This is a genomic window from Bradyrhizobium sp. KZN70725, assembly GCF_055264925.1.
Genome location: NZ_JBUYWT010000059.1, coordinates 1 through 46,022 on the forward strand (window position 1 = coordinate 1; position 46,022 = coordinate 46,022).

General features: G+C 63.8%; 48 protein-coding genes and 2 tRNA genes. 33 read left to right on the forward strand and 17 right to left on the reverse strand.

Annotated elements, in window-relative coordinates; all coding sequences use genetic code 11:
• Nucleotides 1-106: 106 nt before the first annotated feature.
• A complete protein-coding gene (locus tag ACZBJS_RS34930) occupies nucleotides 107-427 on the reverse strand; it encodes a hypothetical protein (RefSeq protein WP_076830928.1) in 321 nt (106 codons plus the stop codon).
• Between the two features lie 99 nt (nucleotides 428-526).
• Between ACZBJS_RS34930 and ACZBJS_RS34935 the strand changes: the two genes are divergently transcribed.
• Nucleotides 527-652: a hypothetical protein gene (locus tag ACZBJS_RS34935; RefSeq protein WP_256527829.1), complete on the forward strand. Its 126-nt coding sequence runs from the start codon at nucleotides 527-529 to the stop codon at nucleotides 650-652.
• Between the two features lie 56 nt (nucleotides 653-708).
• Here ACZBJS_RS34935 and ACZBJS_RS34940 read toward each other — a convergent pair.
• Nucleotides 709-783: transfer RNA gene (locus ACZBJS_RS34940), tRNA-Thr, on the reverse strand.
• A gap of 325 nt (nucleotides 784-1,108) precedes the next feature.
• On the opposite strand from ACZBJS_RS34940, the gene ACZBJS_RS34945 reads away from it, so the two are divergent.
• The 5 genes from ACZBJS_RS34945 to ACZBJS_RS34965 all read left to right on the forward strand — a co-directional run bounded on the left by ACZBJS_RS34945 (nucleotide 1,109) and on the right by ACZBJS_RS34965 (nucleotide 5,169).
• Nucleotides 1,109-1,321 carry a hypothetical protein gene (locus ACZBJS_RS34945; protein ID WP_194295391.1) on the forward strand — a complete coding sequence of 71 codons (213 nt, stop codon included), beginning with the start codon at nucleotides 1,109-1,111 and terminating at the stop codon, nucleotides 1,319-1,321.
• 41 nt (nucleotides 1,322-1,362) lie between these two features.
• The gene (locus ACZBJS_RS34950) at nucleotides 1,363-3,060 is read left to right on the forward strand and encodes an FAD-dependent oxidoreductase (protein ID WP_316398573.1); all 1,698 of its coding nucleotides are present in this window, start codon (nucleotides 1,363-1,365) and stop codon (nucleotides 3,058-3,060) included.
• A gap of 168 nt (nucleotides 3,061-3,228) precedes the next feature.
• Nucleotides 3,229-3,537 (forward strand): UBP-type zinc finger domain-containing protein, encoded by a 309-nt coding sequence (locus ACZBJS_RS34955; protein ID WP_057018148.1) that lies wholly within the window; start codon nucleotides 3,229-3,231, stop codon nucleotides 3,535-3,537.
• 177 nt (nucleotides 3,538-3,714) lie between these two features.
• The gene (locus tag ACZBJS_RS34960; protein ID WP_057018160.1) at nucleotides 3,715-4,215 is read left to right on the forward strand and encodes a hypothetical protein; all 501 of its coding nucleotides are present in this window, start codon (nucleotides 3,715-3,717) and stop codon (nucleotides 4,213-4,215) included.
• Nucleotides 4,216-4,344: 129 nt separating this feature from the next.
• Nucleotides 4,345-5,169, forward strand: coding sequence for an alpha/beta fold hydrolase (locus ACZBJS_RS34965; RefSeq protein WP_050382324.1), 825 nt, complete (start codon nucleotides 4,345-4,347; stop codon nucleotides 5,167-5,169).
• A 352-nt stretch (nucleotides 5,170-5,521) separates the two neighbouring features.
• On the opposite strand, the gene ACZBJS_RS34970 is transcribed toward ACZBJS_RS34965, so the two are convergent.
• Nucleotides 5,522-6,190 carry a TetR/AcrR family transcriptional regulator gene (locus tag ACZBJS_RS34970; RefSeq protein ID WP_410469810.1) on the reverse strand — a complete coding sequence of 223 codons (669 nt, stop codon included), beginning with the start codon at nucleotides 6,188-6,190 and terminating at the stop codon, nucleotides 5,522-5,524.
• 106 nt (nucleotides 6,191-6,296) lie between these two features.
• Here ACZBJS_RS34970 and ACZBJS_RS34975 point away from each other — a divergent pair, with 106 nt between their 5' ends.
• From ACZBJS_RS34975 to ACZBJS_RS35015, 9 genes are all read left to right on the forward strand, one after another.
• Nucleotides 6,297-7,235: an SDR family oxidoreductase gene (locus tag ACZBJS_RS34975; protein WP_316398576.1), complete on the forward strand. Its 939-nt coding sequence runs from the start codon at nucleotides 6,297-6,299 to the stop codon at nucleotides 7,233-7,235.
• 29 nt (nucleotides 7,236-7,264) lie between these two features.
• Nucleotides 7,265-7,924 (forward strand): Rossmann-fold NAD(P)-binding domain-containing protein, encoded by a 660-nt coding sequence (locus ACZBJS_RS34980; RefSeq protein WP_253638532.1) that lies wholly within the window; start codon nucleotides 7,265-7,267, stop codon nucleotides 7,922-7,924.
• An 84-nt stretch (nucleotides 7,925-8,008) separates the two neighbouring features.
• The gene (locus ACZBJS_RS34985) at nucleotides 8,009-8,437 is read left to right on the forward strand and encodes a DUF2948 family protein (RefSeq protein ID WP_057018152.1); all 429 of its coding nucleotides are present in this window, start codon (nucleotides 8,009-8,011) and stop codon (nucleotides 8,435-8,437) included.
• A gap of 198 nt (nucleotides 8,438-8,635) precedes the next feature.
• Nucleotides 8,636-9,931 (forward strand): histidinol dehydrogenase, encoded by a 1,296-nt coding sequence (gene hisD / locus ACZBJS_RS34990; protein WP_316398578.1) that lies wholly within the window; start codon nucleotides 8,636-8,638, stop codon nucleotides 9,929-9,931.
• A complete protein-coding gene (locus tag ACZBJS_RS34995) occupies nucleotides 9,928-10,434 on the forward strand; it encodes a UPF0262 family protein (RefSeq protein ID WP_316398580.1) in 507 nt (168 codons plus the stop codon). The genes hisD and ACZBJS_RS34995 overlap by 4 nt, the downstream gene beginning before the upstream one ends.
• Before the next feature lie 114 nt (nucleotides 10,435-10,548).
• Nucleotides 10,549-11,013, forward strand: coding sequence for an arsenate-mycothiol transferase ArsC (locus ACZBJS_RS35000; RefSeq protein WP_076828053.1), 465 nt, complete (start codon nucleotides 10,549-10,551; stop codon nucleotides 11,011-11,013).
• A 197-nt stretch (nucleotides 11,014-11,210) separates the two neighbouring features.
• Nucleotides 11,211-11,840, forward strand: coding sequence for a Maf-like protein (locus ACZBJS_RS35005; protein ID WP_018269043.1), 630 nt, complete (start codon nucleotides 11,211-11,213; stop codon nucleotides 11,838-11,840).
• A gap of 453 nt (nucleotides 11,841-12,293) precedes the next feature.
• On the forward strand, nucleotides 12,294-12,488 hold the full coding sequence (gene yacG, locus ACZBJS_RS35010) for a DNA gyrase inhibitor YacG (RefSeq protein ID WP_057018155.1): 195 nt from the start codon (nucleotides 12,294-12,296) through the stop codon (nucleotides 12,486-12,488).
• Nucleotides 12,489-12,628: 140 nt separating this feature from the next.
• Nucleotides 12,629-12,704 (forward strand) — tRNA-Phe (locus tag ACZBJS_RS35015).
• Nucleotides 12,705-13,105: 401 nt separating this feature from the next.
• Here ACZBJS_RS35015 and ACZBJS_RS35020 read toward each other — a convergent pair.
• The 7 genes from ACZBJS_RS35020 to ectA form a co-directional block, all read right to left on the reverse strand.
• Complete coding sequence (locus tag ACZBJS_RS35020; RefSeq protein ID WP_316398582.1) at nucleotides 13,106-14,422, reverse strand: MFS transporter; 1,317 nt, start codon at nucleotides 14,420-14,422, stop codon at nucleotides 13,106-13,108.
• On the reverse strand, nucleotides 14,419-15,669 hold the full coding sequence (locus ACZBJS_RS35025) for an MFS transporter (protein ID WP_456855151.1): 1,251 nt from the start codon (nucleotides 15,667-15,669) through the stop codon (nucleotides 14,419-14,421). Before ACZBJS_RS35025 ends, ACZBJS_RS35020 begins: the two co-directional genes overlap by 4 nt.
• A 20-nt stretch (nucleotides 15,670-15,689) precedes the next feature.
• The gene (locus ACZBJS_RS35030; RefSeq protein WP_316398584.1) at nucleotides 15,690-16,142 is read right to left on the reverse strand and encodes a hypothetical protein; all 453 of its coding nucleotides are present in this window, start codon (nucleotides 16,140-16,142) and stop codon (nucleotides 15,690-15,692) included.
• On the reverse strand, nucleotides 16,139-17,017 hold the full coding sequence (gene thpD / locus ACZBJS_RS35035) for an ectoine hydroxylase (protein WP_283812345.1): 879 nt from the start codon (nucleotides 17,015-17,017) through the stop codon (nucleotides 16,139-16,141). Before thpD ends, ACZBJS_RS35030 begins: the two co-directional genes overlap by 4 nt.
• A 65-nt stretch (nucleotides 17,018-17,082) precedes the next feature.
• Nucleotides 17,083-17,496, reverse strand: a complete 414-nt coding sequence (locus ACZBJS_RS35040; protein WP_076827282.1) for an ectoine synthase — start codon at nucleotides 17,494-17,496, stop codon at nucleotides 17,083-17,085.
• Nucleotides 17,497-17,511: 15 nt separating this feature from the next.
• Complete coding sequence (gene ectB / locus ACZBJS_RS35045; protein ID WP_253638567.1) at nucleotides 17,512-18,840, reverse strand: diaminobutyrate--2-oxoglutarate transaminase; 1,329 nt, start codon at nucleotides 18,838-18,840, stop codon at nucleotides 17,512-17,514.
• 4 nt (nucleotides 18,841-18,844) lie between these two features.
• Nucleotides 18,845-19,390, reverse strand: a complete 546-nt coding sequence (gene ectA / locus ACZBJS_RS35050; RefSeq protein WP_225160841.1) for a diaminobutyrate acetyltransferase — start codon at nucleotides 19,388-19,390, stop codon at nucleotides 18,845-18,847.
• A gap of 250 nt (nucleotides 19,391-19,640) precedes the next feature.
• Between ectA and ACZBJS_RS35055 the strand changes: the two genes are divergently transcribed.
• Entirely contained in the window at nucleotides 19,641-20,129 is a 489-nt protein-coding gene (locus ACZBJS_RS35055) for a MarR family winged helix-turn-helix transcriptional regulator (protein WP_057017678.1), read from the forward strand.
• 406 nt (nucleotides 20,130-20,535) lie between these two features.
• Here ACZBJS_RS35055 and ACZBJS_RS35060 read toward each other — a convergent pair whose 3' ends face one another.
• Nucleotides 20,536-21,339 carry a hypothetical protein gene (locus ACZBJS_RS35060; RefSeq protein ID WP_463439814.1) on the reverse strand — a complete coding sequence of 268 codons (804 nt, stop codon included), beginning with the start codon at nucleotides 21,337-21,339 and terminating at the stop codon, nucleotides 20,536-20,538.
• A 368-nt stretch (nucleotides 21,340-21,707) separates the two neighbouring features.
• Between ACZBJS_RS35060 and ACZBJS_RS35065 the strand changes: the two genes are divergently transcribed.
• Nucleotides 21,708-24,551, forward strand: a complete 2,844-nt coding sequence (locus ACZBJS_RS35065) for an autotransporter family protein (RefSeq protein WP_316398586.1) — start codon at nucleotides 21,708-21,710, stop codon at nucleotides 24,549-24,551.
• Between the two features lie 1,137 nt (nucleotides 24,552-25,688).
• Here ACZBJS_RS35065 and ACZBJS_RS35070 read toward each other — a convergent pair.
• On the reverse strand, nucleotides 25,689-27,476 hold the full coding sequence (locus ACZBJS_RS35070) for a tetratricopeptide repeat protein (protein WP_246786640.1): 1,788 nt from the start codon (nucleotides 27,474-27,476) through the stop codon (nucleotides 25,689-25,691).
• A 272-nt stretch (nucleotides 27,477-27,748) separates the two neighbouring features.
• On the opposite strand from ACZBJS_RS35070, the gene ACZBJS_RS35075 reads away from it, so the two are divergent.
• From ACZBJS_RS35075 to ACZBJS_RS35125, 11 genes are all read left to right on the forward strand, one after another.
• The gene (locus ACZBJS_RS35075; RefSeq protein WP_229192917.1) at nucleotides 27,749-27,994 is read left to right on the forward strand and encodes a hypothetical protein; all 246 of its coding nucleotides are present in this window, start codon (nucleotides 27,749-27,751) and stop codon (nucleotides 27,992-27,994) included.
• A 32-nt stretch (nucleotides 27,995-28,026) separates the two neighbouring features.
• Complete coding sequence (locus ACZBJS_RS35080; protein WP_316398587.1) at nucleotides 28,027-28,167, forward strand: hypothetical protein; 141 nt, start codon at nucleotides 28,027-28,029, stop codon at nucleotides 28,165-28,167.
• Between the two features lie 15 nt (nucleotides 28,168-28,182).
• Nucleotides 28,183-29,157: a formylglycine-generating enzyme family protein gene (locus tag ACZBJS_RS35085; RefSeq protein ID WP_316398588.1), complete on the forward strand. Its 975-nt coding sequence runs from the start codon at nucleotides 28,183-28,185 to the stop codon at nucleotides 29,155-29,157.
• Entirely contained in the window at nucleotides 29,157-30,863 is a 1,707-nt protein-coding gene (locus ACZBJS_RS35090) for an arylsulfatase (RefSeq protein ID WP_316398590.1), read from the forward strand. Before ACZBJS_RS35085 ends, ACZBJS_RS35090 begins: the two co-directional genes overlap by 1 nt.
• A 74-nt stretch (nucleotides 30,864-30,937) precedes the next feature.
• On the forward strand, nucleotides 30,938-31,951 hold the full coding sequence (locus tag ACZBJS_RS35095) for an HAD family hydrolase (protein ID WP_316398591.1): 1,014 nt from the start codon (nucleotides 30,938-30,940) through the stop codon (nucleotides 31,949-31,951).
• Nucleotides 31,952-32,047: 96 nt separating this feature from the next.
• Nucleotides 32,048-33,352, forward strand: a complete 1,305-nt coding sequence (locus tag ACZBJS_RS35100) for a DUF3300 domain-containing protein (protein WP_316398592.1) — start codon at nucleotides 32,048-32,050, stop codon at nucleotides 33,350-33,352.
• 173 nt (nucleotides 33,353-33,525) lie between these two features.
• A complete protein-coding gene (locus ACZBJS_RS35105) occupies nucleotides 33,526-34,950 on the forward strand; it encodes an MltF family protein (protein WP_316398593.1) in 1,425 nt (474 codons plus the stop codon).
• Nucleotides 34,951-35,010: 60 nt separating this feature from the next.
• On the forward strand, nucleotides 35,011-35,355 hold the full coding sequence (locus ACZBJS_RS35110; protein WP_233475664.1) for an HdeA/HdeB family chaperone: 345 nt from the start codon (nucleotides 35,011-35,013) through the stop codon (nucleotides 35,353-35,355).
• 232 nt (nucleotides 35,356-35,587) lie between these two features.
• On the forward strand, nucleotides 35,588-36,199 hold the full coding sequence (locus tag ACZBJS_RS35115) for a DUF502 domain-containing protein (RefSeq protein ID WP_253606523.1): 612 nt from the start codon (nucleotides 35,588-35,590) through the stop codon (nucleotides 36,197-36,199).
• Nucleotides 36,200-36,517: 318 nt separating this feature from the next.
• The gene (locus ACZBJS_RS35120) at nucleotides 36,518-36,727 is read left to right on the forward strand and encodes a hypervirulence associated TUDOR domain-containing protein (RefSeq protein ID WP_028338922.1); all 210 of its coding nucleotides are present in this window, start codon (nucleotides 36,518-36,520) and stop codon (nucleotides 36,725-36,727) included.
• Nucleotides 36,720-37,283, forward strand: a complete 564-nt coding sequence (locus ACZBJS_RS35125) for a DUF488 domain-containing protein (RefSeq protein WP_168857746.1) — start codon at nucleotides 36,720-36,722, stop codon at nucleotides 37,281-37,283. Before ACZBJS_RS35120 ends, ACZBJS_RS35125 begins: the two co-directional genes overlap by 8 nt.
• Nucleotides 37,284-37,324: 41 nt before the next feature.
• On the opposite strand, the gene ACZBJS_RS35130 is transcribed toward ACZBJS_RS35125, so the two are convergent.
• Nucleotides 37,325-38,479 carry a caspase family protein gene (locus ACZBJS_RS35130; protein WP_316398594.1) on the reverse strand — a complete coding sequence of 385 codons (1,155 nt, stop codon included), beginning with the start codon at nucleotides 38,477-38,479 and terminating at the stop codon, nucleotides 37,325-37,327.
• A 67-nt stretch (nucleotides 38,480-38,546) separates the two neighbouring features.
• Nucleotides 38,547-39,779 carry a hypothetical protein gene (locus ACZBJS_RS35135; RefSeq protein WP_316398595.1) on the reverse strand — a complete coding sequence of 411 codons (1,233 nt, stop codon included), beginning with the start codon at nucleotides 39,777-39,779 and terminating at the stop codon, nucleotides 38,547-38,549.
• Between the two features lie 197 nt (nucleotides 39,780-39,976).
• Here ACZBJS_RS35135 and glf point away from each other — a divergent pair, with 197 nt between their 5' ends.
• Both glf and ACZBJS_RS35145 read left to right on the forward strand, forming a co-directional pair.
• Nucleotides 39,977-41,185: a UDP-galactopyranose mutase gene (gene glf / locus ACZBJS_RS35140; protein ID WP_463439815.1), complete on the forward strand. Its 1,209-nt coding sequence runs from the start codon at nucleotides 39,977-39,979 to the stop codon at nucleotides 41,183-41,185.
• A gap of 67 nt (nucleotides 41,186-41,252) precedes the next feature.
• Nucleotides 41,253-42,521, forward strand: coding sequence for a serine hydrolase domain-containing protein (locus ACZBJS_RS35145; RefSeq protein WP_316398597.1), 1,269 nt, complete (start codon nucleotides 41,253-41,255; stop codon nucleotides 42,519-42,521).
• 111 nt (nucleotides 42,522-42,632) lie between these two features.
• Here ACZBJS_RS35145 and ACZBJS_RS35150 read toward each other — a convergent pair whose 3' ends face one another.
• Nucleotides 42,633-42,920, reverse strand: coding sequence for a hypothetical protein (locus ACZBJS_RS35150; RefSeq protein WP_075969423.1), 288 nt, complete (start codon nucleotides 42,918-42,920; stop codon nucleotides 42,633-42,635).
• A 458-nt stretch (nucleotides 42,921-43,378) separates the two neighbouring features.
• Here ACZBJS_RS35150 and ACZBJS_RS35155 point away from each other — a divergent pair, with 458 nt between their 5' ends.
• The 3 genes from ACZBJS_RS35155 to ACZBJS_RS35165 all read left to right on the forward strand — a co-directional run bounded on the left by ACZBJS_RS35155 (nucleotide 43,379) and on the right by ACZBJS_RS35165 (nucleotide 45,644).
• A complete protein-coding gene (locus ACZBJS_RS35155; protein WP_316398598.1) occupies nucleotides 43,379-44,680 on the forward strand; it encodes a PQQ-dependent sugar dehydrogenase in 1,302 nt (433 codons plus the stop codon).
• Nucleotides 44,681-44,817: 137 nt separating this feature from the next.
• Nucleotides 44,818-45,144, forward strand: coding sequence for an ArsR/SmtB family transcription factor (locus ACZBJS_RS35160; RefSeq protein ID WP_141340053.1), 327 nt, complete (start codon nucleotides 44,818-44,820; stop codon nucleotides 45,142-45,144).
• On the forward strand, nucleotides 45,141-45,644 hold the full coding sequence (locus ACZBJS_RS35165) for an SRPBCC family protein (protein WP_225646597.1): 504 nt from the start codon (nucleotides 45,141-45,143) through the stop codon (nucleotides 45,642-45,644). Before ACZBJS_RS35160 ends, ACZBJS_RS35165 begins: the two co-directional genes overlap by 4 nt.
• 31 nt (nucleotides 45,645-45,675) lie before the next feature.
• On the opposite strand, the gene ACZBJS_RS35170 is transcribed toward ACZBJS_RS35165, so the two are convergent.
• Nucleotides 45,676-45,825 carry an SDR family oxidoreductase gene (locus tag ACZBJS_RS35170; RefSeq protein WP_316398600.1) on the reverse strand — a complete coding sequence of 50 codons (150 nt, stop codon included), beginning with the start codon at nucleotides 45,823-45,825 and terminating at the stop codon, nucleotides 45,676-45,678.
• A gap of 3 nt (nucleotides 45,826-45,828) precedes the next feature.
• Nucleotides 45,829-46,022, reverse strand: a 194-nt coding sequence (locus ACZBJS_RS35175) for a transposase (RefSeq protein WP_463439816.1), incomplete at its 5' end; no start/stop codon positions are given.

Below are 46,022 nucleotides of genomic sequence, written 5' to 3' on the forward strand. Positions count from 1 at the left end.
CGACGCCGCTTGAGCGTCGCGCTCCTCGGCCGCATGCAAAGGTGTCCTTGCTGCATCCGGCTCATCAAAGGGCGCGACCCGCCGATCCACTTATGACACAGTAAGATTAGGCCAGGCGCTTGCGCACATCGTCGCGCATCTGCTCGCGGAACGCCTGGCGGCGGGCGGCGCGATCCTTGACCGGGACGTCGTGGCGATCGAACACGTCGAACTTCTCCAGGATCGGATAGTGCTCGCTCGCCATCGCTAGCACGCGCAGCAGGGCGGCGACCTTCGGGGTCGGGCCGGTGACTTCCCACCTGCGCAGTTTTTCGGCGCCGCCGGCGGCCGATAGCCCGCACAGCTTTGCCATGTCAGCCGCCGTCAGCTCGCGGCCCAGCGCCTCGCCGAGATGTTCGCGCAGTTTCTTCAGTTCTGGGCCGGTCACGCTTGGTCCGCTCCGCGATGGCAAAATGTGAAGTGAGTCACATGATGTGCTCGAGGCGCGGGTTATACGCCACGCAGGCGAGTTCTAAAGGAAACCATCATGCACGGCATCATCGAAAGCCTCAGCCCCGAACACGATCAGATCGATTGGAAATGGGTCGGCAGTGTGTTCGCCTTCTACGTCGTGCTGACGATCGGCGGGATGGGTGTGCTGCTGGCGCGTTGATTCCAGCGCACGCGGGCGCACCGCGTGCCTGCGACTGCCATCGTTTGCGAAGATCCTGGTGCTGCCAGACAGGATTGAACTGTCGACCTCTCCATTACCAATGGAGTGCTCTACCACTGAGCTACGGCAGCATGCCCGGGAAAAATTGAATCGGCCCCAAGGGCCCGTCCAAGCGGGCGGTTCTTGCCACAGGCCTCCCTTTGGCGCAAGCGAAACAGCGCCCCTGCCGCCCTTGAAATCGGCAGAAATCGACCGCCTCGCCGATGATTCCGGCCAATCTGGCCGATTTCGGCCGGATTGGGTTCCCGATTGCGCCGAAACTATCCCGATCCGCGCTTGCCGCCGAATCATATCGCCGCAACTGGCCGACCGGGCAGGGTGCGCGGGCATCCGCCATTGGCTATGCTCGGCCTATCCTCCCCTTGCGCAGGGCGGCGGCGGTTCGAGAGTTATGCAATGACAGGCGACCAGGACAGAGGCGGCGGGCAGGCCGGAGCCCGCGTGAAGGATTCACGACAGGATCGTCTCAAGCTGGCGCTGCGCGAAAACCTGAAGCGGCGGAAATCGCAGGCGCGCGGTCGTGACGATGCGGCCTCTTCCGAAGCCGCCCATGGTTCGCTAGATGGCGGCTCACCAGATGACGCCGGCGGAAACGAGCCGCGCCGTTAACCCGGTTCGTGCGCATTGTTATAAGGAAGCGGGTTGCCGAGATGGCTGTAGATGAGACGACGATCGATCGGCTGAGCGCAACCGCCTACGCCTTCCCGCGCCATGAGCAGACCTTTCCGACCCTGACCGCGCACGAGATCGAGCGGATGCGCCGCTTCGGCGAGCCGCGCTCATACCAGGACGGCGAGGCGCTGTTCGAGACCGGCAAGCCCGGGCCCGGCATGTTCGTGGTGCTGTCGGGCAATGTCTCGATCACCCAGCGCGACGGCCTCGGCCATGTCGCGCCGATCATCGACCAGGGACCGGGCCAGTTCCTCGCCGAGATCGGCCAGCTCTCCGGCCGCCCGGCGCTGGTCGACGGCCATGCCGATGGGGTGGTCGAGACGCTGCTGCTGCCGCCCGACCGGCTGCGCGCGCTCTTGGTTGCGGAGGCCGATCTCGGCGAACGCATCATGCGCGCGCTGATCCTGCGCCGCGTCAGCCTGATCCAGGGCGGCGCCGGCGGGCCGGTGCTGATCGGCCCCGCCTCGGTCGGCAACATGGCGTCGCTGCAGAATTTTTTGGCGCGCAACGGCCAGCCGCACCACCTCCTCGATCCCGAGACCGACAAGGATGCCGCCGACATCGTCGCGCGCTATTCGCCGACGCGCGCCGAGCTGCCGCTGGTGGTCTGTCCCAACGGCACGGTGCTGCGCAATCCGTCCGAGACCGCGCTTGCGATGGCGCTCGGCATGATCGGCAACAGCGCGCATGAAAAACTCTACGATGTCGCCGTGGTCGGCAGCGGCCCGGCCGGGCTTGCCACCGCGGTCTATGCGGCGTCGGAAGGCCTGTCGGTTGCGGTGTTCGATTCCCGCGCCTTCGGCGGCCAGGCCGGCGCCAGCATGCGCATCGAAAACTATCTGGGCTTTCCGACCGGCATCTCCGGCCAGGCGCTGGCCGGGCGCGCCTTCAACCAGGCCCAGAAATTCGGCGCCGAGATGCTGATCCCGGTCTCGATCAAATCGCTCGACTGCACGAAAGCGTCCGGCGCATTCGTGCTCGACACCGCCTGCGGGCATACGCTGCGCGCGAAATCCGTGGTGGTCGCCAGCGGGGCGCGCTATCGCCGGCCCGAGATCGACAATCTCGATGCGTTTGAAGGCCGCGGCGTCTGGTACTGGGCCTCGCCGATCGAGGCGCGGCTCTGCGCCAACCAGGACGTCGTGCTGGTCGGCGGCGGCAACTCCGCGGGGCAGGCGGCGGTGTTCCTGTCGGCGCATGCCCGCAAGGTCAACATGATGATCCGCGGCGGCGGGCTCGGAGCCAGCATGTCGCGCTATTTGATCGAGCGCATCGAGGCGACGCCGAATATCGAATTGATGTTCAACACCGAGGTGATCGGGCTCGACGGCGCGGAGACGCTGCAGCGGGTGCGCTGGCGCAGCCGGCTCGCGCCCGACGAGTTCACCATGGATATCCGCAATCTCTTTTTGTTTGTCGGCGCCGATCCGGCGACCGGCTGGCTCGAGGGCTGCGGGGTGCAGGTCGACCGCGGCGGCTTCGTGATGACCGGCGTGCAGACCGGCGAAGGCGCGCGCGCCGTGCCGCTGCTCGAGACCACGGTGCCCGGCGTGTTCGCGGTCGGCGACGTCCGCTCCGGATCGGTCAAGCGCGTCGGCGGCGCGATCGGCGAGGGCGCTCAGGTGGTGGCCGCGCTGCACGGCTATCTCGCTGACGCGGGTGATCACACACTGTAGCAACGTCGATGCGACGCACGCAAACGTTTTCCCGTCATCCTGAGGAGCCGCGAAGCGGCGTCTCGAAGGATGAATCGGCCACAGTGTGGCCGTGCATCCTTCGAGGCTCGCAAGAGCTCGCACCTCAGGATGACGGATCAGATAGCTGCGACAGGTAAGGGCCGAAAAATGACGAAAGGCTGCACCCATATCGCCGGCATCCAGGATGTCACGCCGAGTGCGCTTGGCTGCGAGGAATGCTTGAAGAGCGGCAGCCGCTGGCTGCATTTGCGCATCTGCCGCACTTGCGGCCATGTCGGCTGCTGCGACGACTCGCCGAACCGGCATGCGACGGCGCATTTCCACGCCACCGGCCATCCCGTGATCGAGGGCTACGATCCGCCGGAAGGCTGGGGCTGGTGCTATGTCGACGAGGTGCTGTTCGACCTGTCGAAGCGCAAGACGCCGCATAACGGACCGATCCCGCGCTATTATTGATGAGGCTTCTCGCACGGCGCACGTGCCGCATCGTGTGACATATGTGCGAAAATTTTCAGCAATCGCCCGCGCCGGCAATTTTTGATGGGATGTCGGCCGTCCTGCCATCGAAGCATGTAGCAATTTTCCGTCACGCATCGTAACCTCGCACGCGGGTCTCAACGGGGAGTGCGCCACATGACGACATTGGTGCTCGTGCACGTCATTATCAGCCTGATTGCAATCGTCGCCGGCGTGCTCGTGATGTTCGGGCTGCTCGGCTCGCGCGCGATGCCGGGGCTGACCGCGATCTTCCTCGCGCTCACGATCCTGACCAGCGCCACCGGCTTCGTGATCCCGCCTTTGGTGACCGAGAAGCTGCTGCCGTCGCACATCATCGGCGGGCTTTCGCTGGTGCTGCTCGCGATCGCCTGCATTGCGCTCTATGCGATGCAGCTCAAGGGCGCCTGGCGTCCGATCTATATCGTGACCGCGATGGTCTCGCTCTATCTCAACGTCTTCGTGCTGGTCATCCAGAGCTTCCTCAAGGTGCCGGCGTTGCAGGCGCTGGCGCCAGCCGTGCCGCCGAACCCGCCATCCGGGCCGGTCTTTGCCGTGGTGCAGGGCATCGTGCTGGTGTTCTTCGTCCTGGTGACCATCGGTGCCTGGCGCCGGTTCAGGGCGGTCACGTTCGCCTGATCTGACAACACCTCGTCATTCCGGGGCGACGCGCAGCGTCGAACCCGGAATCTCGCAATCTAATCTCTAGATTCCGGGTACGCTTCGCGTGCCCCGGAATGACGCATTGGCAACAAGAGGAGCAATCAAATGCCCACCATCACCACCAAAGACGGCGTCGAGATTTTCTACAAGGATTGGGGCTCGGGCCAGCCGATCGTGTTCAGCCATGGCTGGCCGCTGTCGTCGGACGACTGGGACGCGCAGATGCTGTTCTTCGTGGGGCACGGCTTTCGCGTCGTCGCCCATGACCGCCGCGGCCACGGCCGCTCCGCCCAGGTCGCCGACGGTCATGACATGGATCACTATGCCGACGACCTCGCTTCCGTCACCGCGCATCTCGATCTGAAGAACGCCGTCCATGTCGGCCATTCCACCGGCGGCGGCGAGGTGGTGCACTACATCGCCCGCCACGGCGAGAGCCGGGTGGCGAAGGCGGCGATCCTGAGCGCGGTGCCGCCGTTGATGGTGCAGACGGCGAATAATCCCGGCGGCTTGCCGAAGTCGGTATTCGACGGCTTGCAGGCTCAACTCGCCGCCAATCGCTCGCAATTCTACCGCGACCTGCCGGCCGGGCCGTTCTACGGCTACAACCGGCCCGGCGCAAAACCGTCGGAAGCCGTGATCCAGAACTGGTGGCGGCAGGGCATGATGGGCGGCGCCAAGGCGCATTACGACGGCATCGTCGCGTTCTCGCAGACCGACTTCACCGAGGATCTGAAGAAGATCAACGTGCCGGTGCTGGTGATGCATGGCGACGACGACCAGATCGTGCCCTACGCCGACTCCGCCCCGCTCTCGGCCAAGCTTCTGAAGAACGGCACGCTGAAGACCTATAAGGGTTTTCCGCACGGCATGCCGACGACGGAGGCCGAGACGATCAACGCCGACCTGCTGGCGTTCATCAAGGGCTGAAGGTGAGAGAGGCTGTGCTCTGCGCCGCGCGTCTCAACATTGCGCAGCCTCAATCCACCTCGCCCGGTGGCTCACTCCTCTCCCCACAAGGGGCAGGGCAATCGCATACGGAATGAACCGATTCTTCCGCGCCGTCATGGCCGGGCTAAACACTTGTCCCGGCCATCCACGTCTTCTCTTCGCGTGGAAACGAAGACGTGGATGCCCGGGACAAGCTCGGGCATGACGAGTTTGTGGGAACTCCGATCGCCTCAAACGGCCATATGCGATTGCCCTACCACAAGGGGGAGGAGTCCGAAGCATGTGCTCGCCTTACGGAGACTATGTTTCGGAAGCGCCGTGATCGGCTGGCTCACTCGAAAATCGCGCGGATCGCGGCGAACAGGCGCTTGGCGACCAGGTCCGGCTTCTCGCGGGCGCCATCGTCGGCCCAGAGCTCGCTGCCGACGCGCATCGCGCCGGTCGTGATCATCGCGACCAGCCGGGCTTTCATCCGGTCGCTCCTGTGGTTGGCGCGCTTGAGCAACGCGTTGGCGAGTTCGCGCTCAAGCCCTTCATATTTGGCCTGATCGCGCGCCTGCAGCGCTGGATTGTCGCGCTTCAGCCGCGCCAGCGCGACCGCCTCGCGCGGGTCGATCTGCTTGACCATGTCGGCGATGGCGTTCTCGGCGGCCTGCAGCATGGATTCAGTGGCCGGGCGCGCCGCAACGGCTGCGATCAGTGCCGCGGTACCGTCCTCCTGCCAGGCCAGCACCACGTCTTCCTTCGAGGCGAAATAGTGAAAGAAGGTGCGGCGCGAGACGTCGGCGGCGGCGACGATGTCGTCGAGCGTGGTCGCCTCGAAGCTGCGCTCGAGAAACAGCATCATCGCCGCCTTGGTCAGCCGTTCCCGGGTCTCCTGCCGCTTGCGTGCGCGCAGGCCCGCCGCCGGCGGCGCCGGATTCGCTTTGGATTGCGCCGACTTGACCGGTTTCTTGGCCGATTTCCTGGCCGGTTTGCGCGCGGGCGCCGGACGTTGCAATTTTTCACCCCTTGCAAAAATGCACTTAGTGCACATTTCGTCGGATGCGGCTGGACCCGCAGGAACCCGACGAGAAACCCGAATCGTGTCGCAAGGAGATATAAGCATGACCGGCTGGAGCACTGCAGACATTCCGCGGCAGGGCGGCAGGACCGCCGTGATCACGGGCGCTACCGGCGGACTCGGCTATGAGACCGCGCTGGAACTGGCGCGCGCCGGCGCCAATGTCGTGCTCACCGGCCGCAACGGCGCCAAGGGGCAGGACGCGCTGGCGCGAATCCGCGCGCAGCTTCCCGATGCCGCGGTGACCTATGAAACGCTCGACCTCGCGAACCTCGCATCGGTTGCCGATTTCGCCGGGCGCTTCGCCGCCACGCATACCACGCTCGATCTCCTGATCAACAATGCCGCGGTGATGTCGCTGCCGACGCGGCAGGTCACCGCTGACGAGTTCGAGATGCAGTTCGGCACCAACTATCTCGGCCACTATGCGTTGACCGCGCTGCTGTTGCCGCAGCTCCGCCGCGGCCACAACACCCGCGTCGTCAATCTTTCCAGCCTTGCGCATCGCTCCGGCGTCATCAATTTCGACGATCTGCAGGCCCGCCGTTCCTACGCGCCGTGGCGCGCCTACTGCCAGTCGAAGCTTGCGATGCTGATGTTCGCGCTCGAACTGCAGCGTCGCAGTGCGATCAACGGCTGGGGACTGATGAGCAATGCCGCGCATCCCGGCTACGCGCGCACCGAGCTGATCCCGAACGGTCCCGGCACCGACAGCCTGTCGTGGCGGTTCGGTCGATATTTGCAGCCGATCATGAGCCACTCCGCGGCGGCGGGCGCATTGCCGACGCTGTTCGCGGCGACCTCAGCCGCGGCCCAGCCGGGCGGCTATTACGGGCCCAACGGGTTCTACGAGTTGAAGGGCCCACCTGCGCCGGCGCGCATCATGCCGCACGCCAGGGACATCGCGGTAGCGCAGCGGCTATGGGATATCTCGGCGGCGCTGACCGGTGTATCGTTTGATCAGGTCGCAACCGCCGCCTGAACGGATCGGGCGGCAGCAGGGCAATCGAGATGAAGGTCATCCTGTTCGGCGCGACCGGCATGGTCGGGCAGGGCGTGCTGCGCGAATGCCTGCTCGATCCCGGCGTCGAGCGCGTGCTCGCGGTTGGGCGCAGCCCGACCGGGCAGCGCGATGCCAAGCTTGTCGAGTTGATCCACGACAATTTCGTCGATTACAGCGCGATCGAGCCTCAGCTTGCCGGCTACGACGCCTGCTTCTTCTGCCTCGGCGTCTCCTCGATCGGCATGGACGAGGCACGCTACCGCCATCTCACCTACGACATCACGCTGGCCGCGGCGACGGTGCTGGCGCGGCTCAATCCCGGCATGGTGTTCACCTATGTCACGGGGCGTAGCACCGATTCCACCGAGCGCGGCCCATTGATGTGGGCGCGGGTGAAGGGCAAGACCGAGAACGATTTGCTCAAGCTGCCGTTCAAGGCCGCCTACATGTTCCGGCCTGCCGGGATCCAGCCGCTGCATGGCGTCCGCTCCAAGACCGGCTGGGTGCAGGCGATCTATCTCGCGACCTCGCCGCTGCTTTCCTTTCTGGTGCGGGTCGCCCCGAGCTACATGACGACATCGGAACAGCTCGGCCGCGCCATGCTGAAGGTCGCCCGCGACGGCTACCCCAGGCCGGTGCTGGAGAGCGAGGACATCAATCGCCTCTGAAGCGTGGTGGGCCGGTTCCCTCGCGCGGCGATTTCGCCAGGTCTCTTGGTACCTCCCGGGCCGCGAGGCGTTATAACCACCGTCATGTCCCCACCCGCGCCGCTGAAACTGATTGCTCTCGATGCCGATGACCTCGCGGTCATCTCGGCTCATGTGCAGGACGCCCACGTCCAGCCCTCCGACATCGTCTGGCGCCAGGACGAGAAGCGGCTCGTGGTCGGCCTGAACCGGCTGGACTGGGAGCAGACCCTGTCGGGCGGCGCCTGCTCGCGGCGGCTGATCGCCGCGCTCAGGTTCGACCGGGTGCTGGCATGCAAGTCGCGCAATATCGACCTGGAAGTCCCGGAAGCCACCCTGGAACTGCTCGGGATCGAGTTCTATGCCTCCGACCCGCCGGGCGGCAGCGCGCTCCTGATGTTCGGCCATGGTGGGGCGCTGCGGCTGGATGTCGAGTGCCTGGAGTGCGAATTGACCGATCTGGGCATCGACGATCTCGGCGTGGCGCCGGGGTGATTGGGCACGTCATTCCGGGGCGGTCCCAACGGGTCCGCGCAAGGCGCGGCCCGATGACAGGCTCCGGACCAGACCCGGAATCTCGAGATTCCGGGTCTGGTCCTTCGGACCATCCCGGAATGACATCCCCCAAGGGTTGACGGCCATTATCCGTCGCGCCATTGAGCAGGGACCCGAATTCCTCCTAAGAAAGCCGTCATGCCCGTTCGCCTGGACCGACAGAGCGCCGATTTCGAGCAGCGATTCCGCGATTTCCTGGCGGCCAAGCGCGAGGTGTCGGCCGACGTCGAGCGCGCCACCCGCACGATCGTCGACGACGTGGCGGCCCGCGGCGACGCGGCGCTGCTCGAGGCGACCAAAAAGTTCGACCGGCTCGATATCGACGCGGCCGGCCTGCGCATTACCGCAGCCGAGATCGACGCCGCGGTGGCGGCCTGCGACCCCAAGACCGTCGAGGCCCTGAGGTTCGCGCGCGACCGGATCGAGACCTTCCACCGCCGCCAGTTGCCGAAGGACGAGCGCTTCACCGATGCCGCCGGCGTCGAGCTCGGCTGGCGCTGGAGCGCGGTCGATGCGGTCGGCCTCTACGTGCCCGGCGGCACCGCGGCCTATCCGTCCTCGGTGCTGATGAACGCGGTGCCGGCCAAGGTCGCCGGCGTGCCGCGGGTGGTGATGGTGGTTCCGGCGCCGGACGGCAAGCTCAACCCGCTGGTGCTCGCCGCCGCCCATCTCGGCGGCGTCTCGGAAATCTACCGCGTCGGCGGCGCCCAGGCGGTGGCGGCACTGGCCTACGGCACCGCGACAATCGCGCCGGTCGCCAAGATCGTCGGCCCCGGCAACGCCTATGTCGCCGCGGCAAAACGGCTGGTGTTCGGCAAGGTCGGCATCGACATGATCGCCGGCCCCTCCGAGGTGCTGGTCATCGCCGACGACACCGGTAATGCCGACTGGATCGCGGCCGACCTCTTGGCCCAGGCCGAGCATGACGTCAGCGCGCAGTCGATCCTGATCACCGACAGTGCACGGCTCGCCGCCGACGTCGAGCGCGCGGTCGAGACGCAGCTAGCGACCTTGCCGCGCGGCGAGATCGCCCGCACCTCGTGGAACGACTTCGGTGCCGTGATCAAGGTGGCAAAACTCGACGACGCGGTCGAGCTCGCCAATGCGATCGCGGCCGAGCATCTCGAGATCATGACCGCGGATGCCGAGGGCCTGTCGGACAAGGTCCGCAACGCCGGGGCGATCTTCCTCGGGGCCCATACCCCGGAGGCGATCGGCGACTATGTCGGCGGCTCCAACCATGTGCTGCCGACCGCGCGCTCGGCGCGGTTCTCCTCGGGCCTCGGGGTGCTTGACTTCATGAAGCGAACCTCGATCCTGCGGTGCGGGCCGGATCAACTCCGTGCGCTCGGGCCCGCCGCGATGACGCTCGGCCAGGCCGAGGGTCTCGATGCCCATTCACGTTCCGTCGGATTGCGCCTCAACCTCTCATGAACAAGCCACCAGACGACGAGGATTCCAACAATCGCATCGTCGCGGTGACGCTCGACGAGGAATCGATCGGCCGTTCCGGGCCCGATATCGAGCATGAACGGGCGATCGCGATCTACGATTTGATCGAGCAGAACCTGTTCGCGCCCGAGGACGCCGCCGGGCCGGGGCCTTACACCCTGCATATCGCGATCACCGGCAACCGGCTGATGTTCGATATCCGCAAGGAGGACGGCGCGCCGGTGGTCGCGCATCTGTTGTCGCTGACTCCGTTCCGCCGTGTCGTGAAGGACTACTTCATGATCTGCGACAGCTACTATCAGGCGATCCGGACCGCGACGCCGGACAAGATCGAGGCGATCGACATGGGCCGCCGCGGCATCCATGACGAGGGCTCGCGCACGCTGCAGGAGCGGCTCAAGGGCAAGGTGCGCGTCGATTTCGAGACCGCGCGGCGGCTGTTCACGCTGATCACTGTGCTGCACTGGAAGGGTGAAGGCGCATGATCCCGAGAAGTGGATACCGGTTTTCGGATCAGATTATGCGCCAATCGAAGTGGCGCATGATCGGTGAAGCGGTGATTGACGGGGGCGTACCCCGATCGAAAAAAGCCTGATCGCATGGAAGCGCCGCGCGCGCGCAACCCCCAGGCCGTGCTGTTCGCATGCGGCCTGAACAGCGTGCGGTCGCCGATGGCCGAAAGCCTGCTGCAGCAGATGTTTCCGCAAGGCCTCTATGTCCGCTCGGCCGGCGTCAAGAAGGGTGAGCTCGACCCGTTCGCCGTCTCGGTCATGGCCGAACTCGGCCAGGACATTTCCAGCCACAAGCCGCAAACCTTCGAGGAGCTCGAGGACTGGGAGGGGCTGAACTTCGATCTCATCATCACGCTGTCGCCGGAGGCGCACCACAGGGCGCTGGATCTCACCCGCACGCTCGCCGCCGATGTCGAATACTGGCCGACGCAGGATCCGACCGGCACCAGCGGCAACCGCGAGCAGAAGCTCGCCGCCTACCGCGAGGTCTGCGACGGCCTGTTGCTGCGCATCCGCCGCCGCTTTGCCAGGGCCGGCGCGGCAAACCTGTGAGGCTCGGCGAGGCGAGGGGACCAGCTTGTTCCGATTCGCAGAACCGCCGCTTGTCGCCAGACTGACAAACAGCTGTGCTTATGGGGCCTGGTCTCAGGCGGGGGCGCGATTCGCGGCCGGTTCCAAGGTTGTGCATCCATGCCCCATCCGATAGGTTCCGCCCGCGTCTGTCCCCCCGATTCAGCCCAAAAGCCCGCATGCTAGGCCGTCCCAAATTCGTTCTTGCTTCCGGTTCGCCGCGGCGGCTGGCCCTGCTCAACCAGGCCGGCATCGAGCCCGATGCGCTGCGCCCGGCCGATGTCGACGAGACTCCGCGGCGGGGCGAGTTGCCGCGCGCCTGCGCCAACCGCCTGGCGCGCGCCAAGGCCGACGCGGCGCTGAAATCGGTGCATCTTGACGACGACCTGCGCGGCTCCTTCATCATTGCCGCCGACACCGTGGTCGCGGTCGGCCGCCGCATCCTGCCCAAGGCCAATCTGGTCGACGAGGCCGCGCAGTGCCTGCGGCTGCTGTCGGGCCGCAATCACCGCGTCTACACCGCGATCTGTGTGGTGACGCCGCGCGAGGCATTCCGTCAGCGCCTGGTCGAAACGCGCGTGCGCTTCAAGCGGCTCAGCGAGGACGACATCCAGGCCTATATCGGCTCCGGCGAATGGCGCGGCAAAGCCGGCGGCTACGCGGTGCAGGGCATTGCCGGGTCGTTCGTGGTCAAGATGGTCGGCTCCTACACCAATGTGGTCGGCCTGCCGCTCTACGAGACCGTGACCTTGCTCGGCGGCGAGGGCTTTCCGATCCGCCACGGCTGGCTCAACTCCGTCGCGGTGTGAGGTATCCACTGAGGTCGTATCGCATCGCAGATGCGATACGGATGGGGCTCTTTCCTCGTGAACGACTCGCGATGAGACCCCACCCCAACTGCTCCACATCGTCATGGCCGGGCTATGCAACGAGGCCGATAGCCGGACGCGATAGCCTGCCGCAGGGGCGCGCTGCCAAAATATCGAAAACAACCCCATGCAAAGTAGCCGGCGGCTGCGGGCGTTCGACACGACAACTTGACTCGTCGGGCAAATCAGCGGCATTCTTCCATTATCCAGAAATCGCGGAGACGCCCTTCGCTCCGAGGCTATCGCCCTGCGCTTGCGGGCGAGGCCGCCGTCTCGAGCCACGAGGCCAAGCACCTGCGCGGCCGGCGAAGACGCATATGCGATTGCCCTACCCGTAAGCAGGGAGGGAACGCAGCGGAACATGCGGCAGATGATGTAAACTCCGGCTCAGCCATGACCGACCAAGCCCGAACGCCCAAGGCCATACCCTCTGCCACCCCGCGCGCCTGCCCGATCTGCGGCAAGCCCGTCGAGCAGGCCTTCCGCCCGTTCTGCTCGGCGCGCTGCCGCGACGTCGATCTCAACCGCTGGCTGACCGGCCGCTATGTCGTGCCCGGCCGCGAGGACGACGCGGAGGACCCGGAATAGCCAAGATTTCCCAACAAGTTGGGGAAAGAGTGCCGGGCGGGCCGCGGCCGGCGAAGCCTTTGGCGAAGGCGGGTGGACACGACGCTCCGACCTCTCTATAAACCGCCCGCTCGCTCCGGCCTTTTCGGCCCCGCGGGTATGCCCAGGTAGCTCAGTTGGTAGAGCATGCGACTGAAAATCGCAGTGTCGGTGGTTCGATCCCGCCCCTGGGCACCACTCCTGAACAGATTTATGAAACCAAGGTTTGGGTTGACCCTTTCGGCCGAAAACGGACCGGATGCTGTCATTTGAGCCGACGGTCCTCCGACGCGATGATCGCGTCGACCACGCTTGCGAGATAGGCCTTCCGAGCAGCGACGTCGCCCGACACGAGTTGCTGACGCATCAGGCGGGTGAACCGATCGATAGCGATCGGGTCAATCCGGATGGGGGGGGCACTCGACTTCTTCGCATAATGGAGAGCCACAACGGCCCTACCCCGGCTTGCCATCAACGCGGCGATCCGGTTCTTGAGGGATCCGGATCCATCGGTACCGTCGATAGCGCCGGTCTCAATGGCCGCATAAAGGCGCTCCAGCCGTTCCTCGGTCTCGGAAGTTTGGCGTGCTAGCTAGAGCCTATCGCGCGAAAGGATCTTCATAAAGAGTCCGTCCAGCTGTCTCCGGCATGAAGCGCAGCGCGATCAGCCCAACAACGCATGTAGCCATCATGTAATAGGCCGGCATCAGCTCGTTCCCGGTAACAGAGATAAGGCCGCTGTTGATTGCCGGCGCCGTGCCGCCAAAAATGGATGTCGAAATGTTGTAAGCGCCGGCGAAGCCGGCGAAACGCACGTGGGTGGGAAACATGGCCGGGAAAGTCGCCGAAATGGTCGCGAGTTGCGGTACGTAGAGCAGCCCGAGCAGAATGAAGCCGACACAGGCGCCGACGAGGCCCGTGCCCATGAGCATGTAGAGAGGGGCCACCAGCAGAAACAACCCGATCAGGGAGAAGCTCCACATCGGACGGCGCCCGATTCGGTCCGAGAGCCGGCCAGCAAATGGCAGGAACAGCATCATGAACAGCATGCCGAGGAGCGGCACCGCAAGCGCCTCATCCGGCGACAGGCCGATGCGGCTCTGAAGATAGGTTGGCATGTAGCTGAGCAGCGTATAATTGACGACATTGAGCGCAACCACCAGGCCGCCGACGACGAGCATAGGACGCCGGTGACGTGCCAGAAGGGCGATCAGGCCTGGTGAGGATCGTGCCTGGCTTGCGGTTTCGTGGGCACGGAAGACCGGCGTATCTTCCATTCTCGCGCGCAGATACGCGCCGACGAGGCCCATTGGCGCGGCGACCAGAAACGGAACGCGCCATCCCCAGTCGTGCATCGCCTGATCACCCAGAAAGAGCGAGAAGGATAACATCAGGAATGCGCCCAGCGAGAAGCCGGCCAGCGTTCCGAACTCCAGGAAACTCCCATAAAAGCCGCGTCGGTCATCGGGAGCGTACTCGGCCATGAACGTCGCGGCGCCGCCGTATTCGCCACCGGTCGAAAAGCCCTGTACGATGCGGAGAAGAACGAGCGACAGTGGCGCCCAGAAGCCGACGCTGTTGTAGGAGGGAATAAGCCCGACGCACAGCGTCGCGCCCGACATCAGCAGTATCGTTAGCGCCAACACGGATTTTCGGCCCACCCGGTCTCCCAGCGATCCCCAGAATATCCCGCCTAGCGGCCGTATGAGGAAGGAGATCGCGAACGTAGCCAACGCAAAAAGCACCGCTTCCCCGACGTCTCCGGGAAACAGTGCCGCGGAAATGTACGTCACGCCATACGCATAAATGCCGTAGTCGAACCATTCCGTCGCATTGCCGACGGCAGAGGCGGCAATCGCACGGCGCAACGTGGCGCGATCAGCAGTTGGATCAGGTGCGGAAACAGAGGCATTCACGATTGCTGTTCTCCGATCACCGCTGCGTCGGGCGTATTGGGGTCAAGCAGCGATGCAATCGGCGTCGTGCGTGGAAGAATCTGAAAGTCCTGCTGCTCGGGTGCAGGAACAGGTGGGGTTGCCGTCTGCCGCCACATGCCGAACGCGGCCGCGCCGCCGGCGCAAAGGGCGATGAAAAGGAAAAGCCCGCCTCTGCTCCAGCCTGTCATGAATATCGCTCCACCGATCGGCCCGAGCGCGGCGCCGACGGAATACAACAGCACCAGCCGTCCGCTTGCGGCGATACGTTGTGCGGCGTGCAGACGGTCGTTGCAATGGGCCACGCAGAGTGGATAGAGCGCAAAGCTGAGACCACCAAACATTGTTCCGAGAATCAGCAGCCACGGGCCGACCGACGAGAGAAAGGAGATGACCAAGCTGATACACAGGGTTGCCGCGAAACTGAGCACGATGACCTGGCGACGATCATAGCGGTCGGAAATGCGTCCGAGCGGCCATTGCAGGATCACGCCGCCAAGAATCACGATCATCATGAAGTGGGCTGTCTGCGATAAATCGAACCCTAGGCGTCGAACCTGCACTGCGGCCAATCCGTAAAATGCCCCTAACATCAAGCCGGTCGTCATTACTCCGACAGCACCGAGGGGTGATGCGGCAAAGAGTGTTCGGGTTCCGAACGCCGCGGCTTCGGCAGGCGGCGGCGCCGAGTTGCGTGTGAGACAAAGTGGAATGATCGCGAGCGAGATTAGCATTGACGCTAGTTGAAACGGAACAGCAGGCAAATCACCGCTGGCTCCAAGCAGCAACTGTCCCACCGCCTGTCCGCAATATAGTGCAACCATGTAGGCCGCTAGAATGCTGCCGCGCGAGGCCGCGTCAGCGCGTTCGTTTAGCCAGCTCTCGAGACAGACGAAGACGCCGGCGACGCAGAAGCCGTCGATCAGCCGCAGTCCCGACCAGAGCAGGGGATGGATGATTTGCGCGTAGCCGAGCGTGCTCGCGGAGAGAAGCGCAACGAACGCCGCAAAGGCGCGGATATGTCCCACGCGCCGGACGATACGCCCCGAGCGCAGGGCTCCGACGACCAGCCCGGCAAAATAGGCGGTCGCCACCGCGCCGATCACGATCGTGCCCTGTCCCGCCCGCTCGAGCCGCAAACTCAGTAGCGTCGCCATAAACCCGCTTCCCGCCATGAGCATAAAGATGGCGAGCAGCAGGCTACGAACCGGGGAGATTGCCGCAAGCATGACGATTGCGACGCGCGCCGTCAGGCCGCGCGCCGGCCTTCCGCTTCCCCGTCGGCCTCCACCGGGACACGATGCAGAACCCTAGCGCTAGCATCGAAGTGGCAAACGGTCACGACGAACTGAACGTCAGCATTGCGAATCTGATGCCGCGTCGCAATCACGTCGATTCGTACGTTATCGAGGGCTCGGAGCGCATCGAACACCAAGCCTGGCCAAGCGATGTCGCTGTCGGCCATCGCTTGACGCCATCCGTCCGCGCCGTCATCGGCAACAAGGCGTGCATAGATACCAGGCTCGTAGGTCTTCTTGTGCTCCAGCAGCAGGTCAGTCATCCCGGCATAGGCGGAGACGACAAAGGCGCGATTGTAAAGGTCCTCGCCCTTGCGCTCCGCGATCGGAACGTCGTCGAATAGCGTGCCAGTCGCGGCCATCGATGTGCCGCCGATCTTCTCGACACTATGAAAACCGCTCATGCGAGAGCATCCTCCATCAACGGGCCGTGCTGAGGCACGAGAGCTTTCGGGTCGCTGCGCGCGGCAACGAAGCTCGGCCGCGGTTTTTTGACGCCGAATGGCGCCTGCAGCCGGTTGCTCACGGCGTTATAGACGAAGAACGCGTTAGCGCGTGGAAATGGCGTGATGTTGCCGTTCGATCCGTGCATCGTGTTGCAATCGAAGATCACCACCGTGCCCGCCTTACCGGTCGGCGCCACGATGCCGTGGCGGTGCGCCAACTCGGTCAGACTTTGCCGGTCGGGCACGCCATACTCCTGCTTCTTCAGTGACGTGCGATAGTGGTCTTCCGGCGTCGCCCCAATACAGGTCAGGAAGACGCGGTGCGATCCGGGCATCAGCATCAGGGGGCCATTGTCCGGCGTATTTTCCGCCAGCAGGACTGACATGGAGAGTGCTCGCATGCGCGGCATGCCGTCTTCCACGTGCCAAGTCTCGAAGTCGGAGTGCCAGTAGAACTCCTTGCCTTCGAAGCCGGGCTTGTAGTTCAGGCGTGACTGATGGATGTAGACCTTGTCGTTCAGCAGGAACTGAGCGATGCCTGACAAGCGTGCGTCGGCGGCGAGGCGCCCGATCACTCTACTCTGAGAGTGGATCTCGAAGACCGAACGGATTTCTTGGCTGTCCGGCTCGGCGATGATCGTTTCCGGATTGAGGCCGTTAGGGCTCGATAGCAGTTTCTTTGCCTGCGTCTGCAGGTGGTCGACTTCCTCGGGAGAGAGGACATCCTTGAGCACGAGGAAGCCATCGCGATCGAACTGCTCGGCCTGCTGCCGCGTTAGCGGTGCGCTCTCGCTCCAGTCGCTATGAATAACGGGATCGAGACGCGGAAGCATCTGGGCCTCCGAGGTGAGACGGGATGGGTAAATGTCTGTCAATGCCTTTCCCTCTTTCAGTTGTTTCAGGAGTTAACGGCCGCCTCGCGCGGCGCTTCGACATCAGTCGGATAGGCACCAGTCTCATCGTGCACTTCCTGGCCGGTGACCGGCGGGTTGAACACGCAGGCCGTCAGGAGGTCAGTGTCCGGGCGAACGATATGCTGGTCGTTCTTGTTGAGGGCGTACATGATGCCCGGTGCGAGCTTGTGCGTTTCGCCGGTCCCGAGGTCTTCGATGGTCCCGGTTCCCTTCAGTATGAAAACCGCCTCGAGATGGTTCTGGTAGTGCATCTTGAGTTCTTCGCCCGCGTACATCGTCGTAATGTGGAAAGAGAAGCCCATGCCGTCGCTCTTGAGCAGAAGGCGGGCACTGTCCCAGCCCTTCGATTTGACGAGACGATCGGTCTTTTGAATGTCGCGGAGTTGACGAACGATCATTGTTCTTTCCTTTCGTTATTCGGCTGCAATGCCGTAGCTGCCGGTCCGCACCGCGCGGACCGACTCCTCGATGATGTCGAGGCCGGCCGAGAGAGCGGCGTCGTCGATAATGAGAGGTGCAAGCACCTTGACGATTTCGTCGTGTGCGCCGCTCGTTTCGATGATGAGTCCGGCGGCAAAACAGGCGCTGGTGATGGCATCGGCAGTTTCACCGGACCCGACGTCGATGCCGCGCATCATGCCGCGGCCGCGTGTCGAAAGGCCGAATCCAGAAGCGATGGCATCCAGGCGTCGTGCGAGCAATCGTCCCTTGCGCTGGACGTCCTGCTCGAACTCGTCATCCTTCCAGAAGTTCCGCAGAGACGCGGTGGCCGTGATGAAGGCGTGATTGTTGCCCCGGAACGTGCCGTTGTGTTCGCCGGGCAACCATTGATCCAACTCGGGTCGGAACAGTGTCAGCGCGAAGGGAAGCCCCATGCCGGACAGCGATTTTGCCATGGTGACGATGTCGGGCGTAAAACCCATGCCTTCAAAGCTGAAAAACGGACCGGTGCGTCCGCATCCGGCTTGAATATCGTCGACGATAAGGAGTGCGCCGTGGCGTTTTGCGATATCGGCGATTGCACGCAGCCAATCCGGCGATGCGGTGTTGAGACCGCCTTCGCCCTGAACCGTCTCGACTAGAATCGCGGCCGGCGCATCGAGCCCGCTGGAAGGGTCGGACAGCCGCCGTTCCAGCAGCGCGGCGGTGTCGAGATCCGGGCCGTGATAGCCATCGTAAGGCTCGTGGCTGACATGGCTGAGTGGTACGCCCGCGCCGGTGCGCTTGGCGGCATTGCCGGTGCAGGCCAGCGCACCGAGGGTCATGCCGTGGAAACCGTTCGTGAAAGCGATCACCAGTCCACGGCCGGTCACCTTGCGGGCCAGTTTGATGGCGGCCTCGACCGCGTTAGTGCCGGTCGGTCCGGTGAACATCACGCGGTAGTCCAGCCCGCGTGACTTCAGAATCAGCGACTCGAATGTTTCGAGGAACTCCGCCTTGGCGTCGGTATGCAGGTCAAGCCCGTGCGTGATGCCGTCAGTCGAGATGTAGTCGATCAGCGCTTGCTTCAGCGCGGGATGATTGTGTCCGTAATTAAGCGTCGAGCATCCCGACAGGAAGTCTAGATAGCGTCCGCCCTGATTATCATACATCCAGACATTGTCAGCTCGGCTGAACTGGCGCGGCATGGTGCGCGCATAGCTCCGCACGACCGACTCCCGGCGTTCGTAAATGGATCGGTTCGGGATATGGCTGGTCGGCTTGGGTCGTGTATGGCGAGCAAGTGTGGTTGTTGTGGTCATGTCGTCAGTTCTCCTGATCTCTGGCTCCGGGCTGTCGGTTTGGCAGGGGGCCAATGCGGGCCAGCCACTCTGTGGCGTGCTTACCGGCGAAATGCGCGTCGCACTCGAACATCACACTGCGGATCAGCGGAGCGCCCCACGCGCGGGCCAGTCCGTTGAACAATGCCCAGGATGGAGCGTTGTCGTCGGTCACTGTGGTGAGGAGATACTTGGCACTTTCGGCGGAAGGGCGATCCAGCAGCGCGTTGATCATGCGCTGAGCAAGGCCTTTGCCGCGCGCCGCCTTCGCGACCGCGACCTGCCAGACGAAGAAGCTGTTCGGTTCCGAAGGCGGGCGATAACCTGAAACCCATCCTAGAATTTGCGCGTGACGTTCCGCAACGAGGCAGGAGTCCGTGAAGTGCGTGCACTGGAGGAGGTTGCAATAGGCGGAATTGGAGTCCAGTGGCGCGCAGGCTGCGACCAGGCGGGTAACCGCGGGGCCGTCAGCGGGCGACGGCTTTCTCAACTGGAACGCTTCGTTGACATCCGGAGCAGCGTCGAAAGCCACTGGCGAGGATCCACCGAAAGCGTCGACCCGAGGGCCGGTTATTGCTTCAGATTTCGAATTAATCGCTTCATTCTCCGAAATATATAGCGCTTTACCTTATAGGAAAATAAGTGGCGAAATCTTGAAAATTGGCTTGAGATCTCACATCAAAAGCTTCGTAGATATTTCGTTATCCGAATAAAATTTGAAGGGCTGACTTGGAACCGGTTACGATTCGCCTCGGCGCGGCCGTAGCTATAAGAAAAGCCACATGAAATCAGAGATCGCCTCACTGACGCTGCGCGCCCTGCGAAGAGTGCTGCGGGCAACTGAGATCGGCAGTCGCCAGCTGGCCATTGCGACCGGCCTTACGACATCGCAATGGCTCGTGTTGCGAGAGATCGACGCGCGCGAGAAAACCACACCGGGTGTCATTGCGCAGGCGCTTCAGTTCGGTCAGGCAACGATCACGACGATCGTCGATCGGCTTGTGGCGCTCGATCTAGTGCAGCGCCAGCGTAACGCAAACGACAAGCGCCAGTTCCTTCTGACGGCGACGCCGGCAGGCAGGGACATCGTGGCCAACGCACCCGACTTGCTTCACCTGACGTTTACAGATCGCTTCGTCCAGTTGCCGCAATGGGAGCAGGCCATGATCCTTGCTGCAGTAGAGCGGCTGGCCATGCTGATGGACGCGCACAACATCGATGCCGCGCCATTGCTGGACAGCGGGGCCATCGATCGATCCCAACCCAGATAGGTCGATTGCCTCGACTGCGTGGACGGCTCGACAGAGCCGGATCTTCCCGCGCAGGTCACTTCCCCGGCTGAAGCAATTGCCGGGTACGGCGTTTTCCTTGGTGGCCGACATATCGTCAGAAGCCGACGTCGGATCGGATGATTGCGGAGTCGGACGAGCAACTCGGGCCGCATCGAAACCTGCACCGAATGTCGGTATCGGTGGCTGCGCATCCAGCAATCGCTCCGCGCAGGCGCTCGTTCCGGCGCAGCGTGGAGGGCGAAGCCGGATGTTGTCGTCGATCAGACTGGGCAGCTCGGGCGCACACGATCCTTCGGCCGCGCAGGCGCTGTCGACGCGACCGGCAGGACTTGGAGCAGGCGGCCCCTGCAGGCCGCCTGTAGATCAGTCTGAGAGCAGAAGAGCCCTATTGGCAGGGGTGCTGGAGTCCGTCGGATCCCTTGAAAAAGGTGCCAGGCCTGCAGACGATGCCGTTGTGCGACGCGTAACTGTTCCAGTCGCCGTTCCACGCATAGTAGTCGCCATACGCGGCGGGCCGATCGTAGGTGCCGTATGCGGCGTAGGAATTGCGCCAGCCGCCGAAGGGAGCGGTCGCGATCGCCGCGGCGGTTCCGACGGCAGCGCCGGCCACGCCGGCAGCGGCCCCCACCGGCCCCACGGGTTCGCGATAGGCGGCTCGCCGCTGATAATAGCCTCTCCTGCTGTCGTACGGGCTCCCGGCTCCTCGGTTGAGGCAGTTGGCGCTGGCGAATTGAGATGAACAGGCGGCCGGGTTGGAGAAGACCGCTTGCGCCGATGCGGGGCTCGAAACTGCCGACGCCACTATCACAGCCGCGCCAAGAACTCTTAGACTCATCATGGCTTGCTCCCTGGATTTGGTTTGCTCGCAAGTTCCCGTTTTCTCGCACCTAACCAAATGCAACCTCCGGAAGTGGTTCCTGCGCATCTCGTGCGCGGCATCAAATCGACGTGACTTGCCGATCGATCTGGAATGCGACTTCAGCAGAAGCGGCATGGATGCGGCAGGGAGTCGCGGCGTAGCAAGGATGCTGCGATCAATGCCCAAACGATGGGACGGCAATTCCATTCGTCCGACGAATCCGAACAGAGGCGAGAATGCAAATTGATGAAAGGTTGCGTCATCGCGGAACTGCCCGATGACCGCGCCAAGTCGCGTCGGACGTGCGCGAGAGAGCACGACGGTTGGCACGAACTGCTCCTGCTTTTGCACCGCGACCGAACAACCCGTTCTTTTCAATTTGACGTTGTTGAGAACGACAGGTTTGGAAGGCGGCGCAAATGAAGTGCTTTACCGGCTCGACTCTCCTTGGATCTTGCGCGCGCAATCGCATGGAACAGGCGTCGACGCGCGCTGCCCTGCAATCATTGGTCCAATTCTTCGGGAATAAGCCGGGACCATGTGTCGCGACCTGTCTGAGCCGGTTCCGGCTCGCCGCGCTTGCCTTGATGGCGTCGGCCGCTCTGGTTGATGCGGCCTCGGCTCAGTCCTGCACGGTCGCACCGGATTCGACTGTCTCAGCAACGAGTGGAAGCTGCGCGATCGACGCGAATACGACGTTGACCGGAACGCCTGCCGTTCACGCAAGTACGAGCGCTCAGATCACGACCAACAACGTCAACATCAACCCATTCAATGGCGGCAGTATCGGCGGTTTGGCGGACGCTGCAGGTACGATCATCTTCAGTTCCGGGGCGAGCATCAACGGCAACTGGAGCACTGCCGCGTCGGCACAAAGCGGCGGCCAGATCATCTTTCAGTCGGGTTCGATCATCAATCCGGCCTTCGGCGGCGGAGGAACTGCGCTGAGCGCTGATGGAACGGGCAGTCAGATCAGCGCGACAGGACTCACCATCGGTCTCAACGGCGCCGGCAACAACGTCGCTGCGAAGGCGGCCAACGCGGCGACGGTCAGTCTGCTCAACAGCTCAATCGCCTATGCGGTCGGCGGTGGCGGCAACACCGGCCTGTGGGCAACGGGCACCGGCAGCCAGATTAGCTCGACGGGTACAACCATTTCGATGCCCGGCGGCGGCGGCAACGACGTTGGCGCGCGCGCGGACTCCGGTGGGTCGGTCACGCTGACCGGCGGCACCGTCAACGTTGAGGGGAACGGCGGCGGCGAAACCGGCCTGTTGGCGCAATCGTCCGGAAGCACTGTCACGGCAAACGGCGTTGCGGTCACAGTTTCCGGCGGCGGTGGCGATGTCGGCGCCAAGGCACTCGACGGCGGCGCGATCACCTTGAGGGGAGGCAGCGTCGCCGCGACGGGCAGCGGCGGGGGCGAGATCGGCCTGCAGGCCAGCGGCACCGGCAGCACGCTCACGGCGAGCGGCGTGACGGTAACGGTTCCGAACAGCAGCGGAGGCCGCGGAGTGCAGGCCGACAATTCGGGCAGCGTCACGCTCGACGGCAGCTCGACGGTCACCACATCAGGCGCAGGCACCCATGCGGCCGGCGTGACAAGCGGCGGTACGCTGAGCATGACTGGTGGCTCACTGACGGCCAATGGAGCCGATGCCAACGCGCTCAACATAAGCGGCGGTGCTGCGACGCTCTCCGGAGTCACCATGACCAGTCCGAACGGTGCGTCGATCGCCGCCCCGGGCGGCACCAGCAGCGTGAACCTGACCGGCGTGACTGCGGTCGTGAACAACAATCAATGGCTGAACGTCAGCGGCGGCTCCACGCTCAACCTCGTCGCGGACAGTTCGACCCTGCAGGGCGTTGCGCTCACCGACTCCGGCAGCACCTCCAGCGTCGCGCTGAAAAACAATTCGCTCTGGACCATGACCGGCAACTCGAACGTCACCAATTTGATCAACGCTTCGAGCATCATCCAGTTCACGTCCCCTGTCGGCGATCCGACGCAGCTGTCGAGCTACAAGACGCTGACGGCGGTGAACTATGTCGGCCAGGGCGGTACCATCGGGCTCAATACATATCTTGGCAGGGACGGTTCGCCGTCGGACAGGCTCGTCATCAATGGCGGCACGGCAGGCGGCAACACGTTCCTGAAGATCAGCAACACCACGGGCGGCGGCGCGCTCACGACCGGCAACGGCATCCTCGTCGTCGACGCGATCAATGGTGCGACGACGACGGCTGGTGCCTTCAGCCTGTCTCACCCGGTCTTGGCCGGCCCTTACCAATATTCGCTGTTCCGTTCGAGCGTCGACTCCAGCAACCCGCAAGCCTGGTATTTGCGCGACACCCTCGACTGTGTCGCTCATCCCAATCTGCGCGCCTGCGGCGGTGGCGGTCTCATCAACTGCTCCAATCTGCCCAACGTGCCTAGGTGCGGCGGCGGAGGTGGAGGCGGCGGAGGTGGAGGCGGCGGCGGCGGAGGAGGCGGCGGTGGCGGCGGTGGCGGTGGAGGTGGAGGTGGAGGCGGAGCCGACGGTGGCGGCGGCGATATTCCCGACTACCGCGAGGAGACGTCGCTCTACGCGGCAATTCCATCGATGACGCTGTTGTACGGACGCAGCCTGCTCGACACGCTGCATGAACGCGTGGGCGAGGAGGAGGACGAACGCTTCCGCGCCAATCCCGAGAACGCCAGGGTCGGATGGGGTCGCGTGCTTGGGGTCAACGGCGTGCATCAGGGCGACAGCTTTGGCGTGTTGGGTGGCGAAGCCGGACCGCACTTCAGCTATGATTTCCTGGCGCTGCAGGCGGGCATGGATGTCTATCGACACGACGGTCCCGACGGTTCGCGCGACCAGGCGGGGGCGTATTTCGCGATCGGCGGCGCGCGCGGGCGGGTCACCCATTTCGATGGCAGCCAGGGTGACAACACCTTCTCCGCCTACACGCTCGGTGGCTACTGGACGCATTTCGGACCGACCGGCTGGTACATCGACTCGATCCTGCAAGGCACGTTCTACGACATCACGAGCAGCGCAAATCGCGGCATTCCGGCGCTCAAGACCGGTGCTCAAGGTGGGGCTGCGTCGGTGGAGGGCGGATATCCCTTCAAGTTCGCCGGCGGCTTCTTCATCGAGCCGCAGGCGCAACTGGTGTATCAGAACATCCACATCAACGACGCCAGCGACATCGCGGCGCAAATCCGCTTTGCGGACGTGGATTCGCTCGCGACCCGGATCGGTGCCCGATTTGGCCGAACATGGGCGGTCGATGACAGTCCGCGTACGCTGACGGCCTGGATCCGTCCGAGCCTGTGGAACGAATTCCTCGGCAACCCGAAAACGCTGTTCTCGTCGGACACCGGCTTCGTTCCATTCCAGGCGAGCCTCGGCGGCCTGTGGGGCGAGATCAATGCCGGCATCAGCGGACAGGTAACGTCGACCACGTCGCTTTATGCCAACGCTTCCTATCAGAGCCGGTTCGACGGTGGCGGCTTCTCCTACGGCGGGAAAGCCGGACTGCGCGTTAACTGGTAGCGCGCGAGGGCGTGACGCCGGCCCAGACAGGGTCGGCGAAACGCACTCGCGCAGGCATAGCGGACGAGGAAGTGCCTAACAGACCCTCACGCTTTGCTGAACATACGCGTAACCGTTCCACACGTTTCGCGTCTGATAGCAGGAGTTGTAGGCCGTCGCGGCTCCGATGGCTGCGCCAGTCGCCAAACCGGCTGCGGCAGCTCCGGCGCCCCAACCGCCTCGATAGTAACCGCCACCGCGGTAATAGCCGCCGCCGGCCCAACGTGCGCGGCCGCCGTGCCAACCGCCGGCATGCCATCGCGTGCCGCCGCCGTGCCAACCAGGCCGCATTCCTCCGCCGTGGAAGTGAGCCGATCGAGCGCCGGCTCCTCTGGGCCGGGCCTGGGCGTCATAAGGGAGTATCATTGCTGCAGATGCGATGAAGCTAAGAACCAGCAAAGCCTTGGTTGGTCGCATATCCGGACTCCTTGCAAGGGTGTCTCAACCAATCCCGCTGAACGTGCTTCGTTCCGTTGGTTCAACTGCGTGCCACGCTGGCACAAGATGCATGCTCAATACAGCGCGTCGTGGCTTCGGAGCGCAAGCGTAGCAAGCGGTATTGTCGAGCTCGATCCGTCGGACTTCGTCGGCGCTGGGCAGGTACGAACGTGTTCGTACCTTGAAGACCTCCCTGGGTGAAACAATGCTGACGCTTACTGCCGACGCGGCAAATTGGCGAACTGGTACGGCAGCTGGTCCACTACAGGGAACAGGGAGACGACTATGTGGAAGATATGTGTGCTTAGTACGTTGGTCTTGCTGGTTGCGGTTCCGGCAAATGCGGCTCCGAAGAATAGTGGCAAGAATGTCGATGCAATTCGTGCTGAATGCTTCAGGCAGGCGAATGAAGCCGCTGCCGCCGGCGGTGCGAACATGACAAGCGGGGCGACTGCCGCCCGAAACTCGGCGGGCTATTCCGCCTATCGGGATTGCGCGCGAAAGAACGGCATTCGCCCGTAAGCATCGCTTTGGTTTCCGCTAACCCATGGAAGGCCGCCTTCGGGCGGTCTATTCCATGCGCAGTGAAAAACGGCGACGGCGACATGGCCGTCGAAAGCCGAAGATGCCGGCTGAGCGGCGCCAAAACTGCAGGGAAGGTCAGCTTGCGACGAGAGCCTGGGCCTTGCGCAATCCGGCCACGAGTGTGTCGACAACCTGATCCGCCGCTCCGTTGCGGCGCAAGAAGCCGGCCGGATCATCGGCCAACGCTTTGTACCGCGACATTCCTTTCAAGGCCGTTTGGGTCGCATCGCGGCGCCCCAGCTCTGTATTCGCTATCGCAATCAACAGTTGGCTGAATCCGGAATCGCGCAACGATGCCGTCTCGGCCACGTCGAGCATCTGCTTGTATTCACCCTTCAAGTAAAGGTCGACCGCGATGAAATGAAGATACCAGGCTGGCGGATGCAACGTGCGCTCGATCGCGCGCTTGAGCATCGGCACGCCTTCCGAGAAGTTCCCGCGGATGGCGAGACGCCAGCCGAATTGGGCAAGAATGTCGGGATCGTTGGGGTTGAGGTCGATCGCCAGATGGCTGATGCGATCACTATCGGCGTAACGTCCCGTGAAATGGTAGGCCGCAGCCAGGGCCTTCAGCGCCAGGGGACTGTTCGGCTGCAGGGCGATGGCGCGCGACGTTGCCTCAAGGGCCTTGTCATACTCCGTTTGCGGATTGCCGTCGGCTGAATAGCCCAACCGTCCGGCGTCGAGATGCAGCCATCCAAGCATGGCCCATGAATCGCTATACTGCGGATCCCGCTGAACGGTTTGCTGAAGACACTGCATGGCCGGATCGAAGTCGACGCGCCGGAAAGTGCTGCGATAGGCCTGAGCGCGCAGGACGCAGAGATAGCTTTCCATATTCCTCGGTGGATCCGCGCGAATGTCGTTTCTAACCACGCCGTAGGATTGGCCGACGACGGTTGCGATTTCGCTCGCGAGCTCGCGCTGGACATTCATGAGCGACTGAGGATCGAACGGTCGAGCATATGTCCGCATCCATACGATCTCGTCGTTCTCGGCGTTGAAGACAGTCGTTGTGACTTGCACTTCTTCGGCGCTCGTTTGAACGCTTCCACGGACGACATAGGAAGCACCGAGAGGACGACCAGGTTGGGGCGCCTCGTCGCCTTTTGCGGAGAGGGCATTCGACGGCGACGTGTAGAGCCGGAATCCTCCGAAGCGAAACAGGTTGCTGGTCAGTTCCTGTCCCATGCCGATGGCGAAGAGCCGCGTGTTCTCCCCGGGAGTCAGTGGCGTGAATGACATCACGAGGACCGCGGGTTCGCGTGGCGTCATTGGGGACGGAGGCGGTCTTGCTGCAAGCCATATCCAAGCCACCACGCCGGCTGCCAGCGCGGCAGCGACGGGCCCATAGCGCCTGATGCCAGGCTTGGTCGTCCAATTCGCACGTGTAGCAGCAGCAGTTGTCGAATCATCGTGCAGTTCAAGAGCAGGCTCGCGAGATGGAGCGTCGGCAGTATGCATTTTGTGCCACTCAAAATGGGGCACATAGGAGCCTTTTGGAATTGTGATGCGTACCGGATCATCGCGGCCCGAATCCACGTAGTAGCTATCGAGGTCGCGGCGCAATCGTCGAGCTTCAAGACGGACGACAGGGTCAGCTTGGGGATCGAAAGAGTCGTCGCGCCGAAACACGGCCAAGGCAATTGTGTAGCCCTTCAGGCTATCAGCGCGGCCTGCAAGCGTCTCGTCGACAATGAAACGAAGGAAAGCTTGCCGCCGTTCGCTCGCCTGGAAATGCGGACTCGAGAGGATGCGGTCCAGCTCTTTCGCTACATGCGCCGGCGGCACCGCGGAATCATCACAACGCGGGATATCGGATGAGCCGCTGACGGCATCGTGAGCGAAGGGTACATCAGGCATCAACCGGCAACCCCAATCGTCGGTCGACGGTAGGCCTTCTCAGTACATGTTGCAACTCGTAAGCGAAGCAAGCAGCCGGCGCTGACGCGACAGCTTTCAATCATCGGAACAACGAGTTCCCGACTGCAGCGACAGCTGGTCGCATCGGCCTTGAAGCCGTCGCGCCTGAGACGGCGCGCTCAACGAGCGTCGCGCCGTGTACGAACATGTTCGTACCTTGAAGCCTCGATGAACCAGCAGCAAAGGTCACGTTGGCCACAAGCGAGTTCATCATGGAGGAGTTCCGCGCGATTGTGACCCGCTTTCCGCTGCGCGAACTTGACATTCGGCGCTGCTTCAATCGCGACGCGCAGTTTAGAGCGATTTGCGCAGATTATGACGAAGCTGTGAAAGCGCTTCGTCGTTGGCAACAAGCGGCAAAGCAAGGAGACCGCGAAGGAAGTCGGAAGGCCGCGGATTACGAACGGCTCGTTGCCGAACTGGAAGCCGAGGCTCTGGTTCATCTGAACCGGCCGTGATCGAGGGGGCGTTCGCATAACTGGAGCAGTGCGTGGACAACGCGATTTTCGTCAACCTTTCGATATCAGGCGTGCTTGCCGCGGGCATGCTGCGTGCTGCGATCGGTCAGACACAGAACCTGCGCAGCGAGGCCGCCGAACCGACCAAGCACGCAATCGGCCGCAACGAGTAACTGGAGGCGATCTTCTTGAATATTGCCGAGAGACCGGTCGCGAACGTGGACGAAACCGGCGCGTCAGACAGCATCTTCATTCCCGGCGGCACGTTTCGCATGGGATCGGATCGGCATTATCCGGAAGAGGCGCCGTCCCACATGGTGAGCGTCGACGGGTTCTGGATGGACCGCACGCCGGTGACGAACCGGCAATTCAAGGCGTTCGTGCGTGCCGCGGGCCACGTCACCTTCGCCGAGGTCGCGCCGGATCCCAAGGACTATCCGGATGCGCTCCCGCACATGCTCTTCACCGGATCGCTGGTCTTCACGCCTCCGGATTATCCGGTCGATCTGCGCGACTACAGCCAATGGTGGACGCTGCTCAAGGGCGCGAATTGGCGGCATCCTTACGGTCCGAAAAGCAACATCAAGTCGCTGGACGACCATCCCGTGGTGCACGTCACCCATGCTGACGCACTCGCCTATGCGCGATGGGCCGGCAAGGATCTGCCGACGGAAGCAGAGTGGGAGTTTGCTGCGCGCGGCGGCCTCGATGGCGCTGAATATGCCTGGGGCGATGAATTCGTGCCGGGCGGCGTGCATCAAGCCAATACGTGGCAAGGTCACTTTCCGTTCGAGAACCGGTGCGAGGACGGCCATGCGCGCACCTCGCCGGTGATGACCTATCCGCCGAACGGCTATGGCGTGTTCGACATGATCGGCAATGTCTGGGAGTGGACCAGCGACTGGTGGGCTCCGAAACACCGCGCCGATGCAAGGAAGGCCTGCTGCATTCCCCAGAACCCGCGGGGCGGCTGCGAGCATGACAGCCACGATCCGTCGCTGCCGCTTAGCAGGATACCGCGCAAGGTGATCAAGGGCGGCTCGCATCTCTGCGCGCCGAACTATTGCCGGCGCTATCGACCGGCGGCGCGCCATGCCGAGCCGATCGATACTTCGACCAGCCATCTCGGATTTCGCTGCATTACACGTTCAGGGAGAAAGTGATGACTGAGAAGACAACGACAGACACCTTCAGCCGCCGCAACCTGCTCGCTGCCTCTAGTTCGCTCGCCACCATCGCCGCCTTCTCGGCGATGGCGCCCATCGAGACCGTCCAGGCGCAAGGGACCACGCAACCCTCGAGCGCGGCCGGCGGCGCAAAGCCGAACATCATCCTGATCCTGTCGGATGATTTCGGTTATGGTGACTCCGGGCCCTATGGCGGCGGCGAAAATCGCGGCATGCCAACCCCGAACATCGATCGTCTCGCGAATGAAGGACTGCAATTCATGTCCTTCTATGCGCAGCCGAGTTGCACGCCTGGACGTGCCGCGGTGCAAACCGGCCGAATTCCAAATCGCAGCGGCATGACGACCGTCGCGTTCCAGGGCCAGGGCGGCGGCATGCCGGCGGCGGAATGGACGCTTGCCTCGGTTTTGAAGACCGGCGGTTACAAAACGTTCTTCACGGGCAAATGGCACCTTGGCGAGGCCGACTATGCGTTGCCGAGCGCGCAAGGCTACGACGAGATGAAGTATGCCGGCCTTTATCATCTCAATGCGTACACCTACGCCGATCCGACCTGGTTTCCCGACATGGACCCCGAATTGAGGGCGATGTTCGAGAAGGTCACCAAAGGCGCACTTTCCGGAAATGCCGGGCAGCCGGCGAAGGAAGATTTCAAGATCAACGGCCAGTACGTCAACACGCCGGACAAGGGCGTGGTCGGCATTCCCTTCTTCGACGACTACGTCGAGAAGGCCTCGCTCGAGTATCTGGACCGCAACAAGTCATCGGGCCCGTTCTTCATGAGCATCAACTTCATGAAGGTGCACCAGCCCAACATGCCGGCGCCCGAATTCCAGGGCAAGTCGATGTCCAAGAGCAAGTATGCCGACTCCGTGGTCGAGAACGACACGCGTATCGGCCGTATCATGGACAAGGTGCGGTCCCTCGGCCTCGACAAGAACACCTATGTGTTCTGGACGACGGACAACGGCGCCTGGCAGGACGTCTATCCGGACGCCGGCTACACACCGTTCCGCGGCACCAAGGGCACGGTTCGCGAGGGCGGCAACCGCGTCCCGTCCCTTGCATGGGGCCCAGGCATCAAGGCCGGCACCAAGAATTCCGACATCGTCGGCGGCCTCGATTACATGGCAACCTTCGCAAAGCTCGCGGGCGTGAAGCTGCCGGAGAACGATCGCGAGGGTAAGCCGATCATCTTCGACAGCATCGATATGTCGCCGATCCTGTTCGGAACCGGCAAGTCCGAGCGCAAGAACTGGTTCTATTTCACGGAATCCGAACTCTCGCCTGGCGCCGCCCGTGTCGGCAACTACAAAGCGGTGTTCAATCTGCGCGGCGACAATGGCGCAAAGACCGGCGGCCTGGCGGTAGACAGCAACCTCGGCTGGAAGGGGCCGGAGTCCTATGTGGCGACCGTTCCGCAGGTCTTCGATCTCTGGCAGGACCCCCAGGAGCGGTACGACATCTTCATGAACAACTACACCGAGCACACCTGGTCCTTGGTTTCGATCAATGCTGCGATCAAGGATCTGATGCAGACCTATGTGAAGTATCCGCCACGGAAGATTCAGAGCGAGACCTACGCGGGACCGATCACGATCCAACAGTATGAGCGGTTCGCGTTCTTCAGGGATCAACTCGCCAAGGACGGCTTCCAGATCGGCTTGCCTACCGGCAACTGATCGATGCAAATGGAGCGGCCCCCACTCTCGGGGGTCGTTCCTCTCTGAACGGCTGAAGTGGAGGACGGAGATTCGTGAACGGAAGCTTGGTTGACCGCCGTACGATCCTGGCCGGTCTGCTGGTGTCGGCGGCCACGCTGTCGGTCTCCGGCCGTATCGCACGCGCGCAGAGTGATCCTCTTCCTTCCTGGAATGACGGCCGGGCGAAGCAGTCGATCCTGGACTTCGTCGCCGCGGTGACCAAGGAAGGAGCGCCGGATTTCGTGCCGGCGCCGGAACGCATCGCGACATTCGACAATGACGGCACGCTGTGGTGCGAGCAGCCGATGTATGTGCAGCTTGCGTTTGCGCTCGACCGGGTGAAGTCCCTCGCCCCCAAACATCCGGAGTGGAAGCAGAAGCAGCCGTTCAGGGCGGTTCTCGACAACGACATCGCAGCGCTGGCCAAGGCCGGCGAGAAGGGCCTGGTCGAAGTGGTCATGGCGACCCATGCCGGCATGACAACGGCCGAGTTCGCGCAGATCGCCGGCGACTGGATCAAGTCGGCGCGTCACCCGAAGTTCAACCGGCCTTATACCGATCTCGTCTACCAGCCGATGCTGGAACTGCTCGCCTGTCTGCGGGCCAATGGCTTCAAGACCTTCATTGTCTCGGGCGGCGGCATCGAGTTCATGCGGCCATGGAGCGAGCGGGTCTATGGCATCCCGCCGGAGCAGGTCGTCGGATCGAGCATCAAGACGAAGTTCGAGATCGACAAGGGGAAACCGACACTGATCCGGCTGCCGGCGATCGATCTCGTCGACGACGGACCCGGCAAGCCGGTCGGCATCAACTCGCATATCGGCCGCCGGCCGATCGCGGCCTTCGGCAATTCGGACGGCGACTTCCAGATGCTGCAATGGGCGACGCAATCATCGGGGAAACGCTTCGGCCTGATCGTGCATCACACCGATGCCGAACGAGAATATGCATACGATCGGAAGTCCTCATTCGGCAAACTCGACAAGGCGCTCGACGCGGCGAACTCCAATGGCTGGATCGTTGTCAGCATGAAGGACGACTGGAAACGCATGTTCCGCTTTGAATAGAGGCCGAACGATTGCGTAGGCATCGCTGACGCCCGGCGCCGCGGAGCACGCCGGCGCCGCCGGTGATGCAAGCGAGACGAAGAACGAGGAGGCATCATGACACGACTTCTTCCAGGATCGCGCCGGCTCACCATTGCGAACGCGGCGCTGGCGGTTGGCCTGATGCTCGGAGGCTCGGCATACGCGCAGACACCCGCGGACCAGAAGCCGGCCCAGGACCAGGCTGCCGCGCCGGCGCCGGCCCCGACAGCCAGCAAGCTTCCGAACGGACAGATCGAGCAACTGGTCGCGCCGATCGCGCTCTACCCGGACGCGCTGCTGTCGCAGATCCTGATGGCATCGACCTATCCGTTGGAAGTCGTCGAGGCGGCGCGCTGGTCGCAAGACAACAAGACCGTCACCGGCAAGGCGCTCGAAGATGCCATGCAGAAGCAGTCGTGGGATCCGAGCGTCAAGGCCCTCGCGGCGGTGCCGCAGGTTCTTCAGATGATGAACGACAAGCTCGACTGGACCCAGCAGCTTGGCGATGCCTTCCTCGCGCAGGAGCAGGACGTGATGAGCGCCGTGCAGACCTTGCGCCAGCGCGCGGAGGCCGCGGGCAATCTCAAGTCGACGCCGCAGCAAAAGGTGATAAAGAGCGCGCCTCCTGCCGGTGTGACCGCGCCCTCCGGCATGCAGCAGGCGATCTCGATCGAGCCGGTCGATCCCGACCAGTATTACGTCCCGGTCTACGATCCCGGTGTCGTCTACGGGGCCTGGGATTATCCCGACTACCAGCCGTTCTATTGGTCTCCGCCAGGCTATGTCGCCGCGGGCGTGATCGGCTTCACCGCCAGCGTGGCCGTCGGCGCTGCGATCTGGGGCGGCTGCAACTGGTGGGGCCGCAACGTCTACGTCAACGTCAACCGATATAACCAGTTCAACCGCACCAACATCAGAAACACCAATTGGGCCCACAATCCGGCGCATCGCGGCGGTGTCGCCTATCGCGATGCCGGCGTGGCGAGGCGGTTCGGCAGTGGCAATACCCCCGCCGCGCGCGAGGCGCTGCGCAATCGCACCGGTGGTCCCGGCGGCAGGATCTCGAATGCGGGTGCCGGCCGGGCCAGGACCGCGGTCTCGCAACGCGCCGGCAATCGCGGTGCCTCGGTATCGCGCCGCACCAGCAGCAGGAGTGTCACGCATGCGCGTACGGGTGCGGGCAATCGCGCGGCGGTCTCGCACAGGAGCGTCACGCGCTCGCGCGTCAGCGGACGTGTTCACGCGGGCGGCCGGCCGGCCGCGATTCGCGGCGGCATGCGGGCCGGCGGCTTCCACGGAGGCGGCCGCGTGGGCGGTTTCCGCGGAGGTGGCGGCTTCCGGGGAGGGGGCGGTTTCCATGGCGGTGGCCGGCGGCGCTGATCAGAGTGCCTGGGCTCGCGCGTCGACATCTGCGACGCCCAGGTTGCTGCATAATTACAATACATCTTCCACGAAGAGAGGTAACGTCCAGGCAGATTTCAGCGGCACGTTTCAAATGATTGGGTTGGATCATGAATTCTTCATCAACCTGCGCAAGTTCCAGGATGTTCGCCATGGCCTTCGCAACCGCCGCCGCCGTCGTCGTGGCAGAAAAATCCGCCAGGGCCGATCCACAGGTTCTGGCGCTGCCGTCCCTGAAGGTCTGGGAGGGCGACTTCGATGGCATGCTGAAGCGCAAACTCGTGCGCATCCTCGTGCCGACCGACAGGACATCGTTCTTCATCGACAAGGGCGAGACACTCGGCTTCGAAGCCGAGCTCGGCGCCGAGTTCGAAAGCTGGCTGAACAAGCGGTACGGCAAGAAGAAGCAGAGGATCTATGTCGGCTTCGTCCCCACCAGGCGCGACAGACTGCTGGGTGACTTGATCGCCGGAAAGGGCGATATCGCCGCCGGCCTGCTCACGGTCATGCCGGATCGGAGCAAGTTGGTTGACTTCGCTGATCCTTGGGCATCCGGCGTTCGCGAAGTGCTCGTGACGGGATCTGCGGCGCCGAGCATCGGCTCGCTGAACGAGCTCGGTGGAAAGACGATTTTCGTCCGGGAAGCCAGCAGCTATTTCGAGCACCTGAACGCGCTCAATGCGGACCGGGCAGCCAAGGGGCTGGAACGCATCGTCGTCAAGCCAGCCGACAAGAACCTCGAGGACGAGGACTTGCTGAAGATGGTGAGCACCGGCCTGTTGCCCTGGGCCGTCGTCGACCGCTTCAAGGCGCAGGCGTGGGCGGGCCTCCTGAAGGGGCTGACGGTGCGCGACGATATTGCGATCAACGAAGGCGGCGACATCGCCTGGGCGATCCGCAAGGACAGTCCGGCGCTCAGGAAGGAGCTCGCTGAATTCGTCAGTACTCACAAAGTCGGAACTGAGTTCGGCAACGACCTGCGTGCACGCTATTTCAAGACGGCGAAACCGCTGAAGAACGCCCTCGCGCACACCGAGGCGGAGAAGTTCAAGGCGCTGCGCGGATCTTTCGAGAAGTACGGGGTGCAATACTCCATCGACCCCGTCCTGCTCGCTGCACAGGGCTATCAGGAGTCAGAGCTCGACCAGGCCTGCCACAATGCCTCCGGCGCCACCGGCATCATGCAGATCAAGCCCAGTACCGCGAAGGAGAAGCCGATCGAGATCACCGGCGTCGCGGCCAGTGCCGACACCAATATCCACGCCGGCTCCAAATACCTGCGCTACCTGGCGGATACCTATGTCGACGCTTCGGTCACCGATCCGCGCGAGCGCGTGTTCATGGCCCTGGCGGCGTATAATGCAGGCCCGGGAAACCTGAAGCGTTTCCGGGACTATGCGAGCAAGCACGGCTTCGACTCGACCGTCTGGTTCGACAATGTCGAGAACGGCGCGGCTGCGATCGTCGGGCAGGAGACGGTTCAGTACGTCGGCAAGATCTACAAGTACTACATCTCCTACGAGTCGCTTCGCTCGCCCGCTCCGGCGAGCGCAACGGCCGACCCATCGCAGAAATGATCGGTTTGTTCAAAGTGTTCGCTGGCTTGGGTGGTGGACCAAAATCAAGAGGAGCTAATCATGAAACGCAAATCCTTCATGAACCAGATTGGGCTCAGCCTTGGCGCTCTCGTCATCTCGATTGCTTCTGTTCATGCCCAGGTCCCGCTCTCGACCTACATGGACTCGAAAGGGTTCATTGATGTGCAGGCTTTGACCTGCGCGCAACTCGCCAACACTTATCAGGAGGACGCCGACTTTCTCGCGATTTGGTACAGCGGCTGGTACAACGGCCTCGCGAAGAAGCATTTTGCCCATATTACGCGGACCAAATCTGGCGAGCACGAAGTCATTGTGTATTGCAAGGCCCACCCGGAACTCAAGGTGATCCAGGCCATCGACGTTCTCTTCAAGAACGAGAAATGATCGGCGGCTCCCCGAGGCAACCGGTGCGGCGAGACCGGGATGTCTCGCCGCCCTGCCCGTTTACTCGCCAAGCATCGCAATGATCCGCATCGGGACGCGATGGTTGTGGCGACGTGGGCGGTCTGTTGACGCCCGGTGGCCATGGCCGTTCTTGTAGATCCGGGCGAGTTCTTTCGGCTGTTGGCGAAAGGCCCGGTTTCAAACGGTGTGTGCAAATGGAGAGGCCGCGGCAATGAAGGAGTTTTTGAAAACGACCTTAATCGGAGGCGCACTGTTTCTCCTGCCCGTCGCTCTTGTACTGGCGATTCTCAGCCACGCGATGCGTCTGGCGGTGAAGGCCGCGCTTCCGGTGTCTCATGCCCTTCATTTCGACCAGATCGGAAAGGTCGCAGGCATTGGAATTGTTACAGTCGTGGCAGTGGCTTTATTGATCCTGGTGTCGTTCCTCGCCGGCATCGTCGCGCGAACCAAAACCGGCTCTCGGATTAGCGCGTGGGTCGAAAAATCATTTCTTGGCAGCCTTCCGCAGTACCAGATGGTGAAGAGTATGGCTCAAGGCCTTGCTCAGGCCGAAGGCGCGAGCGATGAGTTCAAGCCAGTGCTGGTGAACGTCGAGGGTGGCTGGCAGCTCGGATATCTCCTCGAGACACTCGAGAACGACTGGGTAGCTGTCTTCGTCCCGCAGGCGCCGACGCCGTTGGTCGGCATTGTCAGATATTGCTCGGTCGATCGCATTCGTCCTCTGAGCATGTCGATGTTGCAGGCGAGGGCAATCGTAACCAATGTCGGCATTGGATCCGCGGCGGCCCTCAAAGGAGAAGATCTGAGCAGGGCAGCAACTTGATTCCGCGGATCCACGTAAGTGACGAGGGAATCTGACCGAGCTTTCTGTCAGGCTTGCGCGTTGAGCCATATAGCTTGTAACTTGCTGCATCCGTTGCCGGTATCGCTTCGTCGATCAATCCCGCTATCGAATTCCGGACGGCGGCGGCAAGCTTCCGGGATGCCGCAACCAGACCATCAATTTGCGCTTGAACCCCCAATGCGAGGCAGGAACTTGGCCGGCTGTGAGCTCGTTTGCTCCGGCGGGCTTTTTTAGTCCCGTGCCGTCGATTGGCGGCGTATCGTACGATCAATTTCGCGTCTGAAGGAGCCTGCAACGATGGCCAGGAAATTCAAGGTCGGCGATCACGTCAGCTGGAATTCCGAGGCCGGCCGCGTCTCGGGCACCATCATCGCGGTTCATACCAGCGATTTCGACTACAAGGGGCACACCCACCGCGCCTCGGAGGCCGATCCGCAGTACGAGATCAAGAGCGACAAGACCGATCATGTCGCGGCCCACAAGGGCAGCGCGCTGCATCATGCCTAGCAAAGACGTGGCGCTTCCGTTCTTCACGATCGGTCATTCCACCCGCAGCCTCGAGGATTTCATCGCTCTCCTCGGCGCGGCCACGATCGAGCGTATCGTTGACATCCGAACGGTGCCGCGGTCGCGAACCAATCCGCAGTTCAACAAGGATACGCTGCCCAAGCCGCTTAAGGCCGCGGGCATCTCGTATGAGCATCTGGCCGATCTCGGCGGGCTCCGCGGCAAGGCTCGAAGCGTGGCGCCGTCCGTCAACGGGTTCTGGAGCAACGAGAGTTTTCACAACTACGCCGACTATGCGCTGTCGCCGCAGTTTCATGCGGCGCTCCAGCATCTGCGCGACGAGGGGCGCCGGCAACGCTGTGCGATGATGTGCTCGGAAGCCGTGTGGTGGCGCTGCCACCGCCGCATCGTCGCCGACTACCTCATCGCGTCCGGCGAGACCGTCGTCCACATCATGGGGGAGGGGCGCCTCGAGCCCGCCCGTCTTACCGAAGGCGCCGTCGTCCAGGGCGACGGCACGGTGGTCTATCCGGCTACGGGTGAACTGGATTTATGAAAGGAGTGAGGCTTGCGGCTGCACCGTCGCGCCGCGCCCGCTCACTCCACACTGCGCTTCCAATAGCCGGTGCCGAGCTTGCCGGTGATCACGGCAATGGTGTCGCGGATCTCGTAGGAGCCGCCGTCGCTGTAGTTCCTCAGTCCTCTCAGCGCATGCAGCGTCCAGCGGCCGTTGGCGAAGCTGACGGTGCCTTCGTGCGGGCGCGCGGCGCGGGAGGGCTCGGCGTGGAATTGGTAGGTGCCGTCGGCCATGATCCGCCAGATCCAGCGCGACTGGCCGCGACCACCCGGCACCATGATCTCCCAGGTGCCGACCAGCGCGGGATCGATCGCGCCGGCTGCTGTCGCCGATGGCGCTGACAATGCGGCGGCTGCCGGCGCAGCGTTCGCCTGTTTCGTGGCGGCGGCGTCGGCGGGCGGAGCGGCCACGAGATAGATCGCCTTGCGTGACAGCGAGCCGTACACAAACGGCTGCTGCGCGTTGCGCGTCGCCTCCATCACATCGTCCCGGACGTTGCGGAACATGAAGGTGACCTCGACGCCCGGCGTCTCGATGTTGTGGAGCAGCGCCGCGGCGAACGGGCTGTTGCGGCCGTCGCCGTCGAGCGCAATGGTGCCGTCGCGTGCGGCATAGGCGACCAGCACATTGCCGACCGGCTCGATGCGGCCGAGTCCGCTGCCGGCGGCGGCGCGGGTGGCGAGCGAGCGGCTCATCTTCGCCGCGAACGGATTGTTGCGACAGGCATCGAGGATGACGAGGCCGAGGCTTGCGGTGTTGGCGACCTGCAGCATCACGCTTTGCAGGCTGATCGCTTCATTGGCGGCGTCGGTATCGCGCTTCAGCTCGGCATCGACCGGGATCAGCCAGTTGTCGCCGTTGATCTCCATGCCGTGGCCGGCGAAGTACACTGCCGCCATGTCGGCGCCGGCGGCATTGCGTCCGAAGGCGATCAGGCCGCGCCGCATCTCGTCGAAGCCGGCATTGGTGATCAGCGTCACGGCAAAGCCGAGGCGCTGCAGCGCGGCTGCGATATCGCCGGCATCATTCGGCGGATTGGACAGCGCCGGCACGCTCTTGTAGGCGCCGTTGCCGATCACCAGCGCCACCCGCTTGCCGTCGGCCGCAGCCGGCGCGGCGAAGCCCGCCAGCGCCGCGGCAACGGCCAGTCCCGAGACAAACGCGCGGCGGTTCATGCTGGCCCCGATCGGAGTGACGGGTGCATGGTAGCGGGCGCGACGCGGCCACGGAAATGGCGCGCGATCAGGCCGCCTGCTTCGGCGTCCAGACGCCGGCCGGCACCGGCTCGGCCGGCAACAAGCTGGCGCCGGCGGCGCCCGCGATCGACATCGTGATTTCGTGGATGTCCTGCACCGACCGCTGCATCGAGAAGCGCGGATAAAGCTCGCGCAAGGTGGTCGCGGCCGCCGCCTGCGCTGCTGAGGGATCGGCCAGCACGGCCTCGACGGCGGCGGCGATGCTGGTCGTGTCCTGGCCGAAGCTGAAGCGGGCGAGATGCGGCATCTCCGCGGCCGAGAAGCGGTTGGCGTCGAACACCGGCACGGTGCCGGCGCCGAGCGCGAAGAACACCCGGTCATGCACCGACAGGTCGATATTGGGATTGAGCGAGACCGCGGCAAGGTAGCTGCCGAGGCCTTCGCGCATCGCATCGAAGGTCATCGCGCCGAGCACGCGGGCCGGACGCCCGCTGACGTCGAGATCGCTCCAGCCGCCGCCGATGAAGTCGACCGGATAGTCGGCGAGCACCGCACCCACCTCGCGGGTGCGCACGCCTCGTGTGTAGTTGTCGAGCCGGGTCAGGATCACGTTGAACAGGTCGCCGCCGGGCTTCAGATAGACCAGATGCTGCTCGGCGACGTCGACGATGATCTTCGGAAATGTGCCACAGGTCTTGCCGCGCGCCTCGGCGATCGCGTCGAACAGCAGCGCGAACAGCTTTGGCGGCATCGTCTTGCGCCAGCCGCGCTCGAGCGCCACCGGATTCCAGCCGGACTTGGCGAAGATCAGCCGGCCGTTGCGCTGCTCGGGCGGCAGGCCGCCGAAGAAGCCGGGATCGGGAATGCCCATATGGGTTGCGAACACGGCGTCGTTGGCCCCCAGATGATCGCGGTTGAATGCGGCATGGTCCGGAAACACGTAGCCATGCGCGGTGTAGCGGCTCTCGAGCCCGTGACGCCTGGCGAAATAGCAGGGGTGATCGCAGAACCAGGTGAAGACGGGGATCTGGGCGACGTCCCAGAACAGTCTGCCGTCCTTGGTGTGGATATCGAGCCCAATGCCGGAGAAGCCGAGCGCCATGGTCTCGGCGCGCCGCGGCAGCAGGGCGTTGAGCCGGGCCGAGAAATCCGGCGCCAGCAGATCGAGCATCCTGACCTCGTGCCCGAGCCGGTCGAGCTCGGCGGCCGCCATCGCCAGGATGCCGCGCAGCGAATCATAGGTGGTGTTGCTGGAGTACAGGACGCAGATCACGGACATGGGACCTCCGCGCTTGACGGTGTTGCTGCTCGCGCGGGCATTTCCGTCGCCTTGCATGCTGTCAGTTGAACGGCCGAGCCGGCCGTTCCGGGCTCGGAATTATCCTGATGAGCGGATTTATTTCGCCGGAAACGGTCGTGCCGGCACGTTGAAGCTGCGTCGGGCGCCGTCGCGATCCGACATGAGGGCGAGAGCGCATGCAGCTTGATGGCTTCGACGTCGTCGTGGTGGGGGCGGGCTTCTTCGGCGCTGTGATCGCCGAGCAGGTGGCGAGCAGGCTCGGCCGCTCCGTCTGCGTGCTCGACCGCCGTCCGCATATCGGCGGCAACGCCTATTCGGAGCTCGACCCCGACAGCGGCGTCGAGGTGCATCGCTACGGCACGCATATCTTCCACACCAATTCCGAGACCGTCTGGCGCTATCTGCACCGCTTCACCGAGTTCACCGGCTACCGTCACCGCGTCTTCACGGTGGCGAAGGGCCGCGTCTATTCGATGCCGATCAACCTTGCGACCGTGTGCGCGGCGTTCGGGCGCGCCATGACGCCGGACGAGGCCCGCGTCGTGATCGCGGCGCAGGCGGCCGCGCACGGCGCCGCGGGGATCGGCAATCTCGAGGACAAGGCAATCGCCTCGGTAGGCCGCACGCTCTACGATCTCTTGATCCGCGGCTATACGCAGAAGCAGTGGCAGACCGATCCGCGTGAGCTTCCGGCCGACATCATCGGCCGCCTGCCGGTCCGCTTCACGTTCGACGATCGCTACTTCGCCGATCGCTATGAGGGCATGCCGGCAGGCGGCTACACCGCGATCTTTCGCCGGATGCTCGATCATCCCAGGATCGCGGTCCACCTCGGCGTCGACTATTTCGACGTCGCCGACCGCATCAATCCGCGGCAGCTCGTGGTCTATACCGGTCCGATCGACCGCTTCTTCGGCTATGCCTGCGGCCATCTCGGCTGGCGCACCGTCGACTTCGCGCGCGAGGTGCACGACGTCGCCGACTACCAAGGCGCCGCGGTCATCAACTATGCCGACGCCGAGGTGCCGTACACCCGCGTCCACGAGTTCAGGCATCTGCATCCGGAGCGGGCGCATGCGCAAGGCCGGACGACGATCTATCGCGAATATTCCCGCTTCGCGGGCCGGAGCGACGAGCCGTATTATCCGATCAACACCGCCGCCGACCGCGCCATGCTCGCCTCCTATCACGCCATGACGGCGTCGCGGCCGAATGTCATTTTCGGTGGCCGGCTCGGCTCGTACAAATATCTCGACATGCACCAGGCGATCGGCGCGGCACTGAAGACGTTCGAGCTCGAGGTCGAGCCGTTCTTCGCGCAGCAAGGCATGCACCGGCGTGACGCGGCCGCGCGCCGCGAAGTCTTGTCGCCCTTGCCGGCGTGATCTAATCCTGCGAGCTGCGGGCAACGAACGCCATAACAAATCGCCCGCGGTCCCCGGTGAGGAAACAATGAGAAAAACCGTTATTGCCGCGGCTGCCGCCGCCACTAGCCTTGCTGTCAGCATCGCCCACGCCGCGCCGCTTCCGGAAACGTCGGCGCACCAGGCCGGTTTCTCGGAGCGGGGGCTGGTGCGGCTCGACGACTTCTTCGCGCGCGAGATCGCGGCCAAGCGCGTGCCCGGCGCCGTGGTGGCGATCGCGCGCGACGGCAAGCTCGTGCATTACAAGGCGTATGGCCAGCTCGATCCGGTGAAGGGCACGCCGATGCCGATCGACGCGGTGTTCGCGTTGGCGTCGATGACCAAGCCGATGGCGGCGGTTGCAGGCCTGACGCTGATGGAGCAGGGCAAGCTGCCGCTGCAGGCCAGGGTCGCCGAGTTCTATCCGGCGTTCGCCGACATGAAGGTCGGCGTGCAGCAGGCCGACGGCTCGCTGAAGATGGAGCCGCAGGCGCAGCCGATCTTCATCCACGATCTCTATCGCCACACCTCCGGCCTGATGTATGGCGGCCGGCCCGACAGCTCGAGCGCGCTGGCGCGGCTCTATCCCGACGGCACCGCGCCGGCGGTCGAGGGCGATACCCAGGCCTTCATCGACCGCATCACCCAGCTGCCTCTGGTGCATCAGCCCGGCACCGAGTTCGAGTACGGCTTCTCGATCGACGTGCTCGGCGCCGTGGTCGAGAAGGTCTCAGGCCAGCGGCTTGGCGAATATCTCGCGGCCAATGTCTGGAAGCCGCTCGGCATGAAGGATGCGACGTTCCACCCGGCCGAGGCGCAGCGCGCGCGGCTGGCGCGTCCGTTCCCCAACGATCCGCTCACGGGCAAGCCGCAAGCCATCAAGCTGCTCGATACACCGTCCAGGTTCGATTGCGGCGGCGCCTGCTCGTTCGCCACCGTCGGCGACTATCTGCGTTTCGGGCAGATGCTGCTCAATGGCGGCGAGCTCGACGGCAAGCGCATCCTCAGCCCCAAGACGGTGCATCACATGACGTCGAACCATCTCGGGCCCGAGATCAAGAACAACGTCGCCGCGGTCGAACCGCATCGCGGCGGCTTCGGCTTCGGGCTGTCGGTCGCGGTGCGGACCGGCGAGGGGCTGTCGTCGGTGCCGGGCAATCCCGGCGAGTTCACCTGGAACGGCGCTTACGGCACCCAGTTCTTCTGCGACCCGAAGGAGCGCCTTGTCGTCGTTGTAGGAACCGCAGCTCCGGGCGAGCTGCGCAAATATTATCGCGAGAATGTGCAGGACATCGTCTACGGCGCGATGGTGAAGTAACGCCTCAGCAGAAAAATCGGACCTCACGTTGCCAGGTTTGCATACGTGGAACGTGGAACAGCAAAAAGGCCCGTCGCTCAAGCCGAGCGACGGACCTTAAATTTTGCGTGGCTACCAGCGCCTGTAGACGCCGGTCAGCGTACCGTTGTTGTTCCCTTCAGGACCCACGTCACCCTGGGTCGAGCTCGGCGTCGGGTGGTTGGTGCCGTTGAACGAACCGTACCAGCCCGGCTCCGCTGGAGAGTACATCACGTCAGGCTGCACGGCCTGATAGCGGGGGCCGCCGTAATATCTCGGACCAGGGTTCCCATAAGGATAGTAGCCTTGTGCGAACGCGCCTGCCGTTGTTGCGATCAGGGACGCCGCGGCGAGGGACAATATCTTGGTCTTTCGTTGCATTCACACTCTCCTTGCTGGTGTCCCGACCAACGACCGCCATGGAGCGGCGTTCCTGATCTGCCATGCATCTCGCAAAGGCAAATCTGCGCGAGCGTGGGATCAGGTTCTTGTGAATGGGCTTGTGCTCCGGGAGGGCGCAGCCGGGCTATGCCCGGCAGGATGCATCCGTCGCCGGCGCGTTATGCTTCTATGGCTATAACGGCGGATGCGCGAGCAGCGCCTCGAAAAGCCGGGGCGGTTCGTAAAAGGAAGCCCGCCACTGCGGCGGGCAAGGTCTCAGGGAGGAAAAACGCCCTGACAAGGGAGCGTGCAGCCAGTCTCCCCGATTCGTGCGCGGCTGCGAAGATCGTATAACTACTGTCATCAGGGCCGGCATTATGCGAATGCTGCTGGGGCCGCGGCCGGTCGGCAAGGGAATGACAAGGCGCGCTAACACTGCGCAATTACAGGGGAAGTTCATGAGCACGTCTGGAGTTTTTGCCCGCGTCGTCGCGGCGATCGGGGCCGGCGCCCTGGCGTGGCGGCGGATGCAGGGCGCGCAGCCCGCGCCCGCCTGGGGTAGCGCGCCAGAGATCCCGCAGGCCAAACCCCAGGGCGCGATCCCGACGCTCAAGATGCCGACGGCGCGGGGCTGGGACAACGACCAGAAGCCAGTCGCCGCGCCCGGGCTCAAGGTCAACGCCTTTGCGGCCGGGCTCGATCATCCGCGCTGGATCAATGTGCTGCCCAACGGCGACGTGCTGATCGCGGAGGCGACGCAGATCGCAGGAAAGCCGCGCAGCGTCTTCCACTATGCGATGCAGGCGACGATGCGGCGCGCCGCGGCGCTCGGCGTCAGCGCCAATCGCATCACGCTGCTGCGCGACCGTGACGGCGACGGCGTCGCCGAAAGTCGCGGCGCCTTCATGGAGGGTTTGAGCCAGCCGTTCGGCATGGCGCTGGTCGGCGACACCTTCTATGTCGGCAACACCGACGGCGTCGTGGCGTTTCCCTACACCGCGGGCGCCGATCGCATCACCGCGCCGGGACGCAAGCTCGTCAGCTTCAAGCCCGACGGGCACTGGACGCGCAGCCTGCTGCCGAGCGCCGACGGCAAGAAGCTTTATGCCGGCGTCGGTTCGCTCAGCAACATCGCCGAGAACGGTTTTGCGGTCGAGGAAGGCCGCGCCGCGATCTACGAGCTCGATCCGGCAGGTGGCACCAGCCGCATCTTCGCCGGCGGCCTGCGCAATCCGGTGGGCATCGCGTGGGAGCCGAGCACCAATGTGCTGTGGACCGTCGTCAATGAGCGCGACGGCCTCGGCGACGAGACGCCGCCGGACTATCTGACCTCGGTACGCGACGGCGGCTTCTACGGCTGGCCTTATTGCTACTGGGGCAAGACGGTCGACGATCGCGTGCCGCAGGATCCGGCGATGGTCGCCAAGGCGATCCAGCCGGACTACGCGCTCGGCGGCCACACCGCCTCGCTCGGCCTGTGCTGGATGCCGCAGGGCACGCTGCCGGGTTTTCCCGACGGCATGGTGATCGGCCAGCACGGCTCGTGGAATCGCTCGACGCTGTCAGGCTACAAGGTGGTGTTCGTGCCGTTCGCGGACGGCCGTCCCGCGGGGCCGCCGCGCGACATCCTTTCGGGCTTCCTCGCGCCGGACGAGAAGGTGTCGTACGGCCGCCCGGTGGGCGTCGCGCTCGGCCCCGACGGCTCGCTGCTGGTGGCCGACGACGTCGGCAACGTGATCTGGCGCGTGACGGCGGCGTAAGCGCCTGCACTTGCGGCAAGACGACTCGAACGGCGCGGCTTCGATCGGAGCCGCGCCGTTTCATTTGGAACAGAGCGTTAGCCTTGACTTACCGTAAGTGTAGACTTACGTTAAATCCAACAACGGACGACACGATCATGATCAGCGCCGAACGCGCGCTCGACGCGCTGGGAGACCCGACCCGCCGCCTGGTGTTCAAGCGGCTGCGTGAGGGCAATCGATCGGTGCAGGAGATCGCCGACGGCCTCAAGGTGAGCCGTCCGGCAGTGTCGCAGCATCTTCGGGTGCTGAAGGACGCCGGCCTTGCCGTGGTGCGGATCGAAGGCACGCGGCGGCTCTATGCCATCGACACCCGCGGGTTGGAGAGCCTGCGCGGCTGGCTCGACGGATTCTGGGACAAGACACTGACCGCCTTCAAGCAAGCGGCCGAACGCGAAGCCGCCAAAGAGAGGAGATCCCGATGACGATGCAAGCGACCTCCGACAATTACGATCCCTACAGCGTCCGCAAGGTGATGAATGTCGAGGCGCCGCCGGCGGTGGCCTGGCGGGTCTTCACCGAGCAGATGGGCACGTGGTGGCCGCTCGCGCATTACAAAATCGGCAAGACCAATGCGGTCGATGCAATCATGGAGCCGCGCGTCGGCGGCCGCTGGTACGAACGCGGCGACGACGGCAGTACCTGCGACTGGGGCAGCGTGCTGCTCTGGGAGCCCCCGTCGCGCCTCGTGCTGTCATGGGATATCACCGCGGACTGGCAATACGATCCGAACCTGAAGACCGAGATCGAGGTGCGCTTCATTGCCGACGGCAAGGACGCCACCCGCGTCGAGCTCGAGCACCGCAAGCTCGACCGTTACGGCGCCCGCGCCGCCGAGATGCGCCGCATCTTCGATACCGAAGGCGATTGGGGCCGGCTGCTCGCGATGTTCGCGGCACGCGCCGCGCAGGGGCCGAAAGCATGACCGCGCGCGGATCGGCAATAGCGCGGCGATGTCAGACAGTCCTGATCTCGCCGCCATCGATGCGCAGCACGGTGCCGGTCATCCAGCGCGCCGGCGGCGACACGGCATAGGCGACGAGGTCGGCGATCTCCTCCGGCGTGCCGAACCGCCTGAGGCCGGCCTGCCTGAGAGTCTGACTCATAAATCACCCAACCTTAGCTGCAGCCGCGAGTCTGCGGGTCAGGAGCCTGATGTGTGCAATCAGCAGCCAGGCAGCTTCGGTTGCCACCGTCGCCTCGAAGTCCTTGGCGAGGCGGCGGCATCTGCCGAACCAAGCGAATGTGCGTTCAACCACCCACCGCCTCGGCAGAAGCTGGAAGCCTTTGACGCCTTGAGGCC

Bases quoted from the DNA above. Each gene is read 5' to 3' on its own strand.
- ACZBJS_RS35005 (WP_018269043.1), top strand. From the start codon at position 11,211: ATGCTAGGCCGTCCCAAATTCGTTCTTGCTTCCGGTTCGCCGCGGCGG.
- ACZBJS_RS34965 (WP_050382324.1), top strand. From the start codon at position 4,345: ATGCCCACCATCACCACCAAAGACGGCGTCGAGATTTTCTACAAGGAT.
- ACZBJS_RS34985 (WP_057018152.1), top strand. From the start codon at position 8,009: ATGTCCCCACCCGCGCCGCTGAAACTGATTGCTCTCGATGCCGATGAC.
- yacG (WP_057018155.1), top strand. From the start codon at position 12,294: ATGACCGACCAAGCCCGAACGCCCAAGGCCATACCCTCTGCCACCCCG.
- ACZBJS_RS35145 (WP_316398597.1), top strand. From the start codon at position 41,253: ATGAGAAAAACCGTTATTGCCGCGGCTGCCGCCGCCACTAGCCTTGCT.
- ACZBJS_RS35170 (WP_316398600.1), bottom strand. From the start codon at position 45,825: ATGAGTCAGACTCTCAGGCAGGCCGGCCTCAGGCGGTTCGGCACGCCG.
- ACZBJS_RS35000 (WP_076828053.1), top strand. From the start codon at position 10,549: ATGGAAGCGCCGCGCGCGCGCAACCCCCAGGCCGTGCTGTTCGCATGC.
- ACZBJS_RS34945 (WP_194295391.1), top strand. From the start codon at position 1,109: ATGACAGGCGACCAGGACAGAGGCGGCGGGCAGGCCGGAGCCCGCGTG.
- hisD (WP_316398578.1), top strand. From the start codon at position 8,636: ATGCCCGTTCGCCTGGACCGACAGAGCGCCGATTTCGAGCAGCGATTC.
- ACZBJS_RS35075 (WP_229192917.1), top strand. From the start codon at position 27,749: ATGGAGGAGTTCCGCGCGATTGTGACCCGCTTTCCGCTGCGCGAACTT.
- ACZBJS_RS35025 (WP_456855151.1), bottom strand. From the start codon at position 15,669: ATGCTTGCGGCAATCTCCCCGGTTCGTAGCCTGCTGCTCGCCATCTTT.
- ACZBJS_RS35125 (WP_168857746.1), top strand. From the start codon at position 36,720: ATGCCTAGCAAAGACGTGGCGCTTCCGTTCTTCACGATCGGTCATTCC.
- ACZBJS_RS35135 (WP_316398595.1), bottom strand. From the start codon at position 39,779: ATGTCCGTGATCTGCGTCCTGTACTCCAGCAACACCACCTATGATTCG.
- ACZBJS_RS34955 (WP_057018148.1), top strand. From the start codon at position 3,229: ATGACGAAAGGCTGCACCCATATCGCCGGCATCCAGGATGTCACGCCG.
- ACZBJS_RS35110 (WP_233475664.1), top strand. From the start codon at position 35,011: ATGAAACGCAAATCCTTCATGAACCAGATTGGGCTCAGCCTTGGCGCT.
- ACZBJS_RS35115 (WP_253606523.1), top strand. From the start codon at position 35,588: ATGAAGGAGTTTTTGAAAACGACCTTAATCGGAGGCGCACTGTTTCTC.
- ACZBJS_RS35100 (WP_316398592.1), top strand. From the start codon at position 32,048: ATGACACGACTTCTTCCAGGATCGCGCCGGCTCACCATTGCGAACGCG.
- ACZBJS_RS34960 (WP_057018160.1), top strand. From the start codon at position 3,715: ATGACGACATTGGTGCTCGTGCACGTCATTATCAGCCTGATTGCAATC.
- ACZBJS_RS35070 (WP_246786640.1), bottom strand. From the start codon at position 27,476: ATGCCTGATGTACCCTTCGCTCACGATGCCGTCAGCGGCTCATCCGAT.
- thpD (WP_283812345.1), bottom strand. From the start codon at position 17,017: ATGCTTCCGCGTCTCGATCCCGTTATTCATAGCGACTGGAGCGAGAGC.
- ACZBJS_RS35105 (WP_316398593.1), top strand. From the start codon at position 33,526: ATGGCCTTCGCAACCGCCGCCGCCGTCGTCGTGGCAGAAAAATCCGCC.
- ACZBJS_RS35030 (WP_316398584.1), bottom strand. From the start codon at position 16,142: ATGAGCGGTTTTCATAGTGTCGAGAAGATCGGCGGCACATCGATGGCC.
- ACZBJS_RS35150 (WP_075969423.1), bottom strand. From the start codon at position 42,920: ATGCAACGAAAGACCAAGATATTGTCCCTCGCCGCGGCGTCCCTGATC.
- ectB (WP_253638567.1), bottom strand. From the start codon at position 18,840: ATGACCACAACAACCACACTTGCTCGCCATACACGACCCAAGCCGACC.
- ACZBJS_RS35165 (WP_225646597.1), top strand. From the start codon at position 45,141: ATGACGATGCAAGCGACCTCCGACAATTACGATCCCTACAGCGTCCGC.
- ACZBJS_RS34975 (WP_316398576.1), top strand. From the start codon at position 6,297: ATGACCGGCTGGAGCACTGCAGACATTCCGCGGCAGGGCGGCAGGACC.
- ACZBJS_RS35130 (WP_316398594.1), bottom strand. From the start codon at position 38,479: ATGAACCGCCGCGCGTTTGTCTCGGGACTGGCCGTTGCCGCGGCGCTG.
- ACZBJS_RS35040 (WP_076827282.1), bottom strand. From the start codon at position 17,496: ATGATCGTTCGTCAACTCCGCGACATTCAAAAGACCGATCGTCTCGTC.
- glf (WP_463439815.1), top strand. From the start codon at position 39,977: ATGCAGCTTGATGGCTTCGACGTCGTCGTGGTGGGGGCGGGCTTCTTC.
- ACZBJS_RS34980 (WP_253638532.1), top strand. From the start codon at position 7,265: ATGAAGGTCATCCTGTTCGGCGCGACCGGCATGGTCGGGCAGGGCGTG.
- ACZBJS_RS35090 (WP_316398590.1), top strand. From the start codon at position 29,157: ATGACTGAGAAGACAACGACAGACACCTTCAGCCGCCGCAACCTGCTC.
- ACZBJS_RS34935 (WP_256527829.1), top strand. From the start codon at position 527: ATGCACGGCATCATCGAAAGCCTCAGCCCCGAACACGATCAGATCGAT.
- ACZBJS_RS35055 (WP_057017678.1), top strand. From the start codon at position 19,641: ATGAAATCAGAGATCGCCTCACTGACGCTGCGCGCCCTGCGAAGAGTG.
- ACZBJS_RS35120 (WP_028338922.1), top strand. From the start codon at position 36,518: ATGGCCAGGAAATTCAAGGTCGGCGATCACGTCAGCTGGAATTCCGAG.
- ACZBJS_RS35160 (WP_141340053.1), top strand. From the start codon at position 44,818: ATGATCAGCGCCGAACGCGCGCTCGACGCGCTGGGAGACCCGACCCGC.
- ACZBJS_RS35155 (WP_316398598.1), top strand. From the start codon at position 43,379: ATGAGCACGTCTGGAGTTTTTGCCCGCGTCGTCGCGGCGATCGGGGCC.
- ACZBJS_RS34950 (WP_316398573.1), top strand. From the start codon at position 1,363: ATGGCTGTAGATGAGACGACGATCGATCGGCTGAGCGCAACCGCCTAC.
- ACZBJS_RS34995 (WP_316398580.1), top strand. From the start codon at position 9,928: ATGAACAAGCCACCAGACGACGAGGATTCCAACAATCGCATCGTCGCG.